This window comes from Streptomyces sp. NPDC051662 (genome assembly GCF_040681655.1).
Taxonomy (GTDB): domain Bacteria; phylum Actinomycetota; class Actinomycetes; order Streptomycetales; family Streptomycetaceae; genus Streptomyces.
This window is the reverse complement of record NZ_JBFAZD010000047.1, coordinates 1-48,760: the sequence shown is the minus strand read 5'-3', so window position 1 is coordinate 48,760 and position 48,760 is coordinate 1. Positions and strand designations below refer to the sequence as shown.

The window sequence follows — 48,760 nt, the reverse complement described above, 5'->3', positions numbered from 1 at the left end:
GGCTCTCCAGGAAGAGCCGGATCAGCGGACGCTGGACCGTACCGAGCAGCAACGCCACCGCGAGCCCGCCGATGACGATCAGCGCGGCGGCGGACAACAGGCTGAACAGCGGGTCGGTCACCCGGCTGGCGTTCTCGGGGACGGTCACGAGGGTGACCACGGACAGCCCGAGGCTGGTCGCGTCGGTGGCCTCGCCGGCCTCGGGCGCGGCGAGCGTGGCGTAACCGACGACCGGACGCTCCTGGCTGATGCGGGTGCCGGTCATGGTGCCGCTGACGCCGAAGAACCCGCCGGAGCCCGGCTCCTTGGTGGTGACGGGGTTCGCGGCGGACTTCTTGGCGGCGAGCTTCGCGAAGGAGGCGAGCTGCTTCTTGGTCTCCTTGACCTCCTCCTCGACGGTCTTCGAGGGGATGTCCTCGGGGCCCCGGAGTCCGTCGCTGCTGAGGATCGTGCCGCCGGAGTCGACCACCGCGATCGCCCGGAACTTGCCGAGGCTGATGCCGGGAACCTTCAGGCTGTTCGAGGTGACCAGAAGCTGCTGCGGCCGGCCCTCCCACGACAGCAGGGCGAAGGTGAGCAGCCGGGTCTCGCCGTTCTTCAGCCGCACCATCCGGGGGGCGAGCCCGTCCTTGTCGGACAGCTTCTCCCGGTCGACCGCCAGGAGCGGCACGTTCTCACCGCGCGCGGCGAGCAGCTTGCCGGACTTGATCTCGACGATGGCCGAGCCGCGCCACTTCTGGTAGACGCTGCCCAGCTTGTCGAGGACCGTGTCGGCGGAGACCGGATCGCCCGCGTTGAAGAGCGACGCGGTCCGGTTCAGGTCGGTGATGGACTCGTCGAGCGACGCCCGCAACGCGATGGCGCCGTCCTCGGCGAAGTGCTGCTGCGAGGTGCGTACGGCCGTGGGCAGGGGCTCGTTGTCCGGCTTGCCGAATCCGAGCGCCGTGAGCCCGGCCAGCGCGAGCAGGAGGGCCGAGAGGACCGCGATCGGCGGGCGTATGCCGCCCAGGAGCGACATGTCGGCCCGCCTGCGGACCTTGTGCCGCCGTTTCGCCGACGAAACGGCCATGGGGTGGTACCTCTCTCAGGATGATGCGGGCAGCCGGGGCTGCGGTGCCCGCGCGCACGCGATGTAAGTGGGTGGGGTGAGAGGTCCGGACGGGACCGATTCACCGCGAAAAGAGGACTGGTCGCAGGGTCGAATGGTTGTCCAGAACCGGCTTGGTGTGCCTGTGATTTGAATTACAGGCGTAACACGCCGGATACGTGGAACCTCCGCCCGGATCTTCGCCTCGTACCCCGCCCTACTCCGGCAGCTCGTGGAGGGGCGACAGCCCGTCCTTGATCGCGCCGCGGTTCAGCATCGTGCCCTGGGTACGGTCGAAAGCCAGCCGGTAACGGGCGAGCTGCTCCTCGCTGTACTTCGTACCGTCCGGCGCGGCGCCCGCCTTCACCGCCTCCGCCGGGTCCAGCAGCCGGTAGTCCCTGACCGCGCCCGCCGGGAGCTTGTCGGGCTGCTCCGGGTCCTCCGGCTCCGGCGGCACATCGACGAACGTCGGCAAGTACTGCGCCTTCACGTCCCACTCGCCGCCGCGCTTGGTGAAGGTGAACCAGCCGATGGCCCCCTCCTCGGACTGGCCGTTCGGCACCTCGTGCCGGGCCATCTGGTTGCCGAGGCCGAAGGCGATCCAGGTGTTGCCGATCTTCTCCATCGGCTGCACGACATGGGCGTGGTGCCCGATCACCAGATTGATGCCGGTGCTCTTCGCGATACGGCGCGCCAGCTCCAGCTGCGAGGTGCTCGGCGCCGACTGGTACTCACGTCCCCAGTGGATGCTGAGGATGACCACGTCCGCCCCCGCCTTGCGGGCCCGCTGTTCGGCTTCCTTGATCGCCTTGAAGGACGTCTTGTTGGCCAACCAGGGCTTGTCCGCGGGAACTTCGTTACGGACGAAGCCGAACGCGAAGGAGATCTGCGCCACCTTCACGCCCTTCACGTCCATGATGAGCGGTTTCTCCCACTCTGCCTGGCTTCTGGCCGAGCCCGTGTGCTTGAGACCGGCCGCGTCGAGTGCGTCCAGGGTGCGGCGCACCCCGGCCTCGCCGTGGTCGATCGAGTGGTTCGACGCCGTCGAGCAGGTGTCGTAACCGATGTCCTTGAGCGTGGTGGTGATCTCCGGCGGGACCTGGAAGTTCGGGAACCCCTCGTAGGGCCCGCCCTTCTTGGCGACCACCGGCTCCATGTGGCAGATCGCCAGATCCGCCTTGCTGATCACGGGCTTCACCCCGGCCATCAGCGGTGCGAAGTCCAGGCTCCCGGCCTTGCCCCCCTTGGCCTTCGAGTCCTTCGCCGCCTGTTCCGTCAGCGGCGGGTGGATCAGTACGTCACCGGCGGCGGCGACCGTGAACGACGGACCGCCCCCCTTCGCGTCCGTGCCCCCGTCGTCGGAGCCGAGTACCGAGCAGCCCGCGACGGCCATGACGAGACAGGTGGCGAGAGAGGCTGTCGCGGTGGCGCGGAGGGCCGTGCGGGTGGCGGCGCGTCGTCCGCGGGGCAGAGGGGTGGGTTGCTTCACATAGGTATTTTGAACGTCATATGACACGATCTCCGACCGTGAAGATAACAATCATGGCAAGCCTGCTGGTCGGGGTCTTGATCGCGGCAGCTGTGGTGATCGTCACCCCGGTCCTGGACCGGAACTCCGACGAACCCTCCGCACCCGCCACCGGCAGTGACCTGGATCTGGAACGCCGGATCTCGGGATTCGCCGAGGACACCGTGGCCGACGCCGGATTCCTGCCGCCCGGCCGCGTCGAGCGCGAGACGGTGGCCGCCGGGGTCGGACTCTATCTCGACGGCAGACGCGGTGAGGCCGAACGCAAGCTCGCCGAGGTCGACTTCGGCGTACACATCCTCCGGGACACCGCCAAGGGCCGGCGGTACGCGGAGATCGCCGACCGGGCCCGCGAGGACGTGCGCGGCTGGGGGCGGGTGTACATCGACCTCGACGCGCCCGTCCGCTTCTCGGTACAGGTGCCGCACCCCGTCGCCGACTCCTACAGCGAATCCCTCGGCGCGGGGGTACTGCGGGGCGCCCCCGGCGGGGTGCTGGTCGTGGCCGGCGCGCACCGCGCGGCGGGCAAGGGGAACGCCGCGGATGTCGCCCACCGTACCGACACGATCTTCCACGCGGTCTGCGCGGAACTCGTCGCCCGCCGGCTCCCCGGCATCCAGGTGCACGGCTTCGCGGACTCGACGTCCCCGCCGCACGACGCGGTGGTGTCCACGGGTGCGGGCGACGACGGCCGCGCTCAGGCCGTCACCCTGGCGCGGGCGCTGGCGGACGACGGCTTCCGGGTGTGCCGCGCCTGGTCGTCCAAGTGCCCGCTGGCGGGACGGACGAACAAGCAGGGCAGGCTCGCCTCGGACGACGGAGTCCCTTTCATCCACGTGGAGTTCAGCCGTACGGTCCGGGAGAGCGAGGGCCGCAGCCGTCGCGTGGTGGAGGCGATGACGACGGCGGTGGCGGAGTGGAAGGCACCGGCGGAGGCGCGGACGGGGAGGTGAGGCGACTCCCGGGCCCCGGGGCCCGGGGCCTGGGAGCCGCCCCCGGGAGTCAGCCCGCCGTATCCGCCTCACCCACCGGGAAGGCGATGTCACAGACCTCGTCCGAGGCCGACGCGGCGTCCCAGTCGGCGAAGTAGATCTCACGGCAGGGCCCGCTGACCGACAGTCCCCGGTCCGCGATCCACTCCTCGACCGCCTCGAAGGCGGAGAGGATCTGCGGGTGCGCCACCTGGGCCTTGGTGATGCGTACGTACGCCAAGCGCTGCGCCGGTTCGATCCGGAGTGTGGTCGCACGGCCGGTACGGGGATGGCCGGTTCCCGTCAGGCCGCTCGCTGCCGCGTATGCCTCCGCCGCCGCGATGTCCGCGACCGGAACGCATGCCTCCGCGGGCCCGTCGCTGTCCGGGCTCACCGCCGCGTAGTACGCGACGAACGGGATGCCGGCGATGCCCCCGCACTCCCCGGCGGCCTTCCCCAGCCGGTCGAGAGCGGCCGGGATCCAGCGCGGCAGTTCGTCGGAGAGCACGTGTTTGCGCTCGGTGAGGACTGCCTGCTCCGGGGTGTCGATGGTCTTGACCTCGTACATGTGGGTTCTCCTGCCCGACAGTCGGTCACGGATATGGTCGGCGACCTCGCGCCGTACGGCATGGCGTTCCTCGACCGCGGTCCAGTAGCCCGCCACCTCGTCGGCGGCCCGCTCACCCGGCAGCGCGACCACTTCGGCGATCCTCGCCAGCGGCATGTCGAGCTGCCGCAGCAGCGCGACCAGCCTGGCGCGCTCCACCTGGTCCCGGCGGTACCAGCGATAGCCGGTGACCGCGTCGACCCGCGCGGGAGCGAGCAGACCGAGCCGGTCGTACAGCCGCAGAGCCTTGGGCGAGAGCCGCGACCGCGCCGCGAACTCGCCGATCGTGAGCAGTTCCACGAGGTCCCATCCTCCGTCACCGGACCGGTTTCGGCCCGGTGACCGGACGGTGCGCCCTGACCCTGGGGAAAGGTCAACCAGCCAATCGTGAGCTTCCGCTGCCGGAGAGTGGCGGGATCCTCCATAGTGAGGCGGCATGAGGTGCGAACGGTGCGGGAGTGGCCGGGGAGTATCGCTGCCGGGCGTGGTGTGTCCTGGGTGTTCCGGGTTCGCCGGGCACGGCGGGCGCGGAGGGCGCGGAGGGCGCGGCACGGTCGCGGGGGAGCCCCTGGGGCCGGGGGAGCCCCTGGGACATCTGCCACGCGACGGCGGGCGCTCGCGCAAGCGCCCACTGGTGACGGGGGCGGTGGTGGCGCTGGCACTGGGCACCCTGGGCGCGACACTCGCCCTGGTGGCCGGCTCCGACGGCGGAAGCGGAAGCGGGGCGGACGGCGCGGGGGCGCGCGGGGTCCCGACCAGGATCGGCCCACCGGAACTGCCGGGCCTGGACGGCGGAGGCTCTTCCACACCTCCGACCACACCCCCGACCGCGCCCCCGACCCCGACCGCATCCGCGACCCAGGACCCCGACGAGCCCCCCTCCCCGGATCCGGGCTACGCGGCGTGGGCGGGCCCGGGCTGCGCCTCGGGCGAGTACAGCGAACACGGCCGCTTCGAGAACGGCGACGCCGCCTGGTACACCGTCACCACCGGCGGCTACGCGGGTGGTTCATGCGACGGCCGCTTCTCCGCCGTCCCCATGTCCGGCAGCCCCGCCCAGGACCGCGGCTCCACGGCGACCTGGTCCTGGAAGCTCGGGAAGGCGTACGAGAAGTGCGCCCTGGCCGTCTACGTCCCGGACAGCGGGCGCCCCACCGACACCGCGGGCCACCCCACCGTCTACCGCGTCCTGCGCGACCCCACCGACACCACGTCCGCCTACGCCGCCTTCGGCGTGCGCCAGACCGTCCACCGCGGCAGCCTCGTGAGCGTGGGCAGTTACCGGGTGGAGGGCGAGTCCTTCTCGGTCCAACTCGTCGACCGGGGCAGGGACTGGGGAGGCCGGGACCGTTACGGAGCCCACCACGCGGCGGCCCAGATGAAGCTCAACTGCGCCTGACCCCTGACCCCTGACCCCTGACCCGTCCCGGCCCCTGTCACCCCTGTCGCCCCTGTCGCGGTACGCCGCGGTACGCCCTACCCGGCGAAGGCCTCGCCGAAGTACGACAGACCGCTGGGCCCGCCGACCGAGGCGGCGCCGAAGGACGTCGAACCGGTGGCGGTGACACCGCTCGTACCGGACGTGAAGAGCCAGACCGAACCCGCGCCCGCGTTCTCGGCGAAGGCACCGACCACCAGCTCCGCGCGGCCGTCCCTGTTGCTGTCCGTGAGCCCGACGGAGGCGCCGAACTGATCCTCGGCCTCGGAGACGCCGGGCACCCCCGCGGTGTTCTGCGAGAAGCTCGTGGAACCTGTGCCGGTCAGCCCCTTGGCGGAGCCGCGCAGCACGGTGACCCTGCCCGTGGACCTCGTGCTCCCGGTATCCTCGCCCGTCGCGCCGATCGCGACATCCGCGTAGCCGTCGCCGTTGGTGTCACCCGCGGCCAGACCCCAGCCGAAGCGGTCGCCCTTGGTGGCGGTGCCGGGAATTCCGGTGGTGTCCTGGGTGATACGGACCGGGGTACGGGTGGACAGCCCGGCGGCGCTGCCGTAGGTCACGGTGATCGCGCCTCCGTGGCCGCCGTTCGGCTCGTCGGCGGACTTCTCCATGAAGTTGCCGGTGACGATGTCGCCGTAACCGTCCTTGTCGACATCGGCGATGACCGCCTCGTAGCCCCCGGCGACCTTGCTCGACGCCTTGAGGCCGCTCGTTCCCCCCTTGTAGAGGACGCCGCGGGTCGGGTACACGTCGCCGTCGCTCACCTGCTGGCCCAGGACCAGGAGGTCGGTCGCGCCGTCGCCGTTGACATTCCCCGCGATGATCTTGTCCGCGCTGATGTCGGTCTGGGTGAGCGTGTCGATACCGACGCGGCCCGCCGCCTTGCCGGTCCGGGAGATCGGTCCCTTGAAGATGTTCAGTTCGGGCATGGAGTTATTGAGGGCGGCCAGGTCGGTGCGTCCGTCCCCGTCGAAGTCACCGGAAGCGATGTCCCAGCCGAGTTCGTTCCGGTACTTGGGCAGCGGCGCCGAGATGTCGACGGCGGACTTCAGTCCACTCGCGCCGCCCCAGACGACGGTGATGACGCCGAAGGAGTCGCTGTCGCCGATCTGCTCGCTGTGTACGCCGACCACCAGGTCGGTGTAGCCGTCACCGTCGAGGTCACCGGTGGTGAGACGGTCGCCGAAGAAGTCCCCCTCCTCCGCCACCCCCGGAACACCGGTGGTGGCCTGGCTGATGATGGCGCGCTTGGACTTGTCGAGTCCGTTCTTGGTGCCGTAGACGACGGCCACGTAGCCGGCCCCCTCCTTCCCGTTGATCTTCCCGAGGGGTGCGGCGATCGCGAGGTCGCGGTAACCGTCGCCGTTGAAGTCGCCCTGTATCCCGGACGGCGCGGCGACGGCGCTGCCCCCGGCGGCGAGCAGCAGACCGCTGACGAGAGCGGCCGAGGCGACGGTCGCGAGGGTGGTGCGCAGGTGCTGTTGCATGCGTGTCTTCTTCTCCTACGGCACGCCGGAAAGCCGTGGCGGCCCATCCGAATCGGTGTCCCGAGCCGACCACACGCGGGGGCCGGATCCTGACGGCCTCCGACCCCGCGCACACGCGTCGTCCGGTGCAGATGAGACGGGTGACGGGGCCCAAGGGTTGTACGGGACTCGGTGCACCGGGCCCACGCCGTCCGGCCGTCGCGCGAGGGATTCCGTACAGCTCCGCCGGCCCTGCCCCGCCCGGCCGGATGACAGCACTCAGTAACCGGCCGTGAGCCTTGTGTCGAGGAACCTGGGGTGCTCGATCTCGTCGACCACGACGACAGCCATGTCCTCGTAGCTCAGCCTGGCCTCTCCGTCGGTGCCGACGACTGGCTGGTCGACGCCGGTGCGATAGCGCCCGGTGCGGGTGCCCGGCTGGAAATATACGGGCGGCGGTGAGACATACGTCCAGGTCACCCCGGAACCGCTGCGGTACACGTCCAGCGCCTCGGCCTGTCCGGAGGCCATGGCGAGGAACTCGGCGGGGAACGACGGCAGGTCCAGAAACCGGGTCCCGTCCGGTGTCGTCAGCGTGGCTCCTCCCCCCATGTGGATGATCCGGGGCGCCGGATCGGGCAGCGCCGCGACGGTACCGACCAGCGTCTTCGCCACCGCGGGGTAGATGTCCCGGCCCGGCGCGCTCACCGCGGCCACCAGCACGTCGGCGTCCTTGGCCACGGTACGGACGGACTCCGCCGAGGTGGCGTCGCCGACCGCCACGGTCACGGAGCCGGGAAAGGACGACGCCGTCTCCTCGTGGTGCACCACGGCGGTCACCTCGTGACCCCGGCCCCCGGCCTCGGCCACGATGCGCTGTCCGAGCCGTCCGTTGGCACCGAAGACAACTATGCTTGTCATGATTCCTCCTGTTTCCCAGGGCTGATTCGATCTTCCGCGATCAGGAACCAGACGGAAAAGGTGACGAACGGACTCGGTATGGTCGCCATCGGACGTGACGGCGTACGGCACGTGGGGTTCAATGCCCCGGGCGGACCGGGCCTCGAACTGGAAGTGATGGACCGCACCGAGCTCGACCGACGCGTCCGGCACGGGCTCGGCCAGCCGCACCGCACCGGATTCCACCGGCTCATGCTGGTCGACGCCGGGCAGACCTGGCACGAGGTGGACTTCGTCGAGCACCGGCTCGACGAAGGGACGGTGCTGTGGGTGCGTCCCGGCCAGGTACAGCGGTTCGGCCCCCCGGTGGACGGCGAACTGGTCTTGTTCACCAACGAGGTGCCCGCCCCGAGCTCCGGCGAGTTGGCCCTGCTGCTCGGCGACATACGCCGCGGTCCCGTCTGGCACCCCGGGAGTGATGCCTACGTCGGCATCCGGGAGATGGTCCGTCAGCTGCGCCTGGAGGCCGGCAGCCCCACCTCGTCCGCCGACGAGGCCCGGCGCCACCTGCTCAGCGTGCTCCTGCTGCGCATCGGCCGCACCGCCCCGACCGTCTCGGCCCCCGGGGATCCCGACGGCATCGCCGCCCGGTTCGCCGCCGAAGTGGAACGCGATTTCGCCCGCACCCACCGGGTGGCCGACTACGCCGACCGGCTCGGCTACAGCGTGCGCACGCTCACCCGGGCCAGCTCCGCCGCCACCGGACTCTCCGCGCGTGAGGTGGTCGACGCCCGCATCACTCTGGAGGCCAAACGGCTGCTCGCCTACACCGACCTGGCAGCCGCCGCCGTGGGCAGTCGGCTCGGCTTCAGCGAACCGACCAACTTCGGGAAATTCTTCCTCCGTCGCACCGGACTCACCCCCGCCGCGTTCCGCCGCACCCTTGTCAGGTGAGGCGGCTCCTGTCCGGTGAGGCTCCTGTCCGGTGAGGCTCTTGTCAGGTGAGGCGCAGGAGGCGTTCGGCGTTGCCGTGGGCGATCTTGTTGAGGTCGGCGTCGCTGAGGGGGAGGCCGTGCAGGAATTCCATGGCCTGGCTACTGGACTCGTACGGGTAGTCGATGGCGAACATGATGTTGTCGATGCCGATCGCGAGGACGGCGCCGAGCAGGGCGCTGTTGGCCATGACGCCGCTGGTGGTGATGTGGAAGTTCTCCGTGAAGTACTCGGAGGGCTTCTTGGCGAGCTTCACATCGGTGATGAGGTAGGGCATCCGGGTATCGACGCGGGAGAGATGGAAGGGCAGGAGTTCGCCCATGTGGCCGAGGATGACCTTGGCCGTGGGGAACTGGTCGAACAGGCCGCTGGTGATCAGGCGCAGCGCGTGGGCGCCGGTCTCGACGGCCCAGGCGTAGGTGGGGCCGATCAGTTCGGGGCGGCCGTCGAAGACCGACCAGCCCAGGGGCGCGCTGTTGGGATGCAGATACAGCGGAACGTCGTGTCCGGCCAACGCCTCCCAGAAGACACGGAACTGGGGTTCGTCGAGGTAGTGGCCGAGGGTGTGGCCATTGACCAGGACGCCCGACAGGCCGAGGTCGTTGACGGCACGGTCCAGTTCTCGTACCGCGGCCCCCGGGTCCTGGAGGGGCATGGCGGCGAGTCCGGCGAAGCGGGTGGGGCGGGCCCCGACCACGCCGGCCAGGACGTCATTGGCCAGTTGGGCATCGGAGACGGCGATACGGGCGTCGGGCTGCATCTGCACGCCCGGGTTGGTGAGCGACAGCACCTGCATGTCGACGCCGTGCTCATCCATGTCCTTCAGACGCAGCTCCGTGAAGTCCGGCAGCCGACGTTCCACGTCGGCCAGGAAATCCGGCCGGAACGTGCTCGGCTGGTCCAGGGCCGCCCCTTCGGTGGCCATGTCCGGCACACTGAACGCTTCCTCAAGCGCGATTACCTTCATCTCGGGTTTCCCGTCCTCTGCTCGTCTTGTGGTGCGTCGTCCGACAGACGTCATCAACAAGACTGAAACCCACTGACTGCGACGGCAAATTGACCGACTCTGCCCCGTTATCGGTGGTAGCGCTGTGTGGCGAGCGCCGGACGGGGGGCATGGTGGCGGAACGGAGCGAAATCGCCTGTCCTGATCGCCCGTCGATCGCCCGTCGATCACCCGAGGCGATCGGAACATCGACTCCACGCGCGCCATTTCGCCATTTCGGCCACCAGCCGGCCCATCGGCAGCGCGGGGGACGACGGTCTCCGGTTCCAGAGCGATCATCCGGTCGCAGGCGGCACTCCACGCACTGGCCGGTCCGGCCCACATCACGGGTGTTCCCCGGATGAAGAGGAGGTCACCTGCGAAGAGAACCCGGCTCTCCGGTACCCATGCGATCACATCGCCCGAGGTATGCGCGGGGCCGAGGTTGTGGAGAGTCGACGCGTGACGCGTGATGAGGTGTCAGTGGCCGGTCGACAGGCGGTGTACGGGCGGGCCCGCGACGACACGGTTCTCGACGGTACCGAGTTGCTCGCTGCGCAGCGTGACGGTGTCGCCCGCCGTCAGCCAACCCTCGTACGCGTCGGGCGAGGTGCCGACGTGTTCGAGCAGGCACCCGCCGGGGATGGTTCCCGAGCCGATGACATCACCGGGGCGCAGCGGCGTGCCACGGGAGCTGTAGGAGATGAGTTCGGCGAAGGACCAGTTCATGGCGCGGCTGGAGCCATGGGCGATCTCGGTGTCATACCTCGGGCAGCTCGCCCGGCTCGCCGATGGCGCGCAGACAGCCCCGTACGTGGTCCAGGAAGCAGGCGCCGTCGCCCACCGATCCCGAGCGGGGAACGGTCGGCTGCAGCGTGACCTCACCGATGTCCGCGACGGTCCCGGCTCGGCGGGCCTCGTGGGCGGCCTCGGCCAGGACGTCAGGGCCCAGACCGATCAGGTCCTGGATTCCGAGGCCGGTGTCCAGGGCGAACAGCTCGCGGCCCACGAGTACGCCGGTCCGTGTGGAGCCGTTCCACCGGTACGTCGCCCACTTCACGGGATCAGCCCCAGCCGTGCGGCGTTGCCACCGGCCACGCTGTCCCGCTGGTGCGGGGAGAGCCCGGCGGCCGTCAGACGGTCCAGCGGATCGGTGACGCCCATGTCGTAGGGGTAGTCGGAACCGAGCAGGACCTGATCGGCTCCGACGGTGTCGACGAGGTGCCGTAGCGCGTGCGGGGTGTAGACGAGCGAGTCGAAGAAGATCTCTTCGAGGTACTCGCCCGGCGGGCGCTCGCACGACCGGGCGTCGGAGCGTTCACGCCAGGCGTGCTCGGCCCGGCCCAGATAGACCGGCAGATACCCACCGCCGTGGGCGGCCAGGATCTTGAGCCGGGGATGGCGGTCGAGGGCCCCGGAGAAGACCAGGTGGCTGAGGGCGATCGCGTGTTCAAGGGGCTGGCCGATCACGTTGTACAGGTACCAGCGGTCGAGTCGGCCGTCGACCGTGCAGCCCAGCGGGTGCAGGAACACCAGCGCGCCGAGCTCCTCGGCGCGTGCCCACAGCGGTGTGAGCGCGGGGTGGGACAGGTCGATGCGCCCGTCGCCGTACGGCGCGAACGAGGAGATCTCGATGCCTTTGAGCCCACAGATGAGGACCGCGTGCTCCAGCGCCTCGACCGCGAGCCCCGGGTGTTGCAGCGGGACGACCCCCAGACCGGTCAACCGGCCGCGCGCCCGTGCGCACATCGCCGCGACGGCCTCGTTCGTGGCCGTGAAGATCTCGCGGGCGAGCGAGGGTTCGGCCCAGTAGTAGTACTGGGACGGGCTGGGGGAGACGAGCTGTACATCGACCGACGCCGCGTCCATGGCCTTGATCCGGGCGTCGAGGTCCGTCAGGGCCCTGTGCGCGTCCTGGGACATCCGGAGGGTGACCCGGAGCGACTCCGGGCCCATGAGCCGGGCCTGCTCATCCTGTTCCCTCTGCTTCCGGGCGTTGCCGTTCACCAGCGGCTCCACGCTCGGCACCAGCGCGTGCGCGTGTACATCGGTCACAGACATGGGTGTCATGACGTGGCCCCTCTCCGTCGCTGTCGTGTCGCGATCGGTCGTTCACGTCGATCACGTCGATCACGTACACGGTCGATCAGGCGACGACGCCGGGGGAAGACGAATCTGCCGATGCCGCGTATAGAGCCGGGCTATACGGATGGGTGTGGGTACGGGTACGCGGCCCCGTCACCGGCCTCGCGGCGGGCTCTGGGGCGTACCGGCTGACGGGCGGGCGACCGACGGGTGGCCGACTGACGGGTGGCCGACCGCCGCCGATTCGGCGAGGTCGAATCCGGGGACATCGGCCGCTATCCGTGCGGCGGCGCGGCGCAGCATGTCGCGCAGCCATCGGTGTGCCCGATCGTGAGTACGGTGCGGATGCCACCAGAAGGCTTGTACGACGTCTCCGACGGGAAACGGGGGCGCGAAGACACGCAGGTTATGACGGTCCCGGGCGTGTTCGGCCAGAGGGCGGTGGACCAACGCGACACGGTCCGTTCCCTCGATGAAGGCCGGCACCGCGGAGAAGGTCGCGACGGTGGCCGCGGCGCGGGGGGTGATCCCGGCGAACCGCAGCTGACGCATCACGATCGACATGCCCAGATCCGCCGCCGCGGAGGACCGGTCGGCGTACACGACCCAGGGCAGGGCCGCCAGGACCCCCGGGTCGGGGGCCTCGCAGACCACCTTCGGATTGTCACGGCTGGTGATACACCGCCACTCGGTGCGCAGCAGATCGAGATGAGGAGGGCCGTCCAGCACTCCGTGGGGTGCCAGCATCCCGTCCACGTTCCGCAGGCTCTCCAGCGGATCGTCCGGTTCCCAGCGGCGGGGAAGCTCGAACCGTACCGAGGCGAGCGGTGCCGCCTCGCTCACCAGACGGCTGAGCGCCGGGCCCATCACCTCCAGCCAGAAGTCGCTGGCCAGCAGCCGGAACTCCCGACGCGAGGTACCGGGGGCGAAGGCCCTCCGGTGCACGAAGACCCCTTCGAGACCGACGATCGCCGCCGCCACCGCGGGCCGTAGATCTTCGGCCAGTACGGTCAGCTCGTAACGGCTCCCGCGGCGCAGCAGCAGTTCATCACCGAAGTGCCGGCGCAGTCGGGCCAGCGCCGCGGACATGGAGGGCTGGCTCACCGCCAGTTCCCCGGCGGCTCCCGAGACACTTCGATGCGACAGCAGCGCGTCCAGGTGCATCAGCAGATTGAGATTGAGGCCGCGGAGTTCCACCGAACCCCCTCTCTCTCACCCTCGTTCGACCGGATCCGGAACGCGCGGCGAGGCGATCTGGCGTGCGGCGTGCACGACCGCCTCGCGACGGTGAGCCCGTGAATCGCGCTCGCCGGTGTCTTCGACGGACAGCATGCGGGCCACCTGCGGAACGGCCGACCAGTAGCCGGCCAGCGCGATGAGCAGAAAGACCAGATGCGCCGGCGCGACGGAATCATCGACCAGACCCGCCTTCTGCGCCGCTTCCACGGCCCCGGTCTTCCCGGTGTACAGCCCGGTGCGGACCGCTTCGTCCCGTACCCCGCCGGTGTCGGCCAGCCCTTCCCACAGCACCAGCCGGGCGACGTCCGGGTGGTCCTGCTGGTAGTCGAAAGCCTGGCCGGCGAACCGCGCCAGGTCTTCCGCGCAGGTCACGTGCTGGAGCGGCACATCGGCGGCGAGGCGGTCCAGCTCACCGCGGACGACGGTCGCGAACAGTGCCTCCTTGTCGCCGAAGTAGTTGTACACGCGCTCGCGGTTGACGCCCGCGCCCTTGGCGATGCGGTCGATGGTCGTACCGGAGGGCCCGTACCGCGCGAACTCGGCCACCGCCGCCTGGTGAATACGGCGCTTCGTTCCTTCGACATCCCAAGCCATGTCCGGAGCCTACCCCAACACCAACGTTGCTGTTGGAGATGGGCGGGCGTACAGTCGGTCCCGGAGTGAACCCAACACGAATGTTGGATTTCTGCCTCCGAAGGGGCGTCCCGCCGCGTGACCGCCGGACGCACCGCACCCGGGTGTGTGCCAGGCGGTGGGCTCGCCGGCCGCCGCGGGCTCTCAGTCCCGGCAGCGAGCGATCCGCTCCCCCGACCCCCACCCCCCTCCAGTCCGGTCCGGTCCATGACGAGGAGAAACCATGAATGAGAAGGACGTCAGCCAGGACGTTCGTACGACCCGCTGGTCGTCGGAGCGTGAGGAGGACCTGTTCGCCGTCGACGATCCGGCCACCGGCCGCCGGCTGGCGACGGTGCGGGGAGCCGGCGACGCCGAGGTCGACGCCGCCGTACGCGCCGCCCACGAAGGCTTCCTCTCCTGGAGCCGCCGCACCCCCGCCGAGCGCGGCCGACTGCTCCTGGACGTCGCGAGGAAGATCCGGTCCCACGCCGACGAACTCGCCGAACTGGAGTCCCGGGAGAACGGCAAGCCCCGCGGCCAAGCCCTCTTCGACCTGGAAGCCTGCGTCGGGTGCTTCGAACTCTTCGCCGGCCTCACCCACGACACGCCCGGCTCCGTACGTGACTCCGGCTACGCCCTGGATGTGACCTCGCTCCAGCCCTTCGGCGTGATCGGCGGCATCATCCCCTTCAACTGGCCCCCGATCCATACCGCGGGGAAGACCGCTCCGGCGCTCGCGGCCGGCAACGCGGTCGTGCTGAAGCCGCCGGAGCAGGCCCCGCTGACCGTCATGCGGCTGGCCGAGATCATCCAGTCCGTCCTGCCCGACGACGTCGTCCACGTCGTACCGGGCAAGGGGCCCGTGGGCGCCGCCCTGGCGGGCCACCCCCTGGTGCGCAAGCTGTCCTTCACCGGCGCCCCCACCACCGGCGCCGCCGTCCTCAGGACAGCCGCCGACAACCTCACCCCCACCCTGATGGAACTGGGCGGCAAGAACCCCTTGGTGATCTTCGAGGACGCCGACCTCGAAGCGGCCGTCGCCGGAGCCGTCGAGGGCGGCTACTTCAACCAGGGCGAGGCCTGCACCGCCGCCTCCCGCCTGCTGGTCCACCACTCGGTCCACGACGAGCTCGTCGAACGCCTCGGCCGGGCCGTCGGCAAGCTCCGCGTCGGCCGGGGCCTGGACGCGACCACCCACGTCGGGCCCCTGGTCACAGGGGCCCAGCAACAGCGCGTCCTGGACTACATCGACATCGGCGTCAGGGAAGGCGCCAAGATCACCGCGCAGGCCCCACTGCCGGCGGACCCCGACCTGGCGGGCGGCTACTACGTGGCACCGACCCTCTTCACCGGGGTGCGCCCGGACATGCGGATCGCCAAGGAGGAGATCTTCGGCCCGGTCGTCTGCGTGATCCCCTTCGATGACGAGGCCGAGGCGATCGAGATCGCCAACGGCACCGATTTCGGGCTCGTCGCGAGCGTCTACACCGCCGACAACGCCAGGGCGCTGCGCGTCAGCAGGGCGATCGAGGCGGGCGTCGTGTTCATCAACAACTACAACCGCGCGATGATGGGGACACCGTTCGGTGGCACGAAGCACAGCGGCTACGGCCGTGAGCACGCCGCCGAGACACTGCGGGAGTTCAGTTACAGCAAGACCGTCAGGCTGCCCTCCGGAACGAGGCCGATCCCACGCTGGACCGCGGTCGCCGAGGTGCTCGGCTGAGGGGACCCGGCTCCGGCGTGTGCAACACCCCTGGCGCTACTGCTGAGCGCATGGTCAGGTGGTGCGGCACAGAGCGTGGTCGATGAGGTCGAGCAGCGCGTCTTCCTGACGGGCCGCGATCTGCGGGTCCGCGGAGCGGCTGTGTGCGGAGACGGTGATCGTGCGCCGGCCGTCCGTGGTCGCCGCTGCCCGGATGACATATCCGAAGCCACTTCCCCCGTGGCCGAGGTATCCGCCGCCGCAGGACAGGGGCGTGAAGAACAGGCCCAGACCGTCCCCGGTGCCCGCCGGGTGGCCGCCGTCCTGCGGCACCGGGACTGTCCTCCGCATGGCCGCGAGCTCGGCGGGCTTCAGCAGCCGTCCGTTGACCAGGGCGGCGAAGAAGCGGTTGAGGTCGCGGGCCGTGCCGGTCATCGAGCCGTCGGCCCCGCTGTCGAAGGGACGGTAGGGGATCGTGCTGTCGACCAGCGGGCCGTCAACGGAGAACTGCTGATAGTTGGCCGTGTGCGGACGCGGGAGGAAGGGTTTCGTGCCCGGGGTGTCGGTGCGCTGGAGACCGAGGGGGCGCAGGATGCGGTCGTGGACCTGCTGTTCCCAGGTGTGGCCGGTGATCTTCTGGATGATCATTCCGGCGAGTACGTAGTTCGTGTTGGAGTACGACCAGCGGGTGCCTGCCGGGAAGTCGGGCTCATGGCGCATGGCCAGGGCGACCAGCTCTTCGGGCTCGTAGGCACTCCACCGGTTGGCGAAGTAGGTCTGGGCACTGGGGTCGGGGAAGACGTCGTAGACGTAGTCGGACAGGCCGCTGGTGTGCTGCAGCAGGTCGCGGACGGTGATGGTCCGGCCGTCGTTTCCGGCTCCGGACACGACCCCGGGCAGCAGTTGTTCCACCGACTGGTCCAGGGAGAGCCGCTTCTCGCCCACCAGTTGAAGCATGACGGTGGCGACGAACGTTTTGGTGGTACTGCCCAGACGCAGGTAGCCGTCCTTCGAAACCGGGCGACGTGTGACCACGTCCCCCACCCCGGAGCGGGCGGTGACTGTCCCGCGCGGGGTCTCCAGGCGGACCGCCACTCCGGTGACCCCGGTATCCCGCAGCGCATCGGCGTCACGCTGCACGGACCAACCCGAGCCGGAGGGGCGTGGCGCGGCTGAGGCCGCGAGGGACGGCAGAGAGGACACAGCCAGCGCCAGCAGGGTAGTTGATACCCACACACGACGAAAGATCATGACCTGAGGCTAGGAACAACAGGGGCCACCAGCCATCCGGGATACGCCCCTTGTGAACGGGTGCCAGCCGGATGGACAAGCGCACCAGCCATCGGGCTCCGGATCGAGCCCCGGATGGAGAACGGTACTTGGCGGCGTTTGTGACAGGTTCTGGCGCGATTCAGCGGTTCACTGGACGGCTTCCGCGTCCGCGTGCTTGGACTTGCTGGTCAGCCTGTGCCTGACGAAGGGATACACCACCGTGTAGCCGAGAGCCACGCACGCGGACACGATCGATGCCCAGAGCAAGGCAGCCTTCCACTCCTGTCCGAAGAAATGCCCCATAGAGGAGAGCACTAAGAGGGTCAGCACTGTCATGACGAGCGCTGAGAGCAGATACGCTCCGCGTGTCTTGATCTGCGCGGGTAGGAAATTGGTCAGCAGTTCGGCCAGCAACATCACGGTGTGGACTCCGTTTCTCGACATGCCACGAGCTCTGGTTTCCCGTCCAGGGGAGCGGGTTGAGCGCGGGGCTCGTGTTGATCATCTGGCTGGAGAACGAGTAGGTGGCTGTTGCCACTTCCGGCATTGCCGCTTCCCGGGTGTGCCCCAAGGCGCTCGACCGTCCCCCGACATGCCCAACCGTTCGCCAGAACGTGCGGGTCATGCTGGGAAAGGCAGAGCCCCCGGCAGGTGAAGTCAGCGGTAGATGCCGGATCACGGGTTCGGCATCCGCTCGTCCGCTGTCTTGCGTGGTCGGACCAGGGCTTCTGCTGCACGCCTGTCAGCCGCATGTTTTTGCTCTATGGCGGCCCGCAGCTCCCAAGGAGTCGGCCATGGCGCGCGCCGGTGGATCATGCGGTGGCAGTTGGCACAGATGAGCGCGAGATCGCTGAGCTTGGTCCGTCCCTCTCCTGCTTCGTGCAGCGGAACAACGTGATGGCACTCGATGTATCCGGCGCCGCGGTCGCCATAAACCGCCTCGAAATCGAAACCGCAAGCCTCACAGGCAAGCTGTCCGCCACGCTTGAGAACGGAAGCGATCTTCTTCTTGCGCAGCCCCTTGTTCCGCTCGCGGCTCCGGTGGCGGCGTAGCAGCAACCTGCCCTCGGGGGCGCTGTAGTCGTCTTCCTCCTCCTCTGCCTCCGGGGGCAGATCCTGGAATTCGCCCGCGGTAAGGCCGTGCCGGATGCGCTGGGCTACTTCCGCCATCTCGGCCGGCCGGGCGAGGAAGTCGTTCATGACTTCGACATCCAGCGCGTTGCCGTTCGTGGGCTTCCCTCGGTAGCTGGGGTGCCGGGACGTGATATCAACCGTTTTACGGGCGACGCCGTTGGGGTTCCGGAACAGCTCGTTACGTAGTTCTTCAGGATGGATCGGCATGGTCTGCAGCAGTGCAGACAGCTCGATCACGCGTGGATCGTTGAACTCCAGTCGCTTCCAACCATTGGCCATCGCCAGGGCGCAGGCGAGAATGATCTCGTCACGTGTCCAGTCGGGGCTCCGAGACGAACGGATCACGAAGCCGAGTCGGGCGAGCCACCTGGCGGCGTGCGACCTTCCACCGCTCAACTCGTCCGGCTTCAACACTCGGCCTTGATCGAACTTATGGGCGACACCGGCGATGGCCTTCGAGTCGTACGTCCGGTCCTCGTGCAAGAGGTGATACCCGGTCGCCGGCTTGTACCCGTACTTGGACAGAAACCTGTCGCGACCCAGCTCGTCATACTCCGCTATGGCCTTGAGGACACCGTCTCGGCTGATCGCACCTTTGCGCATGGTGGAAGCGTAAGGTCCGCCACTGACAGCCCGTTAGAAGTCCACCCGTCCTCAGCCCACCACTCGCTCCGGCTGTCACCCCGTCTGCCGTCGTCCCACACTCCACCCGCGGTCGCCGACCGGGCCCCCGCCATCCCGGAGCTGGAGAGTCCCGGCCGGAGGCATGAGTCTTTGACCTGCACGGCCTTCTCCACCTCTTTCTTTCTCTTCACCGTCTCCGCTTCGCCTTGCGGGTTCTGGGGCTGGTGTGAGTGCTCGGGCGGTGGGGGTGCCCTGGACAGGGGGGCTTCGGTGGGGTCGGTGGTCGTCCTAGGTCCGGTGGAGTGGAGGGCAGGGCGTGCATCCCGTGGCGACTACTCGTGGCGCTGGGCCGGGCGGAGCAGGCCGGAGGCAGGAGCGGCGCCCGAGCCCCACGATCCAGCCTGCCGCTCATCCGGCTCCACGATGCCCGGCACGGCTGCGCCACGATCCTGACCGCCGCCGGGGTGGCCCCGCGCGTCGTAATGGAGATCCTCGGGCACAGCCAGATCATCACCATGGACGTGTACACGCACGTCGTCCAGGACACTCAGCGAGAGGCCATCAGCCACATGGACCGGCTACTCATGAGGCGGCCCGGCCGTGAGTGACCGTCCTCGTTGATGTCAGCCGTAGATATCAAAGGCCCCTCACCTACGAAAATCCGTAGGTGAGGGGCCTTTGACCTGGTGCCCCGGCAGGATTCGAACCCGCGACACCCGCTTTAGGGGTTTTCCCTGGGCGAGGCCGTGACCTGCGTAAATGTTGACCGCAGGGTGTCTGGCCTGGGGAATTACCCCTCCCCAGTTCTCACCTGTTCGCGTGGTTTCCCGTCCTGATGTGTGCTGAATCCGTTCCGCGCAGATGTCCGACTGATGGCGCTGTGAGTTGCGACATGGTGGCCCGCCTCCGCTTACGAAGCGGGCGACCACGTCTACCTCGGGATGACAGTCGAGGCAAGGACGTTCGTGTTCGCGCATGAGCTCACTAGCCGCGTGGTGCTGTTCTACCTGGTTAGCGCGACGCGGCGTCCTCCAGCTGCAGCGCCTCAGCGCCTATTCAAGTTCGGCGAACAGCTCGGCCTCGTGAGCGCGTTGGGCTGTCGGACAGACCGGCTTCCAGGCTGGAGCGGATTGGGCGACCGAGGTCGGCTGGGGGGCCGGCGGGCGTGGGCGGCGGCGCTTCCGGGGAGGCACCGTCGCCTTGGGCCGCCGGTTCCCGGCGGGGCGGCTCGTGTCGTGCTGGGTGCGCTTCCGTTGCATGGGCCTCATGAATTTTTCTCCTTGCTCAAGTGGTCTGTTTCCCGCCGCCCGGATTCGTGGTCTTAGTCCGCGTCCGCGTTCGTAGTCTGCCCTCCGTCATGACGAGGTCTACGTATCCGTGTGTTCGGCGATCCGCCGGAGCGATCGGGGTGGAACGTTTGAAGCGTTGCAGATCGGCCGGTGAGCCGCCAAACCGCATGCGTTAGCTGACCGTTAATGCGCGCAGGGCGCCACGTGTCATGCTTTTCCAGTGCCGACCGACAAGGTTGATCGCAGTATGGGGACGCGTGTAAATGAGGGGGATGATGATCATGGAGTTCCGCATATTAGGACCGGTAGTCGCCTTGAGGGCCGAAGTTCCGGTCGAGATCAAGTCGACCAAAGCCCTCGAACTTCTCGCCGTTCTGTTGATGGCGCCTGGACGCCGCGCCTCCCACGCCAGCATCACGCGCTTCCTGTGGCCAGGCAAGGAATCAAACGCAAATCGAATTCGTCAGCTTTTCCATCAATTGCGGCTAGCAATTCCTGGCATCACTCAGTCGAACGACCGGGGATTCTGTCAGATCCAGGTCGATCCCAGGAGTATCGACTACGTTCGCTTCCAGGCTCTCCATCGTGCTGCGAACGCTACTGAGGACCCCTTGGCCCAGCTCAAGGCGTTTCGGTCCGCGCTCGACGAGTGGAAGGGAACGCCCCTGGAGGACATGCCCGGCGAAGGATTCGAACAGAAACGGATCGAGCTCATTGGCGAGTTTCGGAACGTGACAGCTGCCTGTGTCCTTGCCGAGTTGGAATGCGGTCAGACACTCGCCGCGCTGGAGCGGGCTGACTTGGGGCTGGCCAGCTGGCCTGAGAGCGAAAGACTGCTCGACCTCAAGGTACGTGCGCTGGTAAGCCTTGGAAGGCAGCACCAAGTCGAGCCGTTGCTCGCGTCCTGGGCGCATCGGTTCGGCCGGTCCACCGTTCACCTTCTGCTCCGCGGCGAGACGGAGGGACCCTGCAGTACATCTACCGGCGCTCCGTCCGTGCCGACCCGTTACCGGCCCAGACAACTTCCCTCGCAGGCAGTAGACCTGGTGGGCCGTCAGCCGCAGCTCGTCCAGCTCACGGAGGCTTTGCTGGGCCGGACGGCCGGCCGAAGTCGCCTCGCCGTAATTACCGGCATGCCTGGTGTCGGGAAGTCCCTTCTCGCCGTGCGGGCGGCGGAACATGTCGAGGCGAGTTTCCGGGACGCGATCCTTTATGCCGACCTCGGCGGCTTTTCGCCTGGCGAGCCGGAGCGATCCGATGCCGTATTGGCCAGACTCCTGAACGATCTCGAGGTGCGCCCGGCGACGCCAACCATGGACGGCATGATCTCCGCTTACCGGACGGCCCTCGCAGACCGCGCGGTCTTGCTGATCCTGGACAACGTACGGGACGAGAATCATGTACGCCCACTGCTCCCCGGACTCGGAGCCAGCGCGGCGATCGTCACCAGTCGCCGCCAGTTGCACGGGTTGGCGATCAGAGAGGGAGCCGAACTCGTCGACCTTGCCCCGCTGGACCGGCACGACGCCACCGAAGTGTTGCGAACGCGACTGGGCGAGGATCGGATGCGGACAGCCGTGCCGTTCATCAGTGACCTGGTTGAACACTGCGCCGGCGTTCCCATGGCTCTGGGGATCATGGCCGCTCGGATTGCTCAGCGTCCACAAGCACTTGCGGGCATGGTCCGTGACCTCCGGCAGGAAGACACCAGATTGCGCTCCCTCGACCTGGGATCGGAGAACCTGAGCGTCCGCCTGTTGTTGGAGACATCCCGAAAACAGCTGGCTACGGGAACAGCCAGGCTTCTTTGGCAGTTGGCGGTCCATCCAGGGCCGACTGTCAGCTGGGCAGCGCTGCGAGCGTTCGAGCCGGACGACGCTGTTGGTGTCAACGATGCGATCGACGAGCTGATGCGGATGAGCCTGGTGACTGAGCCGATCTTCGAACGGTACTCCCTGCACGACTTGGTCCGCGTCTACGCCGGAGAACTGGCTGACCGGCAGGACGAGGAGGAGCGAGCCCGGCTCGTGGAGCGTGTGCTGCGCTTCTTGTTGCACAATGCCTGGGCCTGCGATCAGAAGCTGGATCCGGGTCGGCGACTGCCGATCGGCGAAGCCCGGGATCTTGAGGTGGTCACTCCGGCACATGCGATGGACGCGATGTCGTGGTTCGAGGCCGAATACTCAACCCTCACAGCTGCGGTCAGGCTGGCAGAGAAGCGCGGACTAGACCATTATACGTGGCTGCTGTCCATGGTCCTGGTGACCTTTCAATGGCGATCCGGTCGCAATCTGGACGCGCTCAACTACCTGACGAGCGCTCTTGAGGCTGCAGAACGCGAAGCTGATCCGGCCGATGTTGCCATGGTCCACCGGATGCTTGCCGGCACCCACCGGAGCCTCGCGGACCGTCCGCGGGCCACGCGTGAACTACGAAGCGCGGTAACGGTGAGTGAGGGCAGCGGGGATGTCTTGGGCGCCGCCCTAGGGCGCCATATCCTCGGCGTTCTGCTACGTGAGAGCGGTGCTCCAGGCGAGGCGTTGGAGCATTTCATGGCAGCTCTACCCGCCTTCGAGCAGTTCGGCGACCTCCTCGGCCAGGGAGCCGCGCTGAACGGTATCGGAAGTGCCCACTATGACCTCGGCCAGTACGACACGGGTCTGGAGTACTGCCGGCGGTCGCTGACGCTGCTGGAAGACACGGATGATCTCAACGGCCTGGCACACGTGCTGTTCAGCCTGGGCCGGATCCGGCTCGTGCTCGAAGACCACGAGGCTGCGGTTGCAGACTTCGAGCGCGCTCGCGACCTGTACCGGTCGCTGACCTATGGCAGCAGGGAAGCCCGGACGCTGGTCTGGCTTGTGGACACGCTTCGGGCTGCCGACCGGTCGCGCGAGGCCGAGGTTGCAATCGACCAGGTCCGGGTTCTGCTGCGAGAACTTGGGGAGAGCGACCTCGACGCGGCTGTCGAGCGATTGAGATACCTGCCGTGATGGCCGTTCAGAAGTGCCCAGAGCCTGGGCGGACTACGGCATGGATAGTCCAAGGCGGTAGGGGGCTGTCGGATCGGGGCACGTGGCCTTCGGTGAGACGGGGGATCCGAGCACAGGCAGCATCGGTTGTAGGTCGTGCAGCAGCTCTGCCGCGCTGGGCCGTTCGCCCGGATCCAGGGAGATCATGGCGAGTGCAAGGCGTCGTAGTGAGTCCGGCATCTCGACTGCGAGACCTTGGGGGAAAGGTACGGCGTTGCTCCGGATCGGGTGCTCCTCACCGCTGTACGGCAACTGCGGGGCGAGCATCTTGAACAGCAGCGCCCCTATGGCGAAGACATCGGCCTGGGGAGTGAGTTTTGCAGTCGGGTCGAACTGTTCCGGAGCAGCATATCCAGGGCTGCCGCCGCCATCCGTGTTGAGCGTCCCGGTACTGACTGAGATGCCGACGTCCAGCAGTCGAATCCGTCCGTCGAGCTGCACCATCGCGTTGTTTGGTGTCACGTCACGGTGGACGTATCGCGCAGTGTGCAGGTGAACGAGGATCTCGCAGAGCTGTCCGACAGCGGATACGGCTGCCTCTGCCGGAACAGGATGGTGCTCGCTGATCCAGTGAGTGAACGTGACGCCGTCGACCAGCTCCATCACGAGGTATTGGCGGTTGTTCCTACCGAACGCCCCCTCGTCGAAAACTTGGGGGATCCCCCGAATCGACTTCACAAATCCAAGACGGTCGTACTCTTGTTTGATGAATTTTCCGTAGTTGGCATAGCTCAGAGTTGACTCGAAGGCGCGAGGGTTCTGGAACTTGATCGCCACATTGCGTCTAAGTTCCATGTCCCGCGCGACGTAGATCTCACCTTCCCCGCCCTCGCCGAGCTTTCGTAACACTTTGTAGCGACCGCCAAGCAGAACCCCGGAAAGCAGCACACCGCTCCGTATGTAGAAGTAGACCCCAATCGGTTCGACCACGTGTCCCGGGGCCCAAAGGAATGAGGAAATTGTGACAGAAATTTGGCCACCAGATGGCCTGGTTGGGGATTCAGTCGTCATCACGGTGCGGCTCAGTATGTTCGGCCCGGAGCGATACCGCTGTCCCGCGTCCGACGTACTCAAGGCGCGTGGGCTCACGCCGCGCACCCGGTCCGTCCGGAAATTTGAGGAGCTGGAACCGTTTCCCCATGGCCCGTTTATGGATGCGGCCGACGCACTCGAACGACCGGCGGACGAGCCGCGGACGCCGAGCCGAGGCCGACAGCGTCCACTGCATGACGGCGTACGGCAGTGGACCGAACACGCACTGCGGACGTACAGGGAGGCGTTTCCTCCGGACCCTGACCTGCGTCTCGCTCGCCAACCGTGGGTCTACAAGCATCAGCAAGCGTCCGGCGACGACCAGACCGCGGCGGAGTATCGGATCACAGCCTGGGGGCGATGCTTGGAATCCGTTGACGGCCGTCGGCGGGAGCTACGCCTCCCGACGGCCAACCGGCTCCGGTCCCGTAGCGACGCGGAGCGCGCCATAGCCGCCCTTGTCGTGGCAGAGGGCGACCCCGATCCCCGGCTGGAAGGGGTCAGGGTCGTTCAGTTCGCCCTGTCCGACGGCAGTACAGCGCCGGTCTTCGAGGGCACCCGGGACGAGGCGTTGGCCTTGTACCGGAAGGACGGGGCGCCCGCTGTCCGCGCACTGCTCGACAGCAAGGAGTACCGCCCCGGCACCGCGTGTACCTCGTGCGCCATTGCTCCGGCGTGCCCGGCACTTCCGAAGACCGCGGGCCTGCTGGGGCTGGCCGACCGGAGTCGGCCGCGACGCAGTTGGTCTTCGACCACTGGTCGCGGCCACCGGAGCTGCCCGGCCCGTGGTTACTTGCGCGGCCTGCGGCTCCCGACCGAAGACGCTGTGGAACGGGGAACTGCCGTCGAGCGTGGGCGGGCGGTGCACGCGTTTCTCGCCGAGCGGCACGACCGGCAGCCGCGCACTCCCTGCACACCCGAGATCCCGGCCGAGTGGGTGCCCGAGGGGTACCGGCTCCCGGATGACCAGCGGCGACTTGGGGCCAACTTGCTGCGTCACCACGCCGAGGTCTGCCCGCTGCGAACGGCCGAACCGCAGTCCGAGATCCGGATCGAGCCCCGGTTGGCGTTCGACGATGTCGCAGCGGATCTGCTCGTCCTTGCGGATCCAGACGTGCTGTACCAGGACGCGGGCTCCTGGGTTTGGCGGGAGACCAAGACCTCTGCCAGTGACCGTCCCCGTCGTGACGTACTGGCTGCCTACCCTCAACTGGCTCTGGCCGTGAAGATCGTCGGCAGCGGTGCATTGTCCGGTCCGCAGGCTCGCGGACGGGTCGAGCTGGAACTGCTGCGCCCCGGCGGTGCGGACCTCCGGACCCTTGACCCGTTCGCGCCCGCAATCCGTGCCGCCGCCGAGGCGGTGCTGCGCGAGCAAGTCTCGGGTTGGCATGAGGAGACGCTCTTCGAGGCAGTGCCCGGCCCGGAGTGCGCCGGCTGTGAGGTGGCTCGGTGGTGCTCGGTACGGCAGCCGCAGCAAGCCGGACCGGAGGAGGGCTCATGACCGAGGTCAAGCGGACGGACCTCGACCTGCTGATTGCGGTGGCCCGTGGTGTGATCGAACTGACTTCGATCGCCCGGTCCGCGACGTTCCGGCTGCCGTACCCGCCCGGTGTGCAACTGGCCCTGGATCGAATGGTGTTGTTAGCAATGACCCGGGGCCGTCCCGTACCGGCCGGTGTGCCGGACCTGATGTCCTGGTGCCGGGAGCGAGAACCGCAGGAATGGGGACTGGAACTTCCCTGCGGTTTCCTGACTGCAGGGGCCCGTCTGATTCACCCCACGGCAGGTGAGCCGACCCGGACCTGCGCCGAGCTTGCCTCCCTTGGTTCGCACGGCGGGCCGGAGCAGGAAGCCGAGACGCTGCTGGCCGGACTCGCCAGTACCTGTGGCACCGTGGAGCGTTTCGCGGCGTGCCGCGACTTCCTCATTCGTCGACCGGTCATGCTCCGACCCGACCCGATGGAGCTGCTGCGGCCGACCGTGGCCCAGATCTGGAATCTGGTCAAAGGGCTCTACGGTCCCGTGCCTGACCGCTTTCCGGCTGACCGGCTGGTGTACTGCTGCAACGGTTGCGGGTTGCTCGCCAAGGCCGTGACAGCGGGTGGCCCCTGGTGCGAGGGCGGTTGCCCACCCGGTGACCGCAAGCTCGAAATTTCCCATGAACCTCAGTCGGCCATCGCCCTGCCGTTCGCACTCCGGCTCTTTCTCGCGCTCCCCGGTCGCATCGAGCAAGCCGTCCGTTCCAGGCTCACCGATCAGGCCGAGCTGCTCCCGTCGGGCTCGGGCGTTCACCGCCTTGTCGGTCAGGACGGGACGCTCCGTACGTTCCAGGTCCATGACCGGGAACAGCCGGGTCCGGCTGCCTTGCGGGCAGCGGAGGTCGCTGCCGTGCTTGACGGGCCGTTGGACATCGTGGTCGCGGACAGTGCGGCGGCGCGCCCCGGATACCGCCGGCACTTTGAGCATGAGCTACCGGCTGACACGCGGGTGCGTCTGCTGGCCGTGAGCGATTTCATCGCACCGGGACCGGCCGGTCGAACAAGGAGGATCCATGCGTAGCACAGAGCAGTCCCTGGATGAGGTGCTCTCCCTTCTGGCGGCCGCCGATCCGAGTATGAAGAATGCCCGGCGCGTCTCTTTGTGCGAGATCGAGGTAGGTCTCCTGCTCCAGGAGACATTCGCACCCGGCGCGCCGAGTGAGGACGCCTGGACGCTGTTCAGCGGTTACCCGTTCGCGAGGGCCTGGGGAGCCGTTGACGTGGTGGGGGAGCGAACCCTGCGCACGGCACGGCACACAATGTGGACCTGGGGTCGCCGTAAAGCCTGGACCGAGGCACTCCAGGAGTACCAGCTGCTCGACCGCCAACTCCGCGGCTACGAGGTCGCCGACCCTGGCGTCGCAGCTGTCCGCCGACTCTCGCTGTCGGTGGCACCGGACCGCTGGAACGTCTATGCGCAACTTCTGCACAACGCACCGGCTTTCGCCGGACGGCCCATGACATTCGCAGATGCCGGCCGACATGCCTTCCCGATCGGTAGGCACATGGCCACCGTCCAACTGCCCCCGGTTGAGACGACATTGCCGCTCAGCCATGCTTTCGCCGCACCGCCGGCGAATGGCGGTGAGCCGCTGTCCTTCCTGTGGAGCGAGCTGCTGGAGACGGCGGCGTTCATGGATTCGGTGAAGTCCGAGAACTGGAGCGGGCGCCTTCGGGCGGTCCACCTCTTCACCCGTCAAGGCGGCGAATTCCGATGCGCAGACCGCTTCGAGGTGGCGCGGATTCAGCACCTGCTGGGCATCGTCGGTGCGGGAAAGAGCACACTGCGGGACGTACTGGCGGTACACCTGGCCGGTCTGGGTCTTCGGGCGACCATCGTCGTCGGTGATGTCGCGGAGCAGCTCAAGCTGGTCGAGCTGTACAACCTGTACGTGCCTGGGTCGGCGGCCCCCGTGCTCGGAGCGTCGGGGAGACAACAGCATGCCGAACGGTTGCACAGGCGCTCGGTCGGCCGTGGCAGACGCAATCTGCTCACCCATGACGATCCCGCGTTCGCTTACTTGAGCACGTCCTGTGCTGTGAATGCGCTGCGGCACTCGGAGGGACAACTCACCGATGACCTCTTGGGCTTCGGCGAGGCGCCGTGTGCCAGGTTGCAGAGGCCCAGCCGCCGCCACGACCTGGTGGACGAGTGGGCACGACGGCCGATGGCCTGCCCCTTTTGGTCTGCCTGTCCCCGCCACCAAGGCGCCCGCGAGCTGGTGAGCGCGGCCCTCTGGGTCGCCACGCCCGCCAGCCTGGTCGACTCCAAGGTGCCGCACCCGCAGAACTCTGAGCGTGTCCGCTACCTTGAACTCGCCTGCCGCCGCAGTGATCTGGTGATCGTGGACGAGGCGGACCGGGTTCAGATGCAATTCGACCGGATGTTCGCTCCGGCCATCCCGCTGATCGGCGGCGGTCCCGATACCCGGTCCTTTCTCCACGATGTCAACCAGCACCGCATCCGAGAGTTGGCCGGAGCTGGCGGGATCCAGTTGTCCGACCGGGACGTTGAGAACTGGTCGGCCGCTGTCAACACCACTCAGACCGCGGCTGATCGCTTGGTCGCCATGCTGGTCCGCGATGTCGAACTGCGTGATTGGGTCAGGACCGGGTACTTCAGTGCTTGGACGCTGCAACTCCGCCTGCTGGAGGAGCGATATCCGCTTCCGGAGGACCGCGAGAGCGCACCCGCCGATACGGCGACACCTGCTGCCGAGCACTCGCACCGGGCGCCGCGATTGCGACTCACCGAGACCCTCGACGCCTTCCGGGAGAATCCCTTTGGCGATCGGCAGCGCTCTACCGAGGACAGCCTCAAACTCACTGGCCTGCTCGGTGAACTCCTTCACACCAACTACCGTGAAGGCACCCGGGTCCGGTTGGAGCAGATGCTCCGAGACTTGTTCACCCTCGACCCGCTGCTGGAATCCACCGACAAGGGCCAGGAGTGCTACCGGGAACTGCGCGTTCTCGCGCGTGGGGAACGGCCAGGGGCGCCGGAGCCTCGGGGGAAGGATCGCAAGAAGACGAAGCGGCGGAAGAAGGAGCGTCTTCCGGAGAACCCGGGCGCGTGGCTCAAGCTCCTCATGGTCCGCTTTGAGTTCACTCTGCTGCTCAGCGCGTTGGAGCCCAAACTATCGCTGATCAACGCCATGTGGCCGCGTGTCGCTGGAGCGCTCAACCTGGGCTTCAACGACATGTACCGCAGGCCCCTCGACTACGGGCCCATGGTGCCCGAGGCACCGATGGGCAATGTTATCGGCTTCCAGTTCCTCATGGATGGCCCTGACCTTGGCGGAGTGCGCACAGGGGAACTGCGCTTCTTCCGGTGCAGCGGTGTCGGGCGGGAGCTTCTCCGGGCGATGCCCGATCTGCCGACGGTGGACAGCCGCCCCGGCGCCAACGTCCTGCTGATGTCAGGCAGCAGTTGGGCCGGCAGCTCCAGCCGCTACCACATTCCGGTGGAAATCGGCGTGATCATCGAGCCCGCCCCTGAGGAACTTGAGCGGATCGCCGAACAGAGCGAGTTCCGCTTCGAGTTCATCCGCGACGGCTGCGGCTGCCGTGTGGGCTGCACGTGCGATGAGCAGTACGAGGGGCTGCGACTTTCCGGCGAGCCGCTTGAGCAGCGGGCGGACATCCTGCGCCGGATGGCCGTTGCCCTCGGCGACGAGGGCAACGGAATCAGTCGTCTCCGGGAGGAGCTGATGCTCCTTCCGGAGAGGCGTCGGCACATTCTGCTGCTCGTCGGTAGCTACGAGGAATCCAAGGTCGTTGCGGACACCCTGCACACCCTCAACAAGCGCTGGAAGGGCAGGGTCTACCGGCTGGCATCCGACGATGATTCCGAAGCTGGCACCTGGTCGGACGACGATGAGCAGCATGCCCCCGTACTACGCCGTGGCGATGTCGAGACACTTGCCACCACCCGTGCCGAGATCCTGGTGGCGCCGCTGCTGGCGGTCGAGCGCGGACACAACATTCTCGACCTCAGTCGCGAACACGCCGCGATCGGGTCGATCTATTTCCTTGCCCGGCCCAACCCGCGCCCCGACGACCTCAGCCTTGCGGTGCACGCGATCAACGACTGGATCGTGCGGGCCATGGACGGTGGGACGTTCGACGACTGGGTCCGAGGCGAGCAGAGCCTGGGTCTCGGTGCGCGCAAGGTCAGGGACTTGGCCCGGTCCCAGTGGTACCGGGTACTCGCCAGGAGCATGGCGTGGAGCCGCCTCGACGGCGACCGGGAAGCGATCACCTGGGACCTGCTCGTACTCATCTGGCAGGTGATCGGTCGCTCCGTGCGCGGCGCCGTGCCCACCAGAGTCGCCTTCGTGGACGCTGCGTTCTCCCCCAACCTGGCCGCAGGAGGAACATCCGGAGAGCTGGACACCCAAGAGACCAGCCTTCTGCACAGCATGCACGACGTTCTCAAGCCGTACTTCATGCCGGGTACGTCCGTGCCGGCCGATGACCGCCACATCGTTCAGGCACTCTATCGACCGATGTGGCTAGCGCTCGACCGCTGCCTCACTCGGTCCGCCAATGAAAGGAACACCTCGTGTACCAACTGATCAGCACCACCGCATACGAGCCTGACCCCGAGGCCGGGCCATGGAACGAGCAGTACCGGGTTATCAGCTTCCCCGAGGCGTGGCGAGCCGAGTTCATGGACCTCTACCGACGGCGGTGGCGTCGGCGGGACGGTCCGGTGGGTCTGCCCATCAGCAGGCTCAACGATCTGCTCAGGGCCACCGCCCCAGGACTGGTGGCCACCGGCCGAGGAGCAGCGAACAGCGCCGAGGTACCTTGGTTCTACGCGTCCGAGGAGATGCCCTCAGGACTGGTCGCTCCGCTCCTGGCCTCCTGGGCGATGACGCTGCCACCTGGCACCGACCCAGACGCGGAGCGTATGGCCGATCACCGTGCCGCCCTGGACCGGGCACTCGCCTTGATCGACCATCACACACCGCAATGGCGCGACGAGTCCGTGGACCTCACGGCTGCGGAACTCTCCCCAGGTGGCACCGCCCAGCCCGACCCTAGGCTCTACCACCTGCTGCCCGAGCGGATTGGTGCCACGCTTACCGCCCGCCCGCTCCGCCTCAATGGCGTCGACCTTTCCTTCCGGCTGGTCACCCGTGACCAAGGGGTCGAGCTGGTCAGCTGGCCGCCGCGGTCATACACCAAGGGAAAGCGCACCTGGCACTACTCGGGCTTGGTGACCATCACCGTTCAGACGGTGCCCTTCGCCGCGCGTTTCCGCGTGCACGTCTCCTACGGGATCCGCCGCTGGGCCACAGGCTCTCCCGTATGGCTGCCCGAGGGCCGCAGCGCGACCGTCCTCCTCGACGCGCCGCCGCCGTGGCCGGGTGCAAACGGTCCGCGTCGCCGACTCACCGTCAACTCGCTCGCCTACGACCGTGGCCTCGGGATGCTGGCCTGGAGTCGGCAGAGCCTGGTCGGCCTGCTGCCCGAACTGGACGTAGTACGTGCCTACCCCAAGCCGTCCGAGCTGGTCGCTGACTCCGTGGACTGGATCGAGGGCAAGAACGGGGTTGCCGCAGGCGTGCTGCACAGCACCGCGATGGGTCGGCACGGTGTCGGCGCCGGGGTCATGCCGCTCGAACGGTCGCTGCTTGACCACTGGGTCGAGGAGGGCCTCCGTCCCTTCCTCCGCAGGGTGCCGAACCTTGAACGCGCGCACCGGAAGTCCAAGCCCGTTCTGCTGCCCACCTCGCCGACGAAGGACCCAGCGAAGCAGGAAATGCGGGCCCGGGACCGAATCCGAGCCCGTCGCGACGCGGTGCGCGCGACCCTCGACGGGCAACCGCTGCTGGTGGACGCGCTCTGGCAGACCGAGGAGACCCGGGACGCATTGGTCGCAACGCTTCGTGAGTGGTTGGGTCTGCCGGCCGGATCCAGCGGACCGAACGGCGACCACGAATGGGAGGACGGGGACCTGCGGGTAGTGCTCCGCGCCCGTCCGCTCGGGACCCTGGGCGCTCCGCTCGGGATCGCCCGGGAATCGGGCCGGTCGCGAGCCCAGGCGCTGGCCCAGGCCGCACGGGAGCGCGCCGCTCGGACGGCCGACCAGCTCGGCCCTCGGTCGGGCGTGGTGGGGCTGGCGATTGTGGAGACGCTGGGTCCCGAGCGGTTCTCAGCGAAGGACTCCGACCCCAAGTTCGCACTCCGGCTCGGCTGTGCCGCGGCCCGCCGGGTCAGTCAGTTCATCGTCGTACCGGAGGACGCTGACGGGGACGTGGCTCTGCGTGCCCGGTCCGCCCTGGCCGACGGAATGCGTCAGCTTGGCGCTGTGGTTCCGCCGGACCAGCAGCTGGACACGAAGCTGGCGGACGACCTCCAGTATCTGGCGCTCTGGTACGTCCGGCGCCAGGCAGACGGGCCGACCCGGCAAGCGGCACAGCGCCTGGTCGCTCTCCGGATCCGGCCACGCGACCCGGTGCACCCCGTACGCGGCTGGGACGACAATCTCAAGGAATGGGTGCCGTACGCCCAGTTGCTGCTCACTCTCGCCACCGACGGGTCCGCAGCGGAGGGCTCGGCCCAGATCAGATCGGGCCGGGTTGCCGCGACCAGTGACGAGCGGCGTGACGAGGTCGAACGCCAGGTCAGGTCGTTGCTCTACCAGGTGCGCGATCGCCCGACCCTTCTCGTGGCGAATAGCGCCAACCTACGCTGGGCTTGGCCCGGACTGAACAACGGGCAGTTGATCAGGGACATGGTCACCTTCTATGGGGAGCAGCCCGCGCGGTTGACACTCTACGGAGCCAGCCTGCGGATGGTATTGCTCCGGGACGCCAACAGCCGCGATGAGACTCCTGAGTGGTACGCGCCTGGTGGGAACGACGAAGAGCCGCCGGGATTCTCCGCCGGACTCTGGGCCGCCCGCGGCGCGGGCCCGGACAACCGGGTGTTCTTCAGCACTGTGGGCAAGCCGCCAGCTGCGGGCACAGTGCGGCGAGACATTCGCAAACTGGTCCCCGACAAGGACTGGCCGCACGGCCCTGCCGCCACGGCCTGGAACCCGCAGGCGCTGGAACTCACCGTGGTGGGCTGCCTCTCCGAAGCAGCCATGGCGACTGCCGGGCAGAGAGACGTCACCCCCGACCACCCCGCTCTGCTGGCGGCGGCAGCTCACCAGCTCCGCTTCCACGACGACTACCATCCCCTCGCCCGGCCGCTTCCGCTGCACCTCGCAAGCCTGGCCGAGGAATACGTCCTGCCGCTCGCTGTGATTCCGCCTCCGGTGATCGAACGGGTCGACGAATAAGGGCGATGACACGAGGCGCTCGGCGAGCGCGGGTCGTCACAGACCGCAGAGTTTTCCCTGGGAGGGACCTGGGGCTTCCTGGCGAAAGGTGCGTTGACCTGTGGAAACTCCCCTGGGTAGTTCTTACCCATCTACGCCGTTTCCCAGGTTCATGTGCCCTGGTGAGCTGGCGTCGTTTGGACCCACGACCCTTCGTCCCAACCGAGGTTCGGGTGAGGTTGTACCGCCTGGATGGATTTGCCCAGGTCGGGGCGTTGGGCTCGATTGCGCCCGGCGGTGTCGAGAGGGATTAGGGAGCGGGTTGGCTGCTGGTGGGATGTTCAACGCCGCAGGCAAGTCTTCCGGTGGCTGAACCTCGTCGGCGAGCTGGACCAGCTCACGCCATTGTGCGACACTGAGATCGAGGGTCACAGGCTTGCGATCCCAACCAGCCGTACTCCCTTCACCACTTGAGTGAGGCCCGCTGCTCGCAACACGCCAGCCGAAACTGGTGTTGAAAGAGGGAGTTTTCTGAAGTTGAGATAGCCCTCAATTCGGAAGGTTCTTGGATCCCCTCCTCAGCTTCCTCTTCTTGCATCCACAGCGCGCCTATTCCACTGGCGCGCTCAGTCTTCGCGTCGACGATTTCTCCGAGCGCGACCACGCCCAACACGCCATAGCAGAACGGCGTCCCCAACCTGGGCATCAGGGCTAACGACCGCAGATAGACGTGAGGGCCAATCCTCTCGGTTCCGCGACATGTTGTATGCCGCTGCTTTGTTCTCGGCGACCTTCAGCCAGTACTTCACCGCACCTACTCTGCTTGCACCTCATGCACCGTCATGGTGTCGGAAACGCCGCTGGAAGACACGGGCCGCTCTTCTGCCGTGCTTGGACGCGCCGAGACCAACGCAAAGCACGGTAGCTGGGGCCACTGCCAACGCGGCCTGGCGCACAGTTGAACGAGAGCCTGTGTGTACGGGGCGGCATTGCGGTGCTCGCCAGTTGGCCTCGGGGTACGGTCCAGCACCCCCTCGACTCGCGCCTCGCAACGTGCCCGACGTCACCGGTGAGGGCTGCCGCGCGTTGGCGGGGCCGGGGGAGCGCTCGACTTGCCCGCGTGGCGCGAAGGGGCAAACGCTGCTTCCGCAGCGCGGGTACGGCGTCGCATCGGACCACGGTGGAGTGACGGCGTGGGAACCAGCCAGGCTCGGCACCGCCGGTGTCGGCCCGTAGGGTCGATGCTGAAAGCACGCGAGACTCTACGGCCCTGCTGGCCTTGCCATCAAAGGTACTTGGAAAGGAATACGCGCACTGACCTGAGAGAACGACGCTAGTCGATTGTTGAAGTATCCCTGGTAACCCTGAGCTTTGAACTTCCCTCGCTGCGGAACAGGTTGCCACCATCGGAAACTCGTTCACTTCACGTCGCTGAGATGCGGTCACTGTCCGACCCGTGCGATAGATTTCCGTTCAAGGCGCGGCGATGCCCTTGGGGCGTAGAGGTGATGAGAGGTTAGATGTTCGTAGGTGAATACTTGAATTGGACAGAGGGGAACGCAATCGTGCCCTACGAGAACCCTCGGCATGTGAGTCGAATGAAAGGAGCATGCTCCCTTCATCAATGGTTTCAGCCAGGCTTATTAAGATGTACGTACTGCGGGGTAAGCGTCTACTGCTCTTGTGGGGGCGCCGAAGTGGACTTAGGTGAAATCTCGTGCTTTGAGCTACCTAAGAGGCAAGCGGCTCTTGATCATTTGATTCCGAGGAGCCGAGGCGGTGGCCACGATGCGAACAATGTTGCGGTCGCTTGCCGTTCCTGCAGCAGCAGTAAAAAGGACTAGACGTTCCCAGGTGAGTGGATTCCTCGGAGGGATGAGCATACTCGTTTGGGATTCGCTGAGTCTCTGCCATATCTGGCAGGGCTTAGTTTCATGCCTCGAAGGATCGGTGAGTTGATCACTAAGCTTGATCCGGATGAATTACCTCCCTCGGTTGTCGAGGTCTGCGCGAGTCGATCATGGCGGCCAGTGAATGTCCATCGAGCGCTCAATGAAATGTTCGATGCCGGTCTGCTTTACATTTCCGCGCATCCTTGTCGCCCCTCCACTCGGTATTTTAGTCCGGTTGGCCCTTACCGCTTTATGGCCAGGAGGATATGGGTGGATGGCTGGTCGTAGCGACGGTACAGCAAGTGGTTTTGTCGAAGTGGTGACCACTAGGAGTGGGATCGATCCTTGCCTACCGCGCGTAATGTTGTTCTACCTGATTAGCGCCACGCGGCAGGTACCGAATCCAGCTTGTGATGGCTCTTCCGGTGCTGTCCGCTCACGCATCGCTCACGCACAGCGCCCTGATCGCCGCACTTGCCGTCCGTGCAACGCCCACGGGCCTCAGCAGTTACTCGGCCTTCGGGCACTGCTCGTTCGTTTTCACCGCGTTGAAGGTGATGGCGGGATCCTCGACCTCCTTGCTGAATCCGGAGACGACGTTTTCGATGGGCTTTCCCGCTGCCGGAGACTGAGAGTGGAACTTCCACTTGGTTGAGATCAGAGTGCCCCGGTTCTTGCCGGAGGCATCTACCTCCTCTGCGCCGTTGACCAGCACCAGCTGGTTGCCGGCGTTGAACAGACATGTAATTCGGCATCGGCTCACCCGGCTGCGGCCTGATCCCAGGGGAGCCCTTCGGGCACGTCTCGTTCTCCTTGACCATGTGGCAGGTCACGACCGAGTCGGGGTCGGCCTCACCTGGCCCGGCCGCGGCTCGCGTGAAGTTCGCGGAGGTGGCGGATTCCTGGCTGGCCGCCCAGATCCACCTCAAGCGATCAACTCGCAATCGATATCGAGGTGTTCTCGACGTTCATGTGATCCCACGGTGGGGCACCACGCCCCTGGACCGCATCCACTTCGAGGACATCGCCGAGTGGCTCGCCGATATGTTGTCCGGCCAGGCGTCGGGCGTCCGGAAGCTCAGCCCGCGTTCGGTCCGCAGGGCGTACGTCGTCCTCGGCCAGGTCCTACGCGGTCAAGTCCCGTCGCTTGGCGGTCAGTCCAGCTGTTGGAGTGCCCCTCCCGAAGGCGGTGCCGACCGACCACGTCTACCTCGACGACATGCAGGTCGACGATCTGGCCGATGCGGCAGGCGCCTACCGGGTGTTCATCCTGCTGCTGGCCTACACAGGTCTGCTCTGGGGCGAGGCATCCGCGCTGAGGTGGGCCGTGTCGACCTCGATGCGTGCCGAGCGCACATCGTCGAGGCGTACGTCGAGGACAACGGCAAGCTCTACCTCGACACCCCCAAGAACCACGAGCGTCGGTCTGTACCGATCCTGCGGTTCCTGGCCGAGGAGCTGAAGCCTCACATCCAGGGGCGAGGAGACGACGCACTGCTCTTCACCGCCCCGCAAGGCGGCCCGCTTCGGGCCCGCAACTTCCGCCAGCGGTTCTTCGCGCCGGCGGTCGTACAGGCCGGGCTGGGGCATCTCAAGGTCACCCCGCACAAGCTGCGCCATACGGCGGCCTCGCTCGCCATTGCCAGCGGTGCGGACGTGAACGTCGTACAGACGATGCTGGGCCACAAGTCCGCGACGCTGACTCTGGACACGTACGGGCACCTCTTCCCGGACCGCCTGGACGAGGTCTCGAAGAAGATGCACAAGCGCCGCTCCAAGCAACTGGCCAAGGCGAAGGCCAAGCTGGAGAAGGCGGAGAAGAAAGCCCGCAAGGCTGCCGAGGCCGTGGCCGTCCTGGAGGATCCCGCGGCGTGATGTGTGCCTTATGCGTGCTGTGTATGACAGCAGGGGTCGCTTCGGCGGCGCGGCGGAACGCCCCCTGCTTTCGGGCTGCTAGCTAGGGCAGGTCGCGGCGGACCAACGCCTGAGCGAATGATTCTCCGGTGGCCCGGGCGTAGGCCATCCGCTCGCGCACCTCGCTGAGGGTGCGTGGGCGGTAGCCGGGGCCGCCGCAGCAGCTCTTGTGGAAGCGCACACCGGCGTGCAGCAGCACGGAGAGGGTGCGCCAGGCGGCGGTGTCCCGCCTCTTGGGTGCCGCGAAGGCGGAGCCGACGTGGATCAGTGGTTCGGCGCAGCGTGGACAGACCCGGTCGTGGTCGTCGTAGCCGGGGTAGGGCTGCTTATACGAGGCCCGGCAGGGCAGGCAAACGCACGAGGTCTTTCCATGGGCCATGCGGGAAGGGTAGAGCCACCACAGGGTCGGGCTCGACAGATTTCCGGCATGCTGAGCAGGCTCTTCAGCAAAGGTGGTGCGGCGACGGCCGACCGTACTTGCTTCTACTCGCGGCCTCGGAGCGCTGCGTCGATGGCGTCAGCAGCATCCCCCGCGGCCAGCTTGCTGATCTCCCTGGGGACCCTCGCGGTCGTCATACACGAAGAGTCTTGCGTCGACGACATGGGTCTTCGGGTGCCGGCCGAGACGACGGCCCGCCTCGCGTGTAGCACGACGGACGTCCTTCAGTTCGCCCATCTCCTCAAGATCGCCGCTGCTCAGGATCAGCTGCCCGTGGTGGCCCCGGTAGCGAGGCTTCAACGAAGCCCGCATCAGGCACTCCAAGCGCTCGACCAGCTTCTCGTACCGGCGCCGGGCCAGCTCGTCCTTCGCGGGCATGTCGCACAGCTCCCCACCGTTGCCCGGAGCCGCATGTGTGCTGCAAGTGCGAAGGCCCTCCCGTCCGCCGGACGGAAGGGCCTCTGACCAGGTGTTTCTCTGTGCCCCCGGCAGGATTCGAACCTGCGACACCCGCTTTAGGAGAGCGGTGCTCTATCCCCTGAGCTACGAAGGCAAGGGCTCGTAGAAAACCGCGTCGAAAACCCGGAAGGGAATCCGCGCTCGGTAGACCAAAGTCCCAGGTCAGGTGGCTTGTTCGTAGCCTCGCGGCCGTGCCGTAGGCGCAGGACAGTGGACCTCCCGACCCCAGACAGGGTAGCGGATCCGGGGAGAGAGGGTTGGGCCGGCCGTGCGGAGGCTCAGTTCTGTGCGCGGCGGTGCGGGCACGGGGTGGCGCACTACCAGGCACGCCCAGCGGCTGCCGCCGTTCTCGGTCTTGGTACGGCGGGGCTTCCTGCCCTTGCGGACGGGCCGCGCGAGTACGGCGTCGGGCCAGAAGCCGAGGAGGGCCGACCACCGCGGCGGCCGCGATGCCGATCACCTCGGCGGATCCGCCGGCCGCCGGCTGTGTCGCCAGGGCGTCCCCGCCGATCTCGACGGTCAGGCCGGTGTCCCGGGCCTGTTCGACGGCGCGTTCCAGGTGTTCCTTGCCCACGTCGGGCAGATCGGCGGCAGGGGCCTTGAAGGAGACGGTGGCGTAAGCCGTGGTGCCGTCCTCGCTGACCGCCTTCGCCCGGAAGGGGTTGACCGCGCCGGCCACCTGCGGGCCGTCCGCGGCCTCGTCGACCAGGTCGTCGATCACGGCTCTGTTCTCGGCGGCGGTGACCTTCTCCCCGCTCGGTGCTCGGTGCGATGAAGACGATGCGGGCGCTCGCGCAGTCGGTCCCTGAGCCGGGGAAGCGCTGGTCCAGGAGATCGAACGCCTGCTGGGACTCGATGCCCGGCATGGCGAACCCGTCGTCGGGCGAGGCCGGGGCCTTCGTGGCGGCGAAGCCGACGGCAGCCAGGACGGCTATCCACAGGAAGGTGGCGCACCATCGCGGCGATGAGTTTCGGACGGCGTGGCGGTCGTTTCATGAGGCGGGGGCGTACGTTCCGTCCTCCGTTGCATCCGGATCTGAGAGGGAGAGCGGACATGCTGCTCAGGAACAAGACCGCCGTGATCTACGGCGGCAGCGGGGCCATCGGTGGCGCCGTGGCGCGGACCTTCGCGCGGGAAGGGGCGCGCGTCTTCCTCGCCGCCCGTACCGCCGGGCCGCTGGAGAGTGTCGCCTCGGGCATCAGGGCCGAGGGTGGCGCCGTCGAGACCGCCGTACTGGACGCGCTCGAAGAGCGGGCCGTGGACGCGCATGCCGACGATGTGGTCGAGCGGGCGGGCGGTATTGATATTTCGTTCAATCTGATCTCGCACAACGATGTGCAGGGCACCCCGCTCGCCGACATGGCGCTCGCGGACTTCGAACGGCCCGTCGTGACCGCCCTGCGGACGAACTTCCTGACCGCGCGCGCCGCCGCGCGCCATATGAAGCCGCGCCGCTCCGGCGTGATCCTGGTGTTCGGGGGGTACGGCGATCCCACGCCCGAGTTCAGCCTGGGCGGGCTCCAAGTCGCCTTCCAGGCGCTCGAATCGCTGCGCCGCCAACTGGCGTGCGAGCTGGGGCCCTACGGGATCCGGGCGCTGACGCTCCAGACCGCCGGGGTCGCGGAGACGCTCCCCGCGGACTTCGACGGACGCGAGGCCATCGTCCACGACATCGAGCGGCGCACGATGCTGAAGCGGGCCGCCACGCTGGAGGACGTCGGGAACGTGGCCGCTTTCGCCGCCTCCGACCGCGCCCGCTCCATGACCGCGACGGCGCTCAACATCACCTGTGGGACGCAGGTCGACTGACCAGGCAGGTCGACTGACCAGACACGGCGATGGGTACGGCGATGGGTACGGCGGCGGGCATGGCGGCGGGCATCGCGGCGCCGGGGACGCGCCGGGCGCGGACGGCCCCGGTCGACTCCCTCCGGCCGGTGGAGTAGCGTCGCCTCCGGTTGAGCAAGCGCTTGGAGAGATTCCCGAGGTGCCCGTGTCGCACATCCTCACCGCGCCCGGGGCGCCGTTCGCCGTCGTACGGGCCGAGAACGGCTCGCTCGTCTACGCCGAAGGGCCGCGCACCCTGCGCGAGTTCGTCGAGCCGACCTGGGCCTTCGGCGATCAGCCGTTCCTGGTGGCCGAGGACCGGACGTATACGTACGGGGAGTTCTTCGCCGCCGCCTCCGCCCTCGCCAACCGGTTCCTCGATACGTACGGGCTGCGCCCCGGTGACCGTGCCGTCATCGCGATGCGCAACCACCCCGAGTGGCAGATCGCCTTCTGGGCCGCCCAGTTGGCGGGGCTGATCGCCGTACCTCTCAGCGCCTGGTGGACCGAGGACGAGTTCCGGTACGCGCTGGACGACTGCGCGCCGCGCGTTCTGCTCGTGGACGGTGAGCGGCTGCCGCGCGTAACCCGATGGGCCGCGGGCCAGGGGCACGGGCAGCGCGACGGTGAGCGGGTGCGGATCGTCGTCTTCCACCACGTCGACCGCGACGGTTACGAGGGCGAGGCCGGGCCGGGCGTGGAGCGGTACGAGGAACTGCCCGCCCCCGATCCCGCCGCCGCGCCCCCCGATGTCGAGGTGCGGCCCGAGGACGACGCCACCATCATCTACACGTCAGGGACGACCGGGCGGCCCAAGGGCGCCGTCGCCACGCATCTCGCCCAGGCGGGCGCGGCCATGAACCCGCGCTTCCAGGCCGCCGCCTCCGCCCTCGGACGCGGGCAGATCCCCGGCCAGGGGCCCGCGCCCATCACGCTCATGACGTTCCCGTTCTTCCATGTGGCCGCGTTCACCAGCCTCTATTCGGCGATGGCCGTCGGCGGCACACTCGTCCTGATGCGGAAGTGGGACGCGCGGCGGGCCCTGGAGCTGATTCACGAGCGCCGGGTGACGCACTACGCGGGCGTCCCGTCCACCGCGCTCCAGCTCCTGGAGGAGGCGACGGCCGAGGACGATCCGCTGGAATCCCTCACCATGCTCGCCACCGGCGGCGCCCCCGCACCGCCCGATCTGGTCGCCCGGCTCACCGCCCGCTACGGGGAGCGCGTCGAGGCCCGTAACGGTTACGGCCTGACGGAGACCTCCGGCGGAGTGCTCGCCAACTTCGGCGCCGACTACCGGCGGTTCCCGGCGAGCGTGGGACGTCCGACGCCCGTCACCGAAGTGCGGATCGCGGATCCGGCCGGCCGGCCCCTGCCCGAGGGGGAGGTGGGGGAGCTGTGGCTGCGCGGCCAGTCGCTCGTACGGGGCTACTGGCGGGACGAGGCGGCGAGCGCGCGTGCGTTCTCCGGCGACGGCTGGTTCAGGACCGGTGACCTCGCGGTCGTACGGGACGACGGGCGGGTCAGTGTCGTGGACCGGATCAAGGACATGATCGTCCGTGGCGGTGAGAACGTGTACTGCGTCGAGGTCGAGGACGTACTCCACGCCCACCCGGATGTCATCGACGCCGCCGTGCTCGGTGTCCCCCACCCCGTGCTGGGCGAGGAGGTCGCGGCGGTGGTGCGGATCAGGCCCGGGAGCGGGACGGACGCCGGGGAGCTGCGGGCCCATGCAGGCCGTCGTCTGGCCGCGTTCAAGGTGCCGGCCCATGTGCTCGTACAGGAGGAGCCGTTGCCCCGTAACTCGGCCGGCAAGATCCTCAAGCGTGAGCTGCGGGACCCCGTGGCGGAGCACATCCGCTCGGGCTCGGGCTCGGACTCAGGCCACGGGCGGCGCTCATGAGCGCTTCACTCTGATCTTGAAACTTCCGTCGGGCTCCTGCTCAAGCACCGAGATCCGGATGCCGTTGTCCGGGTCGGTGAAGGTCTGCCCCGGCCGGTACGGCGCGTCCGACAGCTCCGCGTGCACATTGGCCCTGCGCGTACAGCCGCCGCTGTTCGGTTTGGCGTCCGCGACGGTGATCGGGCCGCGACCTGTGTCGACCGCCGAGTCCACGCGGTAGATCAGGACCCCCGGCTCGCAGACCGCCTCGTCGTTGCCCTCGCGCGTCCGTACCTCCACCGCGTACCCCGACTCCTTGGAGATCGGCACGAACGCCAGCTTCGGCCCGCCCGTGGTGGCCAGCGGCCCGAGCACATGGTCGCTGCTGCCCGCCCCGGACGCGCAGCGGACCTGTTCGTCGTCGAGCCAGCCGAGCTTCCACTTGTGCCAGCCCAGCAGGTCGTTGTTGGCACCCCAGTCCTCGGACATGATGTCCCAGTGCCCGACCGAGCCGCCGCCGTCCATCGTGTAGAGATCGGGCAGGCCGAAGACATGGCCGTTCTCGTGCGGCAGTACTCGGTAGCCGGTCTCGGCGTACGATCCCGAGCCGTCGTCCTGACGGCTGTAGACGAAGGACGTGTTGGAGAGCGGGGCGCCGTCCGCCTGCGGGGCGTCCGCGTTGCCGGAGAAGGTGACGGACAGGACGGTGTCCAGCGCCGAGGGGCCGGCGTTGGGCGTGACCAATATGTTGATCAGGTCGTACGCGCTGAAGTCCACCTGCGGGTCGGTGACGGCCACGATGTCGTCGACGAGCTTGCGGTAGCCCGGCTCGTACGGTGACCCGCGCGCGATCCCGTAGTCCGCGAAGGGCAGCGGCATCCGTACCCAGTCCGGCAGCGGTGCCTCGGGGCGATAGTCGAGCCGCCCGTACGAACTGGTTCTGTACCACTCCGATGTCTTCGGGAAGAACTCGGAGAGCCGGTCGAGCGCCTTCCCCGGGCCCGGTGCGTCCGAGAAATCGATCATGAGATTGAGCGCGCGGACCTTGCCCGTGGAGCGGGAGTAACCGGCCGGGGTGGGCAGGCCCTCCGACATCTGTACGGCGGTGCTCGACGCGATACGGCACGGGCCGAGGGGGGAGTTCATGGCCAGTCCCGGGCCCCCCGAGGCGGCGATGGTGGCGTGGAGAGGCGAACTCGCCGTGGTCAGGGCGGCGAGGGTGAGCGCGGTGAGGCCGGCGATGGCGGTGAGCCGGCGGGGGCCCTTGGCCCTGGCGGCTATGCCACGAACGCGGGGGGTGCGGGTGGGGGGCGTGCCGTCGGTGTTTCCGGCCCCGGCCCCGGCCTCGATTCCGTGTCCGGTTCCGGCCCCGGCCCCGGTTCCGTTCAAGTCCGCGGTGTCCTCTGAGCCTGCCGAGCCTTCTGCGGCTCCTGCGGCTCCTGCGGCTCCTGTGGCTCCGGCATTGCCGCCGGATCCGCGTATCTGACGCCTCTGCTGCATGCGGTCGCCCTTTACGTCCGCGGCAGTCGGCCGTACTGACTGCGCTGTTCGATCACCCTGCGTCGGTCGGCGTGTCGGCGCTCGCTGGGTGCGCCGATCGTGGGTTTCCGCCACCGAATGGAGCAGGGTGACCCAGCTCACATGTTTGAGTGAAATAACCGGGGATGGCTTCCCCGTTTGCACCGGTGTCTCTGGAAAGCGGGGAAGCGATCCCCGCTTGCGACGACTGAGGGAAAGGGTTCGACGTGACCGCCACCGCAGCCGAAACTCCCGCGCGCCGGGTGACCCGTCCGCGCGCGGACGCCCTGCGCAACCGGGAGCGGATCGTGGCGGCGGCCCGTGAGATGTTCGTGGAGTTCGGGCCCGACGCCGCGCTCGACGAGATCGCCCGCCGTGCCGGCATCGGCAACGCCACGCTCTACCGGCACTTCGCCGACCGGTATGCCCTCGTTCACGCCGTTGTGTACTCCGTCATGGAGAGTGTCGCCGACCAGGCGGACCGTATCGCCGCGGAGGAGTCCGACCCGTTCATCGCGCTGCGCCGCTTCGTGCATGCCGCGGCGGACGAACGAGTCGGGGCGCTCTGTCCGATGCTGTCCGCCACGTTCGACAGGGAACGTCCCGATCTGGACGCCCAGCGCGTGCGTCTGGAGGCGGTTATCGAAGGGCTCATGGAGCGGGCGCGTCAGGCCGGGAGGCTGCGTACGGATGTCGCCGTCGGCGATCTGATGGTCGCGCTGTCCCAGCTCACCCGCCCACTCCCCGGCACCGGCTGCCTGGACATGGACCGGTTCATCCACCGGCATCTCCAGCTGTTCCTCGATGGCCTGGAAGCACCCGCCAGGTCCGAACTGGCCGGCTCGGCCGTGACTCTGGAGGATCTGCGCCGCGCCGCTCCGTGACGCGCCCTTGAACCAACGCACGGCCAGACCCGCGAACCCCGGCGGCCAGGCCCCCACAGTCCAAGTAGTCCATTCCGGTCCCACCAGCCCACCCCGTGGCCCACAGGCGCTCCGGCGACTCCAGTAGCTCCAGCAGCACTGGCGGTTCCAGTAGCACCGGCAGCTCCAGTAACACCGGCAGCTTCAGTGGCCCGCTCAGTTCAGAGGTCCGCCGGCCCATGCCCGAGCCCGCGGCCAGCGGCTCGCGCACCAGCGACCGCACCAGAGACTCCGTCGACTCCTGACCACATGACTTCGTAAGTCACGCAGCGTCGCGTGCGCTTACGTACGTTTTCGCCTTTACGCACCCTTAGGTGGATCCATCCATGTCAAAAACAGCCGAAACACGGCGCCCCGAACCGGGTGCCACGGCCGCCGACCCCAGCCGCTGGAAAGCGCTGGTGTTCATCGCCCTCGCGCAGCTCATGGTCGTGCTCGACGCGACGATCGTGAATATCGCGCTGCCCTCCGCCCAGCAGGACCTGGGCATATCGGACGGCAACAAGCAGTGGGTCATCACGGCCTACGCCCTCGCCTTCGGTGGTCTGCTGCTCTTCGGTGGGCGCATCGCCGACCTGTGGGGCCGTAAGCGCACGTTCGTCACCGGCCTCATCGGCTTCGCCGCCGCGTCCGCCATCGGTGGCGCGGCCAACGGCGAGGGGCTGCTGCTCGGCGCCCGCGCGCTCCAGGGTGTCTTCGGCGCGCTGCTCGCTCCGGCCGCTCTGTCGCTGCTCGCCGTGACCTTCACCGATGCCAAGGAGCGGGCCAAGGCCTTCGGCATCTTCGGAGCGATCGCCGGTGGCGGTGGCGCCGTGGGTCTGATCCTCGGTGGATTCCTCACCGAGTACCTGGACTGGCGCTGGACGTTCTTCGTCAACATCCCGTTCGCGATCGTGGCCGCGCTGGGCGCGTACTTCGTGATCCGCGAGCCCGCGGGCGGCCGTAACCGCTCCGCACTGGACATCCCCGGTGTCGTGCTCTCCACGCTGGGCCTGGTCTCGCTGGTGTACGGCTTCACGCGCGCCGAGTCCGACGGCTGGAGCGACGCGATGACGATCTCGCTCTTCGTCGCCGCCGCGGTGCTGCTCGCGGCGTTCGTGGCCGTCGAGTCGAGGGTCAAGGCTCCGCTGCTGCCGCTGCGCGTGGTGACCAACCGCAACCGCGCCGGTGTCTACCTCTCGCTGGGCCTCGCGATCATCGGCATGTTCGGTCTGTTCCTCTTCCTGACCTACTACCTCCAGGTGGTCGAGGGATACTCACCGGTCAAGACGGGCTTCGCCTTCATGCCGATGATCGTGGGCATGATCACCGGCTCGACGCAGATCGGCGCCCGGCTGATGACCCGCGTGCCGCCGCGGTACCTGATGGGTCCCGGCTTCCTGGTCGCGTCCGTCGGCATGCTGCTGCTGACCCAGCTGGAGATCGGCTCCTCGTACACCGGTCTGATCCTGCCGGCGGAGCTGCTGCTCGGCCTCGGTATGGGTACGGCGTTCATGCCGGCCATGGCGCTCGCCACGCACGGCATCGAGCCGCGTGACGCGGGTGTCGCCTCGGCGATGGTGAACACCTCGCAGCAGGTGGGCGGCGCGATCGGTACGGCGCTGCTGAACACGATCGCGGCCTCGGCCACGACCGCGTACGTCGCCTCCCACGCGGCGACGGCCACCAACGCGCAGCTGCTGGAGCTCCAGGCCCTGGTGGCCGGCTTCTCCAGCGCGATCTGGTGGGCGGTCGGCATTCTGCTGGTCGCCGCGGCGATCGCCGTGACCCTCATCAACACGGGCCGTCCCGGCACTTCGCCGGTCGCCTCGGGTGCCGAGGGCGCGGAGGACGAGATCAAGATGCCGGTGGCGATGCACTGACGGGTGCCTCTGCGGCACCACTGCCGGCAGGGCCGTTGCCCCATGGCAGGGAGCTGCCCCGGTGCCGCCGCGATTCAGCGGTGGTACCGGGGCAGCTCCGCGTCCCATGGACGTCGTACGTCCCATGGAACGTCGTAAGACGTCGTACCTCAGCAGACGTCGTACCTCAGCCAGACGTCGTACCTCAGCGGCAGAACGCCATAGGAGCGTCGTACGTCAGCGGCGCCAGGGCAGGTCCGCGCCCGTACCCTCCGGCTGGAGCCCCTCCGCCATCACGCGCATGATCTCGCCCAGTTGCCCGATCTGCTCGGGGCTCAGCCGGTCGAAGATCGCCTGGCGTACGGCGGCGACATGGCCCGGCGCCGACTTCTCCAGGACATCGTTTCCCTGGTCCGTCAGGAACGCGTTCTGTCCCCGCTTGTCGGAGGGACAGTCCTCCCGCCGCACCCAGCCGTGCTGTTCCAGCCGCGCGATCGCGTGCGACAGCCGTGACCTGGTGATCTTCGCGTCCTTGGCCAGCTGGGTCATCCGCATCCGACGCCGGGGAGCGCGTGCGAGATGCACGAGCAGGGCGTAGTAGATGTGCGGCATCCCGGCGTCGCGCTGGAGCTGGCGGTCGAGATGGTCCTCCAGCAGCGTGGTGGCCTGGAGATACGCCTGCCAGACGCGCTGCTCCTCGTCGCTGAGCCAGCGAGGCTCCCCGCCCGTACCGGCGCCGCTGCCGGTGGATGCCGTGGTCATATATCCACTCTACCCATTCTTGAAAGTTAAACTAGGTCTGGCTAGAGTTGACGGAACTGAATGCTTGAGGGTTCAAGTAGATAACTCGGTGGACGTATCGCATCGACAGACACGGGAGTAGTCATGAACGCCGTCGCGGAGCGCATGCCCGCCCTCTACCTCTCCCATGGGGCCCCGCCGCTGGCCGACGACCCGGTCTGGCCCGGTGAGCTGGCCGCCTGGTCCGCGACGCTGCCCCGCCCCAAGGCGATCCTGATGGTCTCCGCGCACTGGGAAGAGGCCCCGCTCGCGCTCGGCGCGACCGGGACCGTGCCGCTGGTGTACGACTTCTGGGGCTTCCCGGAGCGCTACTACGCGGTGCGGTACGCGGCGCCGGGGGCGCCCGAGCTGGCCGACTCCGTACGCAAGCTGCTGCGCGGCCCCGGGACGCCGGTACAGGACGTGCCGGACCGCGGGCTCGATCATGGCGCGTATGTGCCGCTGGTGGAGATGTTCCTGGAGGCCGACATTCCGGTGCTCCAGGTCTCCATGCCCACGCTCGACCCGCGGAAGCTGCTGGAGATCGGCCGGAAGCTGGCGCCGCTGAGGGACGAGGGCGTACTGATCGTCGGCAGCGGCTTCTTCACCCACAACCTGGCCGCGCTGCGGCAGGCGGGCGGCGGGGTGCCCGGCTGGTCGGCGGAGTTCGACGACTGGGGTACGAGGGCGCTGCGGGCGCGGGACGTCGATGCCCTGCTCGACTTCGAGCACAAGGCCCCGGCCGGTCGGCTGGCCCACCCCCGTACTGAGCACTTCGCGCCGCTCTTCGTGACGCTGGGTGCGTCGGAGGGCGAGCTGGAGAGCTGCCGGAGCGTGATCGACGGCTTCTGGATGGGCCTGGCGAAGAGGTCGGTGCAGTTCGGCTGACGATCGGCGCGGTTCGGCCTGCGGGCGGTTCGGCCTGCGGTGCGGTGCGGTTCGGGCGACGAGCCGACCGCCGACGAGCCGACCGTCGGCGAGCGGATGAGCAACCAAAGACGGGCCCGCGCCGTCTTCAGGAATGTGGGACCCAAGAGATACGGAACCACCGGGTCCAGGCCCGTGACCTTGCTCCGAACCCTGCTCTGACCTGCGCTTCTGAACCTCTCCGCGACCCCGTTCGACCCGTCGCGGCGGCACAGGGTACTGCATGATCAGAAAATCCATGTACGGCATGGGAATTCTGTCCGGATTCCAGTCGTTGTTTCCTTCGGATGCAGGGCACCCGGGAGGGTGTCGCGACCTACTCAGTTCAGTAAGGGAGCTCGCATGGCAACCCGTGCCGTCGCCCGTCGTACCGCCTCTGGCGGGACGAAAGCGGCAAGCAGTGTTCGCGCCGTAGGCGGGGAGATCGCCGACCGCGACCTGGTCGGCATGTACCTCGACGAGATCGCGCGTACGCCGCTGCTCGACGCCGCAAAGGAAGTCGAGCTGTCCCAGACCATCGAGGCCGGAGTCTACGCCCGGCAGATCCTCGACGGAGAGGTGAAGAGCGAAGCGGGTGGCGCTTCGCACGAAGAGCTTGAGGCGCTGGTCGCCGCGGGCGAGCGTGCGAAGGACATCTTCATCCGTTCGAACCTCCGCCTGGTCGTCGCCGTGGCGCGGCGCTACCCGCGCAGCGGTCTGCCCCTGCTGGACCTGATCCAGGAGGGCAATGCCGGCCTGGTGCGTGCCGTGGAGAAATTCGACTACGCCAAGGGATTCAAGTTCTCGACGTATGCGACGTGGTGGATCCGTCAGGCCATCACGCGTTCCATAGCGGACCAGTCACGGACGATTCGGCTGCCGGTCCATCTGGTGGAGGAGCTGGGCAGGATCCGGCGCGTTCAGCGGGAGTTCAACCGCGAGAACGGACGGGATCCGGAGCCCGAAGAGGTCGCCGCGGAGCTGGGGTCGAACCCGGCGCGGATCAACGACGTACTGGACTGGGCGCGTGATCCGGTCAGTCTCAACATGTCGGTGGACGACGAAGGAGACACACAGTTCGGTGATCTGCTGGAGGACACCTCCGCGGTATCGCCCGAGCAGTCCGTGCTGACGCTGCTCCGCAGTGAGGAGCTGGAGGATCTGATCGGCAAGCTCGACCAGCGCACGGCCTCGATCATCAAGATGCGCTACGGCATCGAGGACGGCCGCGAGCGGACGCTCACCGAGGTCGGCAAGCAGCACGGTCTGACTCGCGAGCGGATACGGCAGATCGAGAAGCACGCGCTGATGGAGCTGAAAAAGATGGCTCGCGACACAGGTTTCGACGCGGCGGCGTGACGTCGCCGTTCTGTAGCCGTAGTGTCGCCCTTACTCGTACTGTCTCTCCGAGCGGTACGCACGGGCCGATCCGTCGGCCCCCGAGAACGAGCCCCGGCACCAACCCCCCCCAGGTGCCGGGGCTCACCTCTGTCCGGGGTGTGTCTGTCCTCAGGACCTCAGCCGGTCTCAGGGCCTCACCAGCCCCCCGCCGGCGCCGGGGG

36 protein-coding genes, 1 tRNA gene and 5 pseudogenes are annotated in these 48,760 nt (G+C 67.9%); 20 read left to right on the top strand and 22 right to left on the bottom strand.

The window, feature by feature from the left end; all coding sequences use genetic code 11:
* A pseudogene (locus tag AB0M67_RS40170) lies at window positions 1–1,069 on the bottom strand (HAMP domain-containing protein); the annotation flags it as partial.
* Window positions 1,070–1,304: 235 nt separating this feature from the next.
* Window positions 1,305–2,576: a CapA family protein gene (locus tag AB0M67_RS40165; protein WP_365753017.1), complete on the bottom strand. Its 1,272-nt coding sequence runs from the start codon at window positions 2,574–2,576 to the stop codon at window positions 1,305–1,307.
* A gap of 53 nt (window positions 2,577–2,629) precedes the next feature.
* Here AB0M67_RS40165 and AB0M67_RS40160 point away from each other — a divergent pair, with 53 nt between their 5' ends.
* Window positions 2,630–3,568, top strand: coding sequence for a hypothetical protein (locus tag AB0M67_RS40160; protein WP_365753015.1), 939 nt, complete (start codon window positions 2,630–2,632; stop codon window positions 3,566–3,568).
* A 49-nt stretch (window positions 3,569–3,617) separates the two neighbouring features.
* On the opposite strand, the gene AB0M67_RS40155 is transcribed toward AB0M67_RS40160, so the two are convergent.
* Window positions 3,618–4,493 carry a MerR family transcriptional regulator gene (locus AB0M67_RS40155; protein ID WP_365753014.1) on the bottom strand — a complete coding sequence of 292 codons (876 nt, stop codon included), beginning with the start codon at window positions 4,491–4,493 and terminating at the stop codon, window positions 3,618–3,620.
* A gap of 349 nt (window positions 4,494–4,842) precedes the next feature.
* On the opposite strand from AB0M67_RS40155, the gene AB0M67_RS40150 reads away from it, so the two are divergent.
* Window positions 4,843–5,592: an adhesin gene (locus AB0M67_RS40150; RefSeq protein ID WP_365753013.1), complete on the top strand. Its 750-nt coding sequence runs from the start codon at window positions 4,843–4,845 to the stop codon at window positions 5,590–5,592.
* A gap of 77 nt (window positions 5,593–5,669) precedes the next feature.
* On the opposite strand, the gene AB0M67_RS40145 is transcribed toward AB0M67_RS40150, so the two are convergent.
* Both AB0M67_RS40145 and AB0M67_RS40140 read right to left on the bottom strand, forming a co-directional pair.
* Entirely contained in the window at window positions 5,670–7,118 is a 1,449-nt protein-coding gene (locus AB0M67_RS40145; RefSeq protein WP_365753011.1) for an FG-GAP and VCBS repeat-containing protein, read from the bottom strand.
* A 258-nt stretch (window positions 7,119–7,376) separates the two neighbouring features.
* Window positions 7,377–8,018, bottom strand: coding sequence for an NAD(P)H-binding protein (locus AB0M67_RS40140; protein ID WP_365753010.1), 642 nt, complete (start codon window positions 8,016–8,018; stop codon window positions 7,377–7,379).
* Window positions 8,019–8,078: 60 nt separating this feature from the next.
* Between AB0M67_RS40140 and AB0M67_RS40135 the strand changes: the two genes are divergently transcribed.
* A complete protein-coding gene (locus AB0M67_RS40135) occupies window positions 8,079–8,951 on the top strand; it encodes an AraC family transcriptional regulator (RefSeq protein ID WP_365753008.1) in 873 nt (290 codons plus the stop codon).
* Window positions 8,952–8,994: 43 nt separating this feature from the next.
* On the opposite strand, the gene AB0M67_RS40130 is transcribed toward AB0M67_RS40135, so the two are convergent.
* The 7 genes and pseudogenes from AB0M67_RS40130 to AB0M67_RS40100 form a co-directional block, all read right to left on the bottom strand.
* Window positions 8,995–9,957 carry an amidohydrolase family protein gene (locus AB0M67_RS40130; protein ID WP_365753006.1) on the bottom strand — a complete coding sequence of 321 codons (963 nt, stop codon included), beginning with the start codon at window positions 9,955–9,957 and terminating at the stop codon, window positions 8,995–8,997.
* 297 nt (window positions 9,958–10,254) lie between these two features.
* A pseudogene (locus tag AB0M67_RS40125) lies at window positions 10,255–10,449 on the bottom strand (MBL fold metallo-hydrolase); the annotation flags it as partial.
* A gap of 6 nt (window positions 10,450–10,455) precedes the next feature.
* Window positions 10,456–10,728 carry a fumarylacetoacetate hydrolase family protein gene (locus tag AB0M67_RS40120; RefSeq protein WP_365753022.1) on the bottom strand — a complete coding sequence of 91 codons (273 nt, stop codon included), beginning with the start codon at window positions 10,726–10,728 and terminating at the stop codon, window positions 10,456–10,458.
* 7 nt (window positions 10,729–10,735) lie between these two features.
* Complete coding sequence (locus AB0M67_RS40115) at window positions 10,736–11,035, bottom strand: hypothetical protein (RefSeq protein ID WP_365753005.1); 300 nt, start codon at window positions 11,033–11,035, stop codon at window positions 10,736–10,738.
* Window positions 11,032–12,045 carry an amidohydrolase family protein gene (locus AB0M67_RS40110; protein ID WP_365753003.1) on the bottom strand — a complete coding sequence of 338 codons (1,014 nt, stop codon included), beginning with the start codon at window positions 12,043–12,045 and terminating at the stop codon, window positions 11,032–11,034. Before AB0M67_RS40110 ends, AB0M67_RS40115 begins: the two co-directional genes overlap by 4 nt.
* A gap of 168 nt (window positions 12,046–12,213) precedes the next feature.
* Window positions 12,214–13,257, bottom strand: coding sequence for a LysR family transcriptional regulator (locus AB0M67_RS40105; protein WP_365753001.1), 1,044 nt, complete (start codon window positions 13,255–13,257; stop codon window positions 12,214–12,216).
* 15 nt (window positions 13,258–13,272) lie between these two features.
* Window positions 13,273–13,893: a TetR family transcriptional regulator gene (locus tag AB0M67_RS40100; RefSeq protein WP_365753000.1), complete on the bottom strand. Its 621-nt coding sequence runs from the start codon at window positions 13,891–13,893 to the stop codon at window positions 13,273–13,275.
* A 262-nt stretch (window positions 13,894–14,155) separates the two neighbouring features.
* Here AB0M67_RS40100 and AB0M67_RS40095 point away from each other — a divergent pair, with 262 nt between their 5' ends.
* Window positions 14,156–15,640 carry an aldehyde dehydrogenase family protein gene (locus AB0M67_RS40095; RefSeq protein WP_365752998.1) on the top strand — a complete coding sequence of 495 codons (1,485 nt, stop codon included), beginning with the start codon at window positions 14,156–14,158 and terminating at the stop codon, window positions 15,638–15,640.
* A gap of 54 nt (window positions 15,641–15,694) precedes the next feature.
* Here AB0M67_RS40095 and AB0M67_RS40090 read toward each other — a convergent pair whose 3' ends face one another.
* From AB0M67_RS40090 to AB0M67_RS40080, 3 genes are all read right to left on the bottom strand, one after another.
* A complete protein-coding gene (locus tag AB0M67_RS40090; protein WP_365752996.1) occupies window positions 15,695–16,759 on the bottom strand; it encodes a serine hydrolase domain-containing protein in 1,065 nt (354 codons plus the stop codon).
* Between the two features lie 279 nt (window positions 16,760–17,038).
* On the bottom strand, window positions 17,039–17,311 hold the full coding sequence (locus AB0M67_RS40085; RefSeq protein ID WP_365752995.1) for a hypothetical protein: 273 nt from the start codon (window positions 17,309–17,311) through the stop codon (window positions 17,039–17,041).
* Window positions 17,312–17,566: 255 nt separating this feature from the next.
* Complete coding sequence (locus AB0M67_RS40080) at window positions 17,567–18,628, bottom strand: HNH endonuclease (RefSeq protein ID WP_365752993.1); 1,062 nt, start codon at window positions 18,626–18,628, stop codon at window positions 17,567–17,569.
* Window positions 18,629–19,056: 428 nt separating this feature from the next.
* Between AB0M67_RS40080 and AB0M67_RS40075 the strand changes: the two are divergent.
* Together AB0M67_RS40075 and AB0M67_RS40070 are read left to right on the top strand one after the other, a co-directional pair.
* Window positions 19,057–19,257: pseudogene (locus AB0M67_RS40075) on the top strand (tyrosine-type recombinase/integrase); the annotation flags it as partial.
* A 953-nt stretch (window positions 19,258–20,210) separates the two neighbouring features.
* The gene (locus AB0M67_RS40070; protein WP_365752992.1) at window positions 20,211–22,931 is read left to right on the top strand and encodes a tetratricopeptide repeat protein; all 2,721 of its coding nucleotides are present in this window, start codon (window positions 20,211–20,213) and stop codon (window positions 22,929–22,931) included.
* Window positions 22,932–22,964: 33 nt separating this feature from the next.
* Here the strand turns inward: AB0M67_RS40070 and AB0M67_RS40065 are convergent, their stop codons facing one another.
* Window positions 22,965–23,900: a serine/threonine-protein kinase gene (locus AB0M67_RS40065; protein WP_365752990.1), complete on the bottom strand. Its 936-nt coding sequence runs from the start codon at window positions 23,898–23,900 to the stop codon at window positions 22,965–22,967.
* A 466-nt stretch (window positions 23,901–24,366) separates the two neighbouring features.
* Here AB0M67_RS40065 and AB0M67_RS40060 point away from each other — a divergent pair, with 466 nt between their 5' ends.
* The 8 genes and pseudogenes from AB0M67_RS40060 to AB0M67_RS40025 all read left to right on the top strand — a co-directional run bounded on the left by AB0M67_RS40060 (window position 24,367) and on the right by AB0M67_RS40025 (window position 36,583).
* On the top strand, window positions 24,367–25,503 hold the full coding sequence (locus AB0M67_RS40060; protein ID WP_365752989.1) for a PD-(D/E)XK nuclease family protein: 1,137 nt from the start codon (window positions 24,367–24,369) through the stop codon (window positions 25,501–25,503).
* On the top strand, window positions 25,500–26,561 hold the full coding sequence (locus tag AB0M67_RS40055) for a hypothetical protein (protein WP_365752988.1): 1,062 nt from the start codon (window positions 25,500–25,502) through the stop codon (window positions 26,559–26,561). Before AB0M67_RS40060 ends, AB0M67_RS40055 begins: the two co-directional genes overlap by 4 nt.
* The gene (locus tag AB0M67_RS40050; RefSeq protein WP_365752987.1) at window positions 26,554–30,117 is read left to right on the top strand and encodes a hypothetical protein; all 3,564 of its coding nucleotides are present in this window, start codon (window positions 26,554–26,556) and stop codon (window positions 30,115–30,117) included. Before AB0M67_RS40055 ends, AB0M67_RS40050 begins: the two co-directional genes overlap by 8 nt.
* On the top strand, window positions 30,105–32,837 hold the full coding sequence (locus AB0M67_RS40045) for a DUF3962 domain-containing protein (RefSeq protein ID WP_365752985.1): 2,733 nt from the start codon (window positions 30,105–30,107) through the stop codon (window positions 32,835–32,837). Before AB0M67_RS40050 ends, AB0M67_RS40045 begins: the two co-directional genes overlap by 13 nt.
* Window positions 32,838–34,336: 1,499 nt before the next feature.
* Window positions 34,337–34,660: an HNH endonuclease gene (locus AB0M67_RS40040; RefSeq protein ID WP_365752983.1), complete on the top strand. Its 324-nt coding sequence runs from the start codon at window positions 34,337–34,339 to the stop codon at window positions 34,658–34,660.
* A gap of 461 nt (window positions 34,661–35,121) precedes the next feature.
* Window positions 35,122–35,340 carry a hypothetical protein gene (locus AB0M67_RS40035; RefSeq protein ID WP_365752981.1) on the top strand — a complete coding sequence of 73 codons (219 nt, stop codon included), beginning with the start codon at window positions 35,122–35,124 and terminating at the stop codon, window positions 35,338–35,340.
* Window positions 35,341–35,527: 187 nt separating this feature from the next.
* Window positions 35,528–35,743: pseudogene (locus AB0M67_RS40030) on the top strand (hypothetical protein); the annotation flags it as partial.
* Between the two features lie 285 nt (window positions 35,744–36,028).
* Window positions 36,029–36,583: a tyrosine-type recombinase/integrase gene (locus AB0M67_RS40025; protein WP_365753021.1), complete on the top strand. Its 555-nt coding sequence runs from the start codon at window positions 36,029–36,031 to the stop codon at window positions 36,581–36,583.
* An 82-nt stretch (window positions 36,584–36,665) separates the two neighbouring features.
* Here AB0M67_RS40025 and AB0M67_RS40020 read toward each other — a convergent pair whose 3' ends face one another.
* The 4 genes and pseudogenes from AB0M67_RS40020 to AB0M67_RS40005 form a co-directional block, all read right to left on the bottom strand.
* The gene (locus tag AB0M67_RS40020; RefSeq protein WP_365752979.1) at window positions 36,666–37,001 is read right to left on the bottom strand and encodes a deoxyxylulose-5-phosphate synthase; all 336 of its coding nucleotides are present in this window, start codon (window positions 36,999–37,001) and stop codon (window positions 36,666–36,668) included.
* Window positions 37,002–37,139: 138 nt separating this feature from the next.
* Window positions 37,140–37,439: a hypothetical protein gene (locus tag AB0M67_RS40015; RefSeq protein ID WP_365752977.1), complete on the bottom strand. Its 300-nt coding sequence runs from the start codon at window positions 37,437–37,439 to the stop codon at window positions 37,140–37,142.
* A gap of 102 nt (window positions 37,440–37,541) precedes the next feature.
* A tRNA-Arg gene (locus AB0M67_RS40010) sits at window positions 37,542–37,614 on the bottom strand.
* Window positions 37,615–38,013: 399 nt separating this feature from the next.
* A pseudogene (locus AB0M67_RS40005) lies at window positions 38,014–38,241 on the bottom strand (MMPL family transporter); the annotation flags it as partial.
* Between the two features lie 333 nt (window positions 38,242–38,574).
* On the opposite strand from AB0M67_RS40005, the gene AB0M67_RS40000 reads away from it, so the two are divergent.
* Together AB0M67_RS40000 and AB0M67_RS39995 are read left to right on the top strand one after the other, a co-directional pair.
* On the top strand, window positions 38,575–39,330 hold the full coding sequence (locus AB0M67_RS40000) for an SDR family oxidoreductase (RefSeq protein WP_365752975.1): 756 nt from the start codon (window positions 38,575–38,577) through the stop codon (window positions 39,328–39,330).
* Window positions 39,331–39,508: 178 nt separating this feature from the next.
* The gene (locus AB0M67_RS39995) at window positions 39,509–41,251 is read left to right on the top strand and encodes a class I adenylate-forming enzyme family protein (protein ID WP_365752973.1); all 1,743 of its coding nucleotides are present in this window, start codon (window positions 39,509–39,511) and stop codon (window positions 41,249–41,251) included.
* Here the strand turns inward: AB0M67_RS39995 and AB0M67_RS39990 are convergent.
* Complete coding sequence (locus tag AB0M67_RS39990; protein WP_365753019.1) at window positions 41,246–42,511, bottom strand: M6 family metalloprotease domain-containing protein; 1,266 nt, start codon at window positions 42,509–42,511, stop codon at window positions 41,246–41,248. The genes AB0M67_RS39995 and AB0M67_RS39990 overlap by 6 nt on opposite strands.
* Window positions 42,512–42,975: 464 nt before the next feature.
* Between AB0M67_RS39990 and AB0M67_RS39985 the strand changes: the two genes are divergently transcribed.
* Together AB0M67_RS39985 and AB0M67_RS39980 are read left to right on the top strand one after the other, a co-directional pair.
* Window positions 42,976–43,632: a helix-turn-helix domain-containing protein gene (locus AB0M67_RS39985; RefSeq protein ID WP_365752971.1), complete on the top strand. Its 657-nt coding sequence runs from the start codon at window positions 42,976–42,978 to the stop codon at window positions 43,630–43,632.
* A 365-nt stretch (window positions 43,633–43,997) separates the two neighbouring features.
* A complete protein-coding gene (locus tag AB0M67_RS39980) occupies window positions 43,998–45,533 on the top strand; it encodes an MFS transporter (protein ID WP_365752969.1) in 1,536 nt (511 codons plus the stop codon).
* Window positions 45,534–45,749: 216 nt separating this feature from the next.
* Here the strand turns inward: AB0M67_RS39980 and AB0M67_RS39975 are convergent, their stop codons facing one another.
* A complete protein-coding gene (locus AB0M67_RS39975; RefSeq protein ID WP_365752967.1) occupies window positions 45,750–46,274 on the bottom strand; it encodes a MarR family transcriptional regulator in 525 nt (174 codons plus the stop codon).
* A gap of 123 nt (window positions 46,275–46,397) precedes the next feature.
* Here AB0M67_RS39975 and AB0M67_RS39970 point away from each other — a divergent pair, with 123 nt between their 5' ends.
* Together AB0M67_RS39970 and AB0M67_RS39965 are read left to right on the top strand one after the other, a co-directional pair.
* Entirely contained in the window at window positions 46,398–47,180 is a 783-nt protein-coding gene (locus AB0M67_RS39970; RefSeq protein WP_365752965.1) for a class III extradiol ring-cleavage dioxygenase, read from the top strand.
* A 381-nt stretch (window positions 47,181–47,561) separates the two neighbouring features.
* Window positions 47,562–48,557, top strand: coding sequence for a sigma-70 family RNA polymerase sigma factor (locus AB0M67_RS39965; RefSeq protein ID WP_365752963.1), 996 nt, complete (start codon window positions 47,562–47,564; stop codon window positions 48,555–48,557).
* Window positions 48,558–48,760: the final 203 nt, after the last annotated feature.

What these genes read in the sequence shown, in the direction of transcription:
- AB0M67_RS40100 (WP_365753000.1), bottom strand. Translation starts at nt 13,893, where the DNA reads ATGGCTTGGGATGTCGAAGGAACGAAGCGCCGTATTCACCAGGCGGCG.
- AB0M67_RS40000 (WP_365752975.1), top strand. Translation starts at nt 38,575, where the DNA reads ATGCTGCTCAGGAACAAGACCGCCGTGATCTACGGCGGCAGCGGGGCC.
- AB0M67_RS40080 (WP_365752993.1), bottom strand. Translation starts at nt 18,628, where the DNA reads ATGCGCAAAGGTGCGATCAGCCGAGACGGTGTCCTCAAGGCCATAGCG.
- AB0M67_RS40055 (WP_365752988.1), top strand. Translation starts at nt 25,500, where the DNA reads ATGACCGAGGTCAAGCGGACGGACCTCGACCTGCTGATTGCGGTGGCC.
- AB0M67_RS39965 (WP_365752963.1), top strand. Translation starts at nt 47,562, where the DNA reads ATGGCAACCCGTGCCGTCGCCCGTCGTACCGCCTCTGGCGGGACGAAA.
- AB0M67_RS40145 (WP_365753011.1), bottom strand. Translation starts at nt 7,118, where the DNA reads ATGCAACAGCACCTGCGCACCACCCTCGCGACCGTCGCCTCGGCCGCT.
- AB0M67_RS40070 (WP_365752992.1), top strand. Translation starts at nt 20,211, where the DNA reads ATGATGATCATGGAGTTCCGCATATTAGGACCGGTAGTCGCCTTGAGG.
- AB0M67_RS40035 (WP_365752981.1), top strand. Translation starts at nt 35,122, where the DNA reads ATGGCTCTTCCGGTGCTGTCCGCTCACGCATCGCTCACGCACAGCGCC.
- AB0M67_RS40020 (WP_365752979.1), bottom strand. Translation starts at nt 37,001, where the DNA reads ATGGCCCATGGAAAGACCTCGTGCGTTTGCCTGCCCTGCCGGGCCTCG.
- AB0M67_RS40040 (WP_365752983.1), top strand. Translation starts at nt 34,337, where the DNA reads ATGTTCGTAGGTGAATACTTGAATTGGACAGAGGGGAACGCAATCGTG.
- AB0M67_RS40095 (WP_365752998.1), top strand. Translation starts at nt 14,156, where the DNA reads ATGAATGAGAAGGACGTCAGCCAGGACGTTCGTACGACCCGCTGGTCG.
- AB0M67_RS40130 (WP_365753006.1), bottom strand. Translation starts at nt 9,957, where the DNA reads ATGAAGGTAATCGCGCTTGAGGAAGCGTTCAGTGTGCCGGACATGGCC.
- AB0M67_RS39970 (WP_365752965.1), top strand. Translation starts at nt 46,398, where the DNA reads ATGAACGCCGTCGCGGAGCGCATGCCCGCCCTCTACCTCTCCCATGGG.
- AB0M67_RS40140 (WP_365753010.1), bottom strand. Translation starts at nt 8,018, where the DNA reads ATGACAAGCATAGTTGTCTTCGGTGCCAACGGACGGCTCGGACAGCGC.
- AB0M67_RS39975 (WP_365752967.1), bottom strand. Translation starts at nt 46,274, where the DNA reads ATGACCACGGCATCCACCGGCAGCGGCGCCGGTACGGGCGGGGAGCCT.
- AB0M67_RS40050 (WP_365752987.1), top strand. Translation starts at nt 26,554, where the DNA reads ATGCGTAGCACAGAGCAGTCCCTGGATGAGGTGCTCTCCCTTCTGGCG.
- AB0M67_RS40160 (WP_365753015.1), top strand. Translation starts at nt 2,630, where the DNA reads ATGGCAAGCCTGCTGGTCGGGGTCTTGATCGCGGCAGCTGTGGTGATC.
- AB0M67_RS40110 (WP_365753003.1), bottom strand. Translation starts at nt 12,045, where the DNA reads ATGACACCCATGTCTGTGACCGATGTACACGCGCACGCGCTGGTGCCG.
- AB0M67_RS39980 (WP_365752969.1), top strand. Translation starts at nt 43,998, where the DNA reads ATGTCAAAAACAGCCGAAACACGGCGCCCCGAACCGGGTGCCACGGCC.
- AB0M67_RS40015 (WP_365752977.1), bottom strand. Translation starts at nt 37,439, where the DNA reads ATGCCCGCGAAGGACGAGCTGGCCCGGCGCCGGTACGAGAAGCTGGTC.